Raw genomic sequence first — 57,671 nt, forward strand, 5'->3', positions numbered from 1 at the left:
TCCACTAAGCAATAGGTGGACACCTACCGTCATCGAAGTCGGAGCTCAACGGAAGGTGTGTTCACCGGCCGGATACGGACAGGAGAGACATACACCAAGCTCATTTTGAATAGGTTGTGCATGTAAGGATGCCTCACCCTCGAATGCACGCCGAAAGCCTACCCTGCAACTGAAAGCGGAAGGCTCTCCACTTCAAACTATAAAGCCATCCCTGCCAAGCACCTTAAATTGGCGAGGACTGTTGCCCAGCGCACAAGGATTAATCAGACTTTATAGTTCACATTGAAAGCACGCCTGTTTGACATCTGGCAGTATTCTTACAACCTGTTATCCAGTAGGGAACGCACTCTCAAATTTGAATAGGTGCCCATATAGCGCTTAGGAGGACGCAGAATGGACGCTGAAAACTACCCTGGCAGTTGGTGGGCAATTCTCCGCATAGCCTAAAGGGCTAATTCTTGCAGTGCTGACAGGTCTTTTACCTTGTGGTAATAAGGTGACAGCGTAATATCCTTTCGAGAAGTCTCAGAAAGGTCTTGAAACATTCTAAATTGCCGTTCAAGAGTGGCTTGGCATTTGGTAGCTGAAGGACGGTAAGCGTAAAGAGGGTTAACAAAAATCTTAAGCCATCCTACAGGGACACTCTTATCTGTCCTGCTGCTTTCTACCACCACCAAATGTTCCACCTGACGAAGTGAACGAAGAAGGTTCCCACCATCATTGATATGCAGCTTCTTCATCAATTCTGTCTTTTCCATGAAGACCACGTTCTCATATTCGATCAATGGAACAAGCTTCTTCATGAATTGCCAATGAGGCTTGGGGAACTTTCTGTAGGTATCGAACGTCTTTGCATGAAGCTTGTCGATGCCAATAATCTGATCAATGTTGTCTAGCAATTCACCGCTGTATGCTTTCTTTTTCATAATGTTTAAATTCCTCTGCAATGTCTGTTAATTCCCCACGTAGACACCGCAGAGGATGTCCCGTTATGCTGCTTCTAAAAATTCTTTCATCGCGTTGCGATCTTCAATGCCTTCCTTACGACTCCGCAGTACCCACTGTCGGTATTGATCAGGGTTTTCTTGAAGGTCATCTTCAATGTATTGTCCGTAGTTGTCATCGACATGGTTGTCTGGATCAATAAGCCAGTCAGTATGCTTGGCAAGATCACTAACACTAGGCTTAATCCAAGCATTCAAACATACACTGCGAGCCGTATTAACATTGCAGGAGGTATGTTTAGGACTGTAATGCTTAAAAGCAAGATCAGGATGAATGAGAACCTTAATATGCCCTCGTTTCATTCCTTCTTTCTCGGTGTACACTCGAATCGCCCAACCAGCAGTCTTAAGAGTACGCATCACGTTCTTTTCATTAACACCAAGAGTCTTTGCCAACCCTTTCTTAGTGTCGATAATGATGTTTCGGTACACCAGACCATCAATAAGCTTTATAAGAACCTTTGTCATCGGTGCTGTATAGGCTTTCTTCTTCTTATTAATGTCATGCTCGAAGCTATCATGTCCATAAGCTTGTTTTACACGAGAGAAAGTAACAATCTTTCTTTTATCTACACCTTCCATATATGCATCAAGCTGGTACTTAGAAGTAAAAAGCTCAGGAGCAATGGTTGTCCTACGATACTCTTTAACATCTTCTTCACTGATATACTCTTCAGCTTTGTACTCAACTGTCTCATACTCGACTTCTTCAAGAATCTCACCAGTCCTGAAGTCAACACGATCCAGCAATTTATCTTTGGTCAAATCCCAATCAGTATCAACACGGATCATGGAATCATCATTTTCAAAAGTATCGTAAGTCATCATTGTAATCTCTCCTGTATTAAGTGTTTGGCATAGCTATCCCCCACCGTGATGGCTAGTCACAGTGTTCAAAGATTTCGCTGCTTAAGAGTTGTCTTGCTAAAGTGTTCAGAAGAATTTCTAGTAGGGTCCGTTCTAAGGGAAACTGAACACCTATCGAGATACAGAGTCTAGACACGAAGATTCCCAGCATTCTCCTTTAAGGAGGCTGGTTCAAAGGTATCTATAGGCTGTATCTATCAGGGTACTACTAATTGATTAGAAATTAATTGAAAAAAGTTTCAATTTTGACACCAGAAAAGCACGAATAGGCTGTTTTGGAATTTTTCTAATTCATCTAAGTGCTTGATATTGCTGGATTGAGGTAAGAATTTAATTTCTTATCCTTCTAATATCAATATAGCGGAATTATTCTCATTTGTCAACCCCTCTCAAATGGGTGACATAAACATTTCTCCCACAACTCTAAATTAACACGGGTTCCAAGTCTGTCAAGAGGCTATCTTTCTTAGACCTTGGTAGGAGGTATCAGGAGTTGTGATCAGTACAGACCTTTTCATGGGACGTCTATTAGTGACTCACTTTTAGTAAAAATGATTACTTAATCGCTCTGTAACCCGCATGGTTGAGCCATTCTTAAAAAATCCTATACTTATAGATAAAAGTTCTTTTTAGGGATTTGGTAAGGGTCTGTTGAAGTGCTTGGCGAAAGCCAGATATTCAACACGAGATACCAGGGACTAGAGAGGACACTAGAAGACAGAGGGGATAAAGGATGAAACCAATCCCCGACCTTTAGAAAGTCCCTCTTAGGATTCCTTAGAAGACACCTACAGTACCGTGTTAAACCTTGTCTACCGACAGTGTACTTAACAGACATTGTAGATACCTTAGAAGGTGAACACGGTTGTATGCCATCAACCATCGTGTTCCATTAGAAGAATCCTTCTAAGACTTTATACTCCTTGGTGTGTCCTGTCGGAGACATTACTTCAACATTCCTTACCAGTAACCTATAAAATCATTTCTAGGCAATTCTATACCCTATTTCTGTTGCTATCTTTAAGAGGCATAATTTACCGTCTCAGAATAGATCGTCGTTTTTAAGGTATAAATTCCCCGCATTTTACCGTATATACTTCCAAATCACTCTATTACCTACAGTGTTAGGATTCCTGACGGGTATAAAATACCTTGTATAGCTCTAAAACTCTCTGTAAGGCTCTCTAAGCGTTTCTATACTTAACATGGGTGATTTATCATGTTGGGATATATCGTTGCTTAGAAAGCCTTATAGGAGCTTGTAGGGTTATATTAAGCCCCTATCCTGTAGTGAAGGTATCTTATTAACTACCTCTACCAGACTTCTAGGATCATTCAAACGCTTACCATATACATCATAGGTGATGGAATTAGTAGAATGCCCTAACAGGGCTGCTGCAAGGGATACATCTACACCTTCTGTCTTGAGACAATGGCTTACTGTATGTCTGAAGCTATGAAATGTCTTATTGGGACCAATATCAAGGCTTCTAAGAAGCTTACCAAACCACTGTGACAACTGTGCGGAGAATGAATTACTCTTGGTTATTCTCAACATAGGGAATACCCTTTCATCCTTGACAGAAGAAACATAATCCATGAATCCAGTGTTAATCAGTTCTTGGTGTATTGGTACTAACCTTTCTGAATAACCATTCTTCAGTCTCTGGTAAGGCTTATCTTCTCTGAAGTGAATACACCATACATCATTGACCTTGTAAATATCATCTTTGCTTAACATACATGCTTCATTGATTCTACAGCCTGTATAGTAAGCAATGTAAGGAACCCAATATCTATCTGGTCTAATGTTAGGTGCTGTCTCCAGTGTTAGGAAGATCCTCTTAAGGTCTTCTCTGGTGAATACATCACGGTAAGATGATGCTTGTTGCTTACGCTTTATCTTGATGCCTCTAAAGACATTGCTATCAACATACCCTTCCCTTTCACACCAACTGAAGAATGAAATGATATTAGAACAGTAATTGTTAAAGGTGGTGACAGATATGGTCTGATCAGGATACCCCTTCTTAGGAAGCTTCAAAGCTTTATCTCTGAAGGTTCGTACATCATTCTTGGTGTAACGATCTACCTGTTTATCTCGTGTAAGGGTAATGAGGAGCTTAACAGCGTACTGAGTCTTATATATGGTGCTGGGGAGGACTTCAGACAGGGATTGATGATGTTCATGCTTTGCTAGGAGGGTAGACAAGAGAAGTCTCTTATCCGTCTTGGTGGGCTTCTTAGGAGGGCGTACAGAAGAACCCTCCCCAAGCATCGAGAGGGCTTGTAGAAACGCTTCAGGCTGCCTTCTGAGGGCTTCCCTTTTGAGTTTGGTCCCTAATGACCTGCGCAGTTCCCTCTTTCCGTAGAGGCTTCTCTGGCTGTCATTAAGAACCATTCTCAGATAGAACGTACCATGTCGATCTCTTACTAGGTAGGCCATTCTGTATCACCTTTATGGATTACAAGGGTTTACAGAACCGGCTTTCCATTTCTAATCAACAGTTTACAGACATGCCGTCAATTACATCTCGTCCTTGCGCGAGCTCTTGAATATCTCGCACAGCATCTTGCCCTGCATCGTCGTCATGTCGGTCTCATCGGGCGCCACCTGGGCTGCCCTGTCGGTCTGGTGGGCGTCCTTTCGATTCATCGAACGCCTCGTCGTTGCTGTTAGTGTTTCGTCAGCCTGGTCGAGTCCTTCTTTCTAGCCGGCTTGGGCCAACTCCCCCAGGGCTCCTTCAAGGCGCTCATTAAGTCGTTCGCCACGCCAGCCACTGGGCAGCGGCAGCGGCTGGTTGCGCAGGCTGGCGGTGACCAGGGCTTCCAGCTCACGCCGGCGCAGCAGCACCTCGGGGGCGACGCCCAGCGACTCGGCGTCGAGATTGACCACCTTCTTGAGCGCCTTCATGCGCGCCTTGAACGGCGGCAAGGTTGGTGCCAGTGGCGCAGGTGCGAGCTCCGAGACCTCTCGGTGGGCGGCCTGCTTGACCATCGCCAAGAGGGTGTCGCCCTCTCGCTTGATCAGGGTCGGCTTGACGCCCTCCACCGCCGCCAGGTCATGACGGTTGGCCGGCATCTTCTCGGCGATGGCGTAGAGCACACGATCCTGAATCACCCAGTTGCGCGGCAGGTCCCTGGCCCGGGCCTCGCCCTCGCGCCAGGTGGTCATCAGGCGGTAGGCCTCGACCTGACGCGGGGCCAGCCGCCATAGCTGACGCTGGCGCAGGTACCACTGGCCGTCGCTTTCGCTGGAGCGCTGCGACTGGGCCACCAGGTCGGTACAGTCCTCCAGCACCCACTCGAGTCGACCGTGGCGCTCCAGCGACTCACGCTGGTGCTGCCACACCATCAGCAGGTAGACCACGTCCAGCGCCGCGTAGCTCAGCTGGGAATCGCTCAGGGGGCGCTCCAGCCAGTTCGAACGGGTCTCTTCCTTGGGCAGCGTCTCGCCCACCCAGAACTCCACCAGCCGCTGGTAGCCCATGGCGGCGTCTTCGCCCAGGAGCCCCTGGGCCACCTGGGTGTCGACCAGCGGCGTCGGCGCGACCCCGGCCCAGTGGCCGAATACCTCGAGGTCCTCGCTGCTGGCGTGCAGGAGCTTCAAGGCGTCATTGGTCAGCAGTTGCCGGCAACGCTCGGTGCAGGCGACCTCCAGCGGGTCGATCAGATAGGTGGCGTCGCCACCGTAGATCTGGATCAGTGCGGGAACCGGGTGAAAGGTCTTCTCGCGAAAGAACTCCGTGTCCAGCGCCAGTACCGGTGCCTGGGACAGCGCCTGGCAGGCGTCGTCGAGAGCGTCGGCGCTATCGATCCATCGAATATCAGGGATTACAGGCATTCAAGCATCCATTTGAGGCAACAACGTTCGCCCGACTTATTCACTGTCGAAGGGCAGGCGACCGGAAAAGGCGCGGCTCAAGGTCCCGCCGTCGACGTACTCGAGCTCACCCCCCATGGGAACACCATAGGCCAGACGCGACAGACGTGCACCGTGGCGCTGGATCTGGGTGGCGATATAGTGGGCGGTGGCTTCGCCTTCCACGGTGGGATTGGTCGCCAGCACCACCTCCTCGATCAGACCTTCTTCCATCAGGGTCTCGAGCTGATCGAGACCGATGTCCTCGGGCCCGATACCGTCCAGCGGCGACAGGTGGCCGTGCAACACGAAGTAACGTCCCTGAAAGCCGCCGGCCTCCTCGATGGCCAGCATATCCGCCGGCGACTCGACCACACACAGCAGGCTGTCGTCCCGACGCGCGCTCTGACAAAGCCCGCACAGCGGCTCTTCGGTCAGGGTCCGGCAGCGCTGGCAGTAGCCTACCCTTTCGACCGCCTCACGCATCACCTCGGCCAGACGCTGGCCGCCTTCACGCTGGCGCTCCAGCAGGTGCATGGCCATGCGCTGGGCGGTCTTGGGCCCGACGCCCGGCAGCACGCGCAGTGCGTCCATCAATTGCTCGACCAGGGGAGAAAAACTCATGGGCAAACTCGTCCAGCGCCGGGCAAACACTGCGTCCGGCGGATACACTCTCGCCCAGGCCAGTCGCTGGCCCGGGTCGCTTCAGGGTCGGCTCAGAACGGCATCTTGAAGCCGGGCGGCAGGTTGAGGCCCGAGGTCACCTCTTCCATCTTGGCCTTGGAGCTGGTCTCGACCTTGCGCACGGCGTCGTTGACCGCAGCGGCCAGCAAGTCCTCGAGCAGTTCCTTGTCCTCTTCCATCACCGACGGGTCGATCTCGACCTTGCTGACGTCATGGCGGCCGTTCATGGTCACCTTGACCATGCCGGCGCCGGCTTCACCCAGCACCTCGGCCTTGGCGATTTCTTCCTGGACCCGCTGCATCTTGTCCTGCATTTCCTGGGCCTGCTTCATCAGGTTACCCATTCCACCTTTCATCATGGTCCGATCCTCTCGTTTTAAACTGTCAGGCGCAGACGCTCAGCGTCTGGCCTTGCGGGTCTCGCCGGCGGGGGTCACGGTGGACTCCACCAGCCTGGCGCCGAATGTCTGCTGCAATTGTTGAATATGGGGATCACGCTTCAAGGCCTCAACCGCTTCGGCGTGGCGTTCCGCTGCCAGGCGTTCGGCCATCTGCCGCGGAGTCTCGACGCTGGTGTCGAGCTGACGCACCTCGATCTCGAGTCGACGGGGATACCCCAGGGCCTCGAGCGCATCGCGAATCCGGTTCTGGTGAACCTCGGCGTTCATCGCCGATTGCGACGGGTCCAGATGCAGATGTAGCCGTTCACCGTCGTCGGCGGCCACCACGCAGTGGGCGGCAAGGTTACGGGTCAGGCCCGACACGCCAAGATCGTCGAAGTGGGCCAGCCAGGCGCTGTGAGTCAGCGCCCCTGTCGGCATCGCGGTAGTCTCGCCAGCGGCGGGCTCTGCGGCGTGCTGCTGGTGCTGGTGCTGGTGCTGGTGCTGGTGCTGCGGCGCCTCGTCGACCATCACCTCGGCCGCCCTCTCCTCGACCTCGGCGTCGGGCTCAAGGCTTGGCTCTGCGCTTGGCCCAAAGCTTGGCTCGGGGCTGGGCTCTTCGCTACTCGCTTCGCCCCCGGCGACCGCAGGCGTTTCGGCCAGGTGCGGTTCAGTCGGGAGCGGTTCGGTCGGGAGCGGTTGGTCCTGAGTAGACGCCATCGCTTGCCCGGCCTGGGCCTCGGCGGACGGCGTCTCGGCCGGGCCGACCGGCTCGTTCGAGACGGTCGGTGCCGGCTCGCTGGCAACGGCGGTGGGCGCCTCAGCGCCCGGCGTAGGGTCCTCGGGAGCACCGCCCTCCCAGGGCGGCGGCACGTCACTGGCGTGGTTGTTCGCACGATAGTCGGCTTCGCCGCCACTATCATCGCGACTGTCTGGCGCTTCACCCGGCATGGGCGCTGGCCCATCGACGGGCGCCGGCGCGGCATCGACACTGGCCTCGACCGGCGCCGCCGTCTGCGCCTGGGTCTCGGACGAGGATGGCGCACCAGGCTCGGGCTGTGGTTCAGGCTGCGGTGCGGGCTGAACGTGAGGTTGAGGCTGAGCTTGGTTCTGAGCTTGTTTCTGGGCTGGGGTCTGAGCTTGTGTCTGAACTTCGGGCTGCGGTTCGCTCCGAGAGTCAGGCAGCGCGGCAGACGGTGAACCCGCCTGCGGCGCTGCCTCGCCGCGCATCGGCAGCGGCGTCCGGGCGGGCCTGGGCACGCCCTGGGGACGAAACGCCAGCATCCGCAGCAGGGTCATTTCCAGGGCGGTACGCAGGTCAGGGGCGTGGGCCATGTCGGCACGTCCCTGTACCCCGATCTGATAGTAGAGCTGCACGTCCTCGGCGGCGAAGCGCCCGGCCAGTTCAAGCAGCGCCTGACGGTCGCCGTGACCGTTGTCCAGCGCCGACGGCACCATCTGACCGATCGCCAGGCGGTGCAGCACCGCCGTCAGATCGTCGAGCACCGCACCGAAGTCCGGACCCTGCTCGGCCAGGCTCGCCACCTCCTGGAGCAGCCGCGCGGCGTCCACCTCGGCCAGCGCCTCGATCAGCGCCAGCACGTGGCGATGGTCGAGGGTACCGAGCATGGCGGCGACGTCGGCGTGGCGGACCTCACCCTGGCCGAAGGCGATCGACTGGTCGGTCAGACTCATGGCATCGCGCATGGAGCCGGCGGCGGCCTTGCCCAGCAGCCACAGTGCAGACTCCTCGAAGGGTACCTGCTCGGCTTCCAGCACCTTGGACAGGTGGCCGACGATACGCTCCGGCGGCATATGCTTGAGGGTAAACTGCAGGCAGCGCGACAGCACCGTGGGCGGCAGCTTCTGCGGATCGGTGGTCGCCAGCAGGAACTTCACATGGGGCGGCGGCTCTTCCAGGGTCTTCAGCAGCGCATTGAAACTGCTGGTGGAGAGCATGTGCACCTCATCGATGAGGTACACCTTGTAGCGACCCTGGGTCGGCGCGTACTGAACATTGTCGAGCAGCTCGCGGGTGTCCTCGACCTTGGTCCGGGAGGCGGCGTCGACCTCGATCAGGTCGACGAAGCGGCCCTGGTCGATGGACTGACAGCTATCGCAACGGCCACAGGGGGTCGAGGTCACGCCGTCGTCACCTTCCCCCTTGTCGGTGCAATTGAGGCACTTGGCCAGGATACGCGCCAGGGTCGTCTTGCCGACACCTCGGGTCCCGGTGAACAGGTAGGCATGGTGCAGGCGGCCCTGGTCCAGGGCATTGACCAACGCCCGCTGGACATGCTCCTGCCCCACCAGTTCATGGAAGGTGCGAGGCCGCCATTTGCGGGCCAGTACCTGATAGCTCATTGAACGTTCTTTCCTGCGGCTGGGCTTTGGGCCAGGCGACCCGCTGAGACAACGCGGCGGGAGCGAGGCGGCGTGGCGGTCACGCGACGGTGTTTCCCGCCCGATGGTCGTGGCATTCTACCGGGTGGGGCCTTGGGCGCAAAGGCCAAGGGGGGTTCACGCCGTTGAAGCGGCACCTTACACCTGTGCGCCCGTCTGGCGTTGCTCGCATCCGCCACTGGTGAGAGGTACCCGCAGCCAACCGACGGTAGCGTCCCGCCTTCCATTGCCACAGGACCCTTCATGTCTGACTCCGCGCCCACCTCCTCCGAGACGCCCCCCACCGCGAATCGACGGCTATCGCCCTCACGGCGACTGAAGGTGCTGCTGACGCTGGCCATCGTCGCGGTGATGGCACTGTCCTGGCTCGATGTGCTCGACCGTGCGACCCAGCGCCAGGTAGAGGGCGCCACTACCCAGGCGCTGCTCGCCTTCGCTGCCGCCCGGGGGCTCAATGCGGGCATCTCGGTGCTGCAGTCCACCGAGATGGGCGTTGGCGTGTCGACCCATCCCTTCGAGGCGCTGGACCCCTTCAACGACCTGGTGGAGGACTACGCCAGCGTGATGAAGCTGGCCATCGGCTCACTGATCGGCCAGACCCTGCTGCTGGAAATCACCGGCTCGCTGATGTTCAAGATCGCCCTGAGCCTGGCCGGTGCCTTGCTGATCCTGTGCCTGTGGCGAGACTGGCGGCTGACGCCACTGGCGTGGAAGGCCTTCGCACTGATCGGACTCGGCCGGTTTCTGCTGCTGCTGACACTGGTGGCCAGCACCCTGGTGGATCAGGCGTTTCTCGATGAGCGCACCAGCGCCAGCATGGCCGAGGTCCAGGGCCTGTCCGAAGAGGTCCAGGCCACCGGCCTGGCCGAGGCCGGCGATGCCTTGACGCCACAGCAGCGCGAGCGGCTTGAGGCCGAGATGGCCGATACCGACCAGCGACGCCAGCAACTGCGCGAATCGCTGATCGAGACCAATCGACAGATCGGCAAGGCCGAGGACGCGGTGGAACAGAGTCGCGGTCGGCTGTCGCTGTTGACCGCCCGGCTGAGTCTGACCGAGCGCCTCAACCCCTTCCACGACAACCCCGAGATCGAGCGCCTCGAACAGCAGCTTGGCCAACGGCGACAGCGCCTGGCCGGGCTCACCGACGAGCGCGAGGGCCAGCTCGCCGAGCTCGCCGCAGTGGACCGCGAACGCGATACCCTGCGCCGCCGCCTGGCGGGCGAGGACCCGGACGAAGGTCTGTTCGACGGCCTGGCCGAGCGCATCGGAGCCCTCACCGACGGCCTCAGCATCAGCGCCATTCAGAGCCGGATCGAATCCGGCACCAACGCCATCCTCCAGTTGATGGCGCTGTTTGTGATGCGCACCCTAGTGATTCCGCTGCTGTTTCTGTGGCTTGGGCTGAAGCTGTTCAAGGGGCTGTATTCGCGGCCCGGGGCATCGCTTCGCCTACCACCACCCGCACCGGAGCGGGTGATCCATCCGCCGCCCCAGGCAGACGTCGAGTCGCGAGACTGAACGCCGCCCCCTGGAAGCCTAGGCGCCCTGGAAGCCCTGAAGCACCTTGGCCACATTGACGCCGATCTCTTCCACCGCGTAGCCGCCCTCCATCAGGATGACGGTGGGTAGGCCCAGGCTTGCCAGGCGCCGCCCCATGTCGAGGAAGTCATCGCTCTTGAGGCGGAAGCTCGAGATGGGGTCGCCTTCGAAGGTATCGACACCCAGCGACACCACCAGAAGGCTTGCCTGCTTGTCGCTGATCTCGGCCAGGGCAAGCTCCAGGCGCTCGCGCCAGGTGGCATAGTCGGTACCCGGCGGCAACGGATAGTTGACGTTGTAGCCAAGCCCCGGCCCCTCGCCCTTCTCGTCGGCGTGGCCGAGATAGTAGGGAAAGCACTGGTCCGGGTCGCCGTGGATCGACTGGGTCAGGACATCGTCACGGCCATAGAAGACCTGCTGGGTGCCGTTGCCGTGGTGGAAGTCGACGTCGAGGATCGCCACCCGAGCGTGACCATCGTCGAGCGCACGCTGGGCCACGATGGCCGCATTGTTGAAAAAGCAGTAGCCGCCGAACTGATCACTGGCGGCGTGATGACCCGGCGGGCGGCACAGGCCAAAGCTCGGCTGGCCGCTGGAAGCGGTGTGCTCGTAGGCCGACAGCGCCACGTCCTTGCTGGCCATCGCCGCCTCGAAGGTACCGGGGGAAATCGAGGTGTCGCCACCGAGCGCATAGTAACCAAGCTTGCCACCGACATGGCCGGGAATACGATCCTCGCGCATGGTACGCGTCGGCCAGATGGTAGGGATGGCCTCGCCGCCGTGACCGGCTGCCTGCCATTCATCCCAGCAGGTCGAGAGAAACTCGACGTAGGCTGCATCATGCACCGCCAGCACCGGCGCCAGGCCGTGCTCCCTCGGTGCGGCGACCGGTCCGACACCGCTGTCACGGAGCTGTGCGAGCACCAGGTCGACCCGCTCGGGGCACTCGAAGGGGGTCATCAGCTGGCCATCGTGGAGTTCGGTCCTGGCACGACGCAGCTTGGTCGCTTCACTGTGGTACACCTGCATGCTTGCATTATTCCTTTTGTTGACCGGCGACGGGGTGACCGACAACGCCTTCAGCGCAAATCGGGCGTACGCATTGTGCCGCCAGGCCCGTCAACAAGGGAAGCCCGGCGACCGGCGCCGGGCTTCATCATCAAGAGGCTTTTCTGTCAGGGCTCTTGTCAGGGCTTGCTTGTCCGAGGGCTTCTCAAGCAGTCGTGCGTGGCCCTAGCCTAGCCCTGCCCCTCCAGCTGGCGTTCCAGTTCGCGACGCACGTTCTCGTCCAGCGACAGCGCGGTGCCCAGCTCGTCCAGCCAGGCACGCTCCATGGCATTCTGGTCGTCGATCACGGCGGCGCTTGCCAGGTACATCTCCCGCGCCGCCTGGGGCGAGTCGGCCTGACTGGCAAGGGCATGGGCGTCCAGCGGCGCCTGGAGCTGACGCTCGACCCAGGCATGCAACTCATCATCGGCCCCGAGCTGCTGAATCTGCTCGCTGATCAGGGCGCGCTCCTGGGCGTCGATGTGGCCGTCGGCCCGGGCCGCCATGATCACCGCCTGCAATACCTCCAGGCTACGCCGTTCCTGGGCCTCGCCGCCGAGCTCCTCCAGCGGAGCTCCTTCACCGGATTGAGCCCCCTGAGACGCGGGGGTGGCCTCATCACCGCCACGGGACTTCTGCCAGGCCTTCCAGGCCAGCATGCCGACGCCGGCGATGGCGCCATACTTGATCGCCTTGCCGCCCATGCTGCGGCCGCGCTTGGATCCCATCAGCATGCCCAGCGCGCCGCCCCCGAGCAGGCTCTTCATGTCCATGCCGCCGCCACCGCTGGACGACGACGATCCCCCGGAAAGCTGGGACGAGACGCTGTTGATCAGCCCCTGCACGTCGAAGCCGCCCTTGCCGGAAGACGAACCGCCGGAAGACGAACCGCCGGCCTGTTTCATCAGTTGGTCGAGCAGGTACTTGGCATTCATATCGCACTCCTCCTTGGTCGATGGTCATTGGAAAGCTCGACGACGGCGAGGTTCCCTGGATACGAGCCGCCGTCTCGATTCAACCGCGGACAAGGGCCCATGGCGTCACCATAGACACTGGCACTAGCCTTGGCATCCTGATTTATCCTCGCGGATCGAGCCCTCCTGAACGCAAGAACCCGCCAAGCGAACTTGGCGGGTCCTGGTTCAGCGGCGCACCCCGCTGTCGGCTCAAATGTCGGCCCGGGGTCAGCGTGCCATCTTCACCATCTGGCGGTTGACGAACTCATCCATGCCATCCTTGCCAAGCTCGCGGCCGAAGCCGGAGCGCTTGACGCCACCGAAGGGCAGCTCGGCTTCACTGCCGGGCGGCTCGTTGATGTGGACCATGCCCACCTCGAGACGATTAGCCAGCTCGAGCGCTCCCTCCGGGTTGGAGGTCTGGATCACCGCGCCCAGGCCATAGGGCGTGTCGTTGGCCAGGTCGATCGCGTCCTCCAGATCGGCGGCACGGTAGACCACGGCCACCGGTCCGAACAGCTCCTCCTGGAAGATCCGCATGTCGCGGGTCACGCCGGTCAGCAGGGTCGGGGCGTACCAGGCGCCAGCGCGATCCAGGCGCTTGCCGCCGGTGACCAGGGTCGCGCCCTGGCGGATCGCGTCCTGGACCTGAGCATCCAGGTTGGTCAGCGCCTGCTCCGAGGACATCGGTCCCATCACGGTATCGTCCGCCATGGGATCACCGACCTTGATCTGCTCCACCGCCTCGCGGAAGGCCGCCAGGAAGTCATCGTAGACGGCGTCGTCGACGATGATCCGCTTGGCCGCGTTGCAGGCCTGACCGCAGTTGCCGAAACGTCCCTGCACCGCCTGCTTGACGGCCTGCTCCAGATCGGCGTCGGGCAGCACCAGGAAGGGATCGGAGCCACCCAGCTCCAGCACCACCTTCTTGAGCTGGCGACCGGCCTGCTCGGCCACCGCCGCGCCGGCACGCTCTGAACCGGTCAGCGACACGCCCTGCACCCGCGGGTCGGCGATCAGCTCGCCCACCTGCTCGTTGCTGGCGTAGAGGTTGGTGTAAAGCCCCTTGGGCGCCCCCGCCTCGGTGAAGATGTCCTCGATGGCCTTGGCCGACTCCGGACACTGGGGAGCGTGCTTGAGCAGGATGGTGTTGCCGTTGAGCACGTTGGGGCCAGCAAAGCGCGCCACCTGATAGTAGGGGAAGTTCCACGGCATGATGCCCAGCAGCACCCCGAGTCCCTGCTTGCGCACCTCGGCCTTGGCGCCGCCGGTGACGATGGGCTCCGGCTCCAGCCAGGCCGGGCCGTTGTCGGCGTAGTAGCGGTAAATGTCCACCACCACCGACATTTCGCCCAGGGCCTGGGACTTCGGCTTGCCCATCTCGCGCACGATGATATCGGCGAGCTGGTCACGACGCTGTTCGTGCAGGTCGGCGACCCGGTGCAGCAGCGCCGCACGTTCGGCGGGGGTAACGTCACGCCAGGCCAGATACGCCTGGTGCGCCGACTCCACGGCCTTCAGAATCTCGCCGTCGCTGGCGTCGGGGTAGGTGGCTTCGACCTCTCCGGTCGCCGGGTTGGTAACCTTGTAGTGGCTCATGGCTGTCTCTCCTTGCGGCATGGCTGTGCGACCAGCCTTCGCATGGCGAAGGCTCTCGGCAGATTCAGGGGCTAAACAGCATAGCGCCGGCCCGCCATGGTGGACAGGAGGATTCGACCAGAGTTCGGCGTGGCTGCCGAACAAATTTCTCCCCCAGGCCTGTCGACGCTTCAGTGATCCCCGTCACCACGCGCCGTTGCAAACTCCTCGGTGTCGATATCCGCCTGCTGGGCCTCGCTGTAACGCGCACCGACCACCTGGTCCGCCGTCATCATGGCGTTGATCAGCGCAAGCGTGCCGGCATCCAGCGTCAGCGCCTCGGCAGCCAGGTTCTCTTCCTGGTGGGTGGCTGTACGTGATCCGGGGATCGGTATCACGTCCGCCCCCTGCCCTCTCAGCCAGGCCAGCGCCAACTGGGCGGGGGTGCACTCGCGCTGGCGCGCCAGCGCCTCGAACTCGGCCAGCAGGGCAAGATTGCGCGGGTAGTTGTCGGCACTAAAGCGCGGCATGCCTCGGCGCATGTCGGCTTCCTCGAGCCTGGCGGGGTCACGCAGGGTACCGGTCAGAAAGGCGCGGCCCAGCGGGCTGAACGCCACCAGCACGGTATTCGACTCACGGCAGGCGTCGAGTAACGCGATCTCGGGGTTGCGCGTCCACACCGAGTATTCCGACTGCACCGCCGCGATGGGATGCTCCTGCCGGGCCTGCCTGAGCGTCGCCGCCGACACCTCGGACAGCCCGACCCCACCGATCTTCCCTTCCTGCTCGAGTCGTCCCAGTTCTCCCACGCTCTCCTCGATCGGCACCTGACGATCCCGTCGATGCAGGTAGTAGAGATCCAGATGATCGGTCTTCAGTCGCGAAAGGCTCTGCTCGCATTGGCGGCGCAGCGTCTCAGGCCGCCCGTCGATGCGCTTGGCACCGATCTCCGGGTCGAAGGCCATGCCACACTTGCTGGCCAGGAAGACCTCTTCACGGCGACCGGCAAGCGCTTGCCCCACGACTCGCTCATTGGCCGTCTTGCCGTAGAGGGTGGCGGTATCGAAGTGGCGGTAGCCCACCTCGAAAGCGTGCTGCACCACCCTGACCGCCTCGGCTTCCGGCAACGGACTGCCATAGGCGTGGGACACGTTCATGCAGCCAAGGCCGATGGCTGGCGCCCGCAACCGCTCGAGCCGACGAAGGACGTCTGACATGCAATCTCCCGATCATGTTGATAAAAAACTGACAACCCACATCGAAACGACGGGATTTCCCCTTCTAAGCGTCATCGACAGCCACTACTATCGTATTAGCCTGATTCAGCATACCTGTTTAAGGCTACACCAGTATGCCCGCGAGACGGCCATCGCTTCTGGTAACCCGGAAGCGATTCCCAGCACATAACGATAACCCCTAAAAAGGATAGACAACGCAGTGGACAACCTATCGATTGGCGTGGACATCGCCACCAGCCTGGCGATCCTCGGTGCCTTCGTGTCCTGGACGCTGGACAATCACCGTCAGCGGCGCATGGCTCGCGAGGTCGGCATCAATGACCAGGCCCGCGCCATCGCCGTGACCAAGGTCCAGGAAACCACCATACAGCTGTCAAAAGACTTCAACAGCATGATCACCAACGCCGGCAAGATCGAACGACGCCTCAACCGGCTGTGGAAACAGGATGGTGTGGATGCGGTTCAGCGGCATATCGAGCAGAACGACGACTACCTGGAAGAGGTCGGCGAATACCTGCAGGCGTTCAAGGACGAGGTCTCGCGCTACTACGAGAGCTGCCACGTCCACAAGTACCTGCTGTTCCCGGTCCTCGGCAGCCTGCCCGAAGGCGACGGCATGGTCGCCAGCATCAAGAGCGACTTCGACGATATCGCCCGCTGCCATGACGAGATCAACTCAGGCTACGCCCACCTGCTGCGTGAACTGGAAGGCGCGGTCAAGATTGCCGACCGGCTCGCCAAGGTCGACGAGCAGGATCCCGAGCACGCCGCCCTGAAAAAGAAGCTGGTCAACGCCGTCAGCAGCATCGCCTACGACCCCGACTACAAGGAGTTCATCCACTACTTCATCCCCGACGGCCAGGAAGAAGCCTTCTACCGTGAGTACGACAACCGGGAGATCCAGGACCAGGAGCTGAGCGGCGTGGTCATCGGTAACCTTTACGGCACCCTGATCAAACGCCCTGCCCGCGCCCAGGCCATGTGCCTGCTGCTGGCCCGACAGTCGATCCAGCGCACCCGCACCGAATGCAAGGAGGTGCTGTGCTCACTGAGCGCCGTCGCCAGCGTGCTGCTGTCGCGCAACGAAGAATCCACCCTCTCGGCGGAAATCGCCAAACTCAAGTCCGATGACTACTTTGCCCTGGATCGCGAGATCCGCTAGGCAAGGCAGTATCCGCCTGGGCGAGGAAGAGCCGAGACGAGAAAGACAGGTAGGGGCGCCGAGCAAGGCGCTCCGCTGTGTAAACAGGAAGTTCCTGGTATCGCAGCGCAGGCGGCGCATCTGACGGACGACACACTGCTTGCCGCCGTTGCTGCGGCCAACCACCCTTGGATCCCGGTCTATCTTGCGATAGCCCCCTACTCCTCCGCTCCCAGGTCTGACATCCTCGCCCCCCAACAGAACCTTATTGCCTCATTCCCGCTCAGGCGAAGCGTCACGGTGCCTTCCATATCAGCCAATGAGACACTTGAGCCACGGGTGTTCGAGACCATGCTGGGCGAAGTATTGCAAAGGCAATCAAGCGCCGGCTGATACACGCCAAGGCGTCCCACACGATGATGAAATGAGCCATATCCAGGCCATGATACAGAGCAAGCGCAATGGTGAAGATTGAGTAGTCAGTCTTGGCGCGTGAAGACGCATCCTGGATTGTTGAATATATCTTCAGGGACAACCCCGAGGCGACGCCAAAACTCTTTCACCAGATCAAAGACAAGATAGATCACCTCCCCGACCACCCAAGACGGGAAGGGAACCAGGGACAGGCGAGATGGTCGCCACAGACAACTACGTTGACGTATAGGGTCACGACCTTGGAAGATCATGGTATGTTCGACTGTACTACTTGTGTGCAGTACTTGATGTTGCTGATTTTTCACTTGCCCAATGTCTTCTTGAGGGAGGGCATGTCCTCGATATCGTAGGTGAGTGCTGTCAATATATCAGTTGTTTCCTTGTCTTGTTACATCGGCACAATCAGTGATTGTTCTCACAGTAGAACCAGTGTTCGACTTCAGCTCTCTCACAGAAGGCGTAATGAACCTTAGTGTTTTCCTCAATCGCCTTCTCGACGTTATCTACTATTACCTCTTCAAGCAGGTCGCCTGAGTCATAGACGTAATACCTATAGTTTAGGAAAACATTAAAACTTCTGTTAATCGAGTATATTGATAAACACCTGCGTTCTGAGCAACTTAATGATGCACTGTTAATCCCAGCTTCACGTAATTTTCTGCGAATCAACTTGACCTTTTCACCATTAAGACCATTATTAGGTTTAGTGAAAAATGGCATGACCCGTATGTATCGGCCATCATAAATCTCTTCAAGTTCGCTTAATATTTCCTGCATCCTAACCAAGACGTCATCGGGGGGGTTGTCTTGGCCATAGATACGCCAACAGACTACTAACAAGCAGCAGTACGACACCCCCGATGACTCTCTTTCTCATTGTTTATATTCTCCGGCTTCTGGCTCATGCACAGTCGTGACGCACTTTTGAAGCCACCCTGATTGGATAAGGCGCTGAGGCTACTTGACCTTACCCAGCTTTGGTGGACACCAAAGCTGGGTAAGATCAGCTATTTGGGTGTGATACCTGATCTTATGGATCTTCCACTTGCTCAATACCTTCTTGAGCGAGAGCATGTCCTCGATGTCGTAGGTGAGTGCTGTCAATATATTAGGTGTTTCCTTGTCTTGTTACATCCCTACAATCAATGATTGTTCTCACAGTAGAACCAGTGTTCGACTTCGGTTATCTCGCAGAAGCCGTAAATAATTTCGGTGTTCTCTTCTATTGCCTTCTCAACGCTCTCTACCATTACTTCTTCAATCAGGTACAGCAGGTCATCGGGAACATATTTATAATACTTTGAGTTCCCAAAACCAACAAATCCATTGCCAACATAATGGACTGATAGGCAACTACTCCTATAGCAACTTAATGATACGCGAGCAAGCCACGATCTCCGCATTTCTCTTTGAATCCACTTCACTCTTTCGCTATCAAGACCATCGGGTTCTGCAGTATATGGCCATATAAAAATTGTCTCACCTTCATACATCTCCTCAAGCTTACCAAGTATCCCCTGCATCCTGTCCAAGACGTCATCGGGAGGTTGTCTTGGCCATAGATGCACTAACAGGCTACTAACAAGCAGTAATGCAACACCCCCGATGACTCTCTTCTTCATTGTTTATATTCTCCGGCTTCTGGCTAATGCACAGTCGTGACGTACTTTTGAACCCACCCTGGTTGGACAAGGCGCTGAGGCTACTTGATCTTACCCAGCATTGGTGGATACCAATGCTGGGTAAGATCAACTCTTTGGGTGTAATACTTGACTTTATGGCTCTGCCACTTGCTCAATGTCTTCTTGAAGGAGGGCATGTCCTCGATGTCGTAGGTGAGTGCTGTCAATATATCAGTTGCTTCCTTGTCTTGTTACATCCCTACAATCAATGATTGTTCTCACAGTAGAACCAGTGTTCGACTTGGGTTCTCTCGCAGAAGGCGTAATGAACCTCAGTGTTTTCCTCTATCGCCTTCTCCACGCTATCCACTATTATTTCTTCGGTCATGCTATCAGAATCATATTTGTAATAAATATAGTCACCAAAGATAATAAAACCCCTGTCAATATCATAAACTGATAGGCAACTATGTTCAGAACAACTAAGTGATACGATACTTAACCCCGCCTCCCGCATTTCTCTCCGAATCCATTTAATCCTTTCACTATCAAGGCCATCAGGTTCCGCATTATACGACCGTATCAAGATCATCTCACCTTCATACATCTCTTCCAATTTAACCAGTATCCCTTCCATCTTAGCCAAGACGTCATCGGGGGGGGTGTCTTGGCCATAGATACACCAACAGGCTACTAACAAGCAGCAGTACGACACCCCCGACGACTCTCTTTTTCATTGTTTATATTCTCCGGCTTCTGGCTAATGCACAGTCGTGACGTACTTTTGAAGCCACCCTTATTGGGTAAGGCGCTGAGGTTACTTTCTGCATCACGATGTCAGCCGTGAGTGAGGAAGGTTCAGGATATTCATGGTATAGCTCGAACCCTAAACGTACTGAGAGGTTATCTGTCACATCGTCAAACTTACGCAGACTGAGCCACCAACCAGGAATCTCCGATCTATAAGTGACGTCCTGGTCATCATGCAGAGTGTCGGAGCCCACCTGCTCAAGTCCTGCACCTTCCAGCATCAGCCCTTCAGAAAAGCCACAGTACAGGCTGACGTAGCCGTAGTGGATATTCGCCCAGATATCGTAGTAGTACTCATATTCACCGTATTTGTGGTGCCATCGGTAGGAGGACTTACCGAGTGATGAGAAATCACCATCTTCATTATTGCTGATCCTGCTTTTATGATCCCAATCAGCCCTTTCCCTCACCATCAACGTCCACAGGGCAAGAGCGAATGCCCTACTAGGAACTTTTGGCATCAGGAAGTTACGGATATTCGCCAGCGAGGGATACTCGCCGCTCATGCCATTCAGCTCTTTGGTGAACCCTTCAACGAAAAGCACTCTGCTCTGCCCGTTCCAGATTGACATCATCCGGCCTGGCCGGGACACGGTATTTCGCTGAATCTCGTCTACGATGTACGCAGCCAGGTCCAGTGCTTGGTCAGGATGGTTACAGGGAGCCTCAGCCGGTTCCGTATTGGCGAAGGACTGCCTAATTCCAGCACCAGGATACTGTCTTGGTCGTGACACCGCTGTGTCGTAGTAGGCCTGTGCGGAAGGCTGACGATCATCCCCCAGTGCATGCACGCCATTCATGGAAGAGATCAGCGTTGCTCCGCAGGCAGTATGACAGCCATCAAAGGCAACAGATTTACCATTGACCGTGATGGTAGGGTGCCCCTCGACAATAGGGCAGACACCATGCCCCTTGACTGGACATGCGACCATATCACCAACAACAGCAACCTGCTTTCCGTGGACGATGTAATTCGCTTGACCGGAGACCACTCTTCCACCGTGCGAGCTGTAGTCTCCAACGAAAATTGCTCCATCCCCTGGATTGAACATATGCAGCGCTCCCTGCGCCATCGCTCAGACAAGGGATCATAGTACTGCCGGCAGCAACAACATGATGGCTGATTATATGCAGAACCAACCTGCAGAAACGTTCCTAAATTAAAGAAAAAGCGAACGCCACAATTACGCGGACACTTTGCATTTATTACCTTCGTCAAGTGCCTGCAGTTTATACCCGCCGGACGACGACGCGGCCCCTGGATATCCGACCAGGCGCTAGGCTCTAACTAGTCCCAGATGAGGCCTCATTTAATAGCCGGACAACACCTCCAGCGTCTTGAAGCTGACGCCTTCTCGTTGCTGATGCCGGCGGTAACTCTCGAGAAGCTCTGATAAGCCCGGATAGGCTGGCGCTGCTGGTCCTGCGCTGCGAATCGGTGTCGGCTTGGTCGTTGCCGCCAGAGGCACCACGCCACCACAAGCCTTGTCATCGCCCTCGTTGGCTGCGTGCTGGGTCAGCAGTTCATGGCTCTCCAGCAGTAGTGCAGCCGCCGCGACCATGGCTTCTCGCCGACAGCGAGTCCTTAGCGAACGGCGAATCTCGGTCTTGCCTACGGTTTGCCGCGCCCTTTCCGGCACAACAACGCGAAAGTACCAGATGCCGTGACGGGATCTGAACAGATAGGGAGCGCTGGGACGCCTGGCGCTGGAACGCTTGGAGGGTGTGCAGCTATTGCACGAAGGGAGGGTGTTGCGGGCCACGGGACGCACTGATCCAGGCATCTTTGTACCACTGGGGATCAATGAGGCAGAAGGTCCTGCAGGATCAAAGGCATGGCCTGAAATGGAGGCGGCCCCGACAGCCACATCCCGGCACACGCGTCCACCACTACCGTTGCTCCCTTCCGGGCCTGGCGGGGTTTGCGGTCTAGCGTTGCGGGAGGACCGACAGGGCCACCACAGCAAGGCGAGCTCGACAACAAGGAAATGTCGACTGCCTGAAAACGTCACCGGGCAAGGCCTGAAAAATCAGCCTCTTGCTCAGGACGCGGGCACTATACCAAGGTCATGCCCGGGCCACAAGGGCAAACCCAGTAGACTTTGCCTCAACAGTCATGCAGCGCTCGAAATGTGAGACTTCTACACTGAAGCTGTATGGTGGAAGCACCTTAACGCCTGGGAGCTCATACTCACCAGGCGTCACTTTTTGAGGATGACGACCACGAACAACCAGCACCATTACGCCCACCAACGCCCATTCCAAGGAGGCGCTGCATGAACAAGGATCCCAACAAAGGCTACATCGCACTACTCGGCTGGAGCCTGAACGCCATCGAGGCTGCCGAGAATTTCGACCGTCGCTACGTTGTGGTGGCCCCGGACTGGGCCGAGGACTACTGCAAGCAGCACGATATCCCCTACGTCTCCTGGAACTTTGAACGGCTCAACGACCGCTCGCTGGAAATCGCCGAGACCCTGCGCGACATGGGCGTGGACGTGTCCATTCCGCTGTTCGAGGAAACCGTGGAGTGGGCCGGTGCGATCAACTCAGTGCTACTCGACAACCCGCGCCTCTACGGCCAGTCGCTGCTGCTGCGTGACAAGGCCCTGATGAAGCGGCGTGCGCAGCTCGGCGGTATTCGTGTCGGCATCTTCGAGGAAGCCCACGACCACCAGGACGTCATCCGCTTCCTCAAGCGGGTCAACCAGACCCTGCTCAAGCTCGACGGTGACCCCAACGACCCGATCCACCTCAAGGCCTTCGACAAGGCTGGCTGCCTTGGCCACCGGGTGATCCGTACACCCGACGAGGTCGACACCATCCCGGAAGAGGAATTTCCGGTGCTGATGGAATCCCACCTGGATGGCTGGGAGTTCGCGGTGGAGGCCTGGATCCATGACGGCAAGATCGCCTTTCTCAACATCTCCGAGTACGTGACCCTGGGTTATTCGGTGTTCGTGCCGGCCTCGCCGGAGCTTGAGCGCTACCGCGAGCAGATCCGCGTGCAGATCGAGAAGCTGATCAAGGCCTTCGACATCGATTTCGGCCTGATCCACCCCGAGTACTTCGTCACCAGCGATGGCGAGATGTACTTCGGCGAAGTGGCCTATCGTCCGCCCGGCTTCAAGGTGTTCGAGCTGCTCGAGCGGGTCTATGGCTTCAACGCCTACCAGGCCAGCATGCTGGTGTTCGACCCCAAGACCACGCCCGAGGAAGTCGCCGAGTTCTTCCCGCGCGAAGTGGTCGACGCCAACGGCTTCGCCGGCTGTTTCGGGGTCTATCCGCGCCGCCGTGTGGTCAGCCGTCTGGAAATCCCGGAGTCGGTGGAAGACCACCCCTACTTCGAGTCACACGAGCTGACCGCGCCGCTGGAAGAGACCGTCACCAAGCGTACCGCCTTCGGTACCCACTGGGGCCTGGTCTACTTCAAGGGCGACGACGCCCATACCTTGCGCGACCTGTTGAAGGCACAGGAAGACGAGGACTACTACATCTAGGCCTGCCTGTTAAGCGCTGCCCCGTCGGGGCAGCGCCGCCGGATTGGCGACGCCGCGGCCCGAGCATGCGTATACTGGCGTCGTCCGCTCGACGTGACACGACTCGACCCCCTGATGTAGGGACTGCTGCCGGAACTCCTCCGGGAGCCAACTTCAGGACGACAAGGAGCCGGTGTGACCAACCCAGACACTCCATCCCCCGCGGATAACGACAAGCTTCGGGGCCTGCTGACCAAGCTGGACGACGCGATCGCCAGCCTTGGCGAGTCCCGGGAGTTCGCCAAACCGGCCAAGCTGCCTCGGGTCATCGATACCTGTCGCCGGGTGCTGATGCAGCCGGGAGGCTGCGCGGAAATCGAACAGCGCGCCGAAACCCTCGAACAGGCTGGCCTGTTTCTGGGATCGGACTGGGCCAGCCCGCATATTCTGATCCCCTCCCTGACCACCCAGTCGCTCAAGAGCGCCGACAGTTCGCTGGTTGTTATCGAGGCCTTGAGCGAGTTGCGTATGCTGGCAGTCGCCAAGGGACGCTATCGCCACCACCTCATTTCCGATGAGGGGGCCCACCACTACCTCACCCAGGTCATGGCGATCAATCTGCCGCTGCTGTTTTCCGCCCCGTCGGAGGCAGAGCGTGAGACCCAGGGCCGTCTGGCCGAGATTCCCCGCCAGCTGTTTCAGTACCTGGCCGAGCGCATCGGCTACGAACACGTCATCGACGAGCTGATCAGCGAGATCTGGCGGATCCTGCAGCAGCGCCCGATCCAGGTCGATCCGGTCAAGCAGATGATCACCCAGATCGCCCTGTGTCAGGCCAACCCCGAGATCGACCTGGGCGCCAGTGGCCAGGGCGCGGACCGCCTCGTCAGCTCGCTGTTCGGCCCGACCCAGGGCTGCCGTGAGGACCCCGGCATCGAGGTCTACCGCGAACGGCTAGCCAGCATGGACGCGAGAGGCCTGCAGTACGAAGCCAGCGGTTTTGCCAGGGCGATGCACGACACCGGCCTGGTGTCGCCCTATCACCCGGTGCTGCTGCGCCACCTGCTCGACTTTGGTGACAACCTGCTGTCCGAGGCGCTGGGGCTTTCGTCCACCGGCCGCGATTGCCTGCTGTGCTACTGCGATCTGGTCCACACCATGGTGCGCACCGCCATCTATCCAGAGACCGCCCAGGCCGTCTATGGGCTGGCACTGACCCTGGAACGTGGCATCCTTTACCAGCCACCGGTGGCGCCGGCACTGTGGCGGCAGCTTGGCCTCAAGCTATCCGACTGGTCCGAGGCGCGACTCCACGCCGCCTTCGGTGATGGCGTGTCCTACCGGGCCCGCCTGATGGAAGGAGTGCTGTGCATGCTGGGCCTTCCATTGGGGGTCGGCCAGGGCAACAATCCGACCTGCCAGTCGGCACGGGCGCTCTCCATGTGGGCATACAACGACCCGGACTATCTGTTGCAGATGGTAGCCTGGGCCGCCCGCGACGATGAGATCCTGATGCACTTCGAAGGCCAGCCGATCTCGTCTCAGGAGAGCATCTCCGGCGTCGCACAGACCCTGCCGCTGGACCTTGATCCAGTGTCGCTGCTGGTCGTGCCGCATCTGGACCGTATCTACGCCGAGATGGGGCGTCGCTGCCTGGGCCGTGAGGGAGACCCCCACCGCTGGGTCAACCCGGAATTCCATGGCTGGTGGGCAGGACGCGGGTTTCGTATCAATGTCGACGTGGCCACCGGCCAGCTCACCGACCTGGACACCTTCCTGCGCCATTTCTATGCGAGCTACCACCCCTACTACAACGGCAACCAGCCGCTGATCCACCCCCAACCCGCCGGCATCGCCGTCACCGACAGCGCCGGGCGCTTCATCGGCTGGCATGCCATCACCGTGTTGCGGGCCTCGCTGGATCCGTCGGGACAGATGCGCATCTACTTCTTCAACCCAAACAACGATAGCGGCCAGGACTGGGGCATGGGCGTGAAGGTCAGCACCTCCAGCCACGGCGAGCGCTTTGGCGAGGCCTCTCTGCCCTTCGAGCAGTTCGCCTCGCGTCTGTACATCTACCACTACGACCCACTGGAGCACGGCGAACTGGCCCAGGTCGACCAGCAGGAACTCGACCGCGTCGTCGCCATGATTCAGGAAAGCTGGGGCGCCGACCGCATCCCGGCAGGTGGCCTACAGGCCGACGAGGGCGTCTAAAACGCCACTGGCCCGGACTTGGCGGAAGAGTGCTTCCTTCCGCCAAGTCCGGGCCAGTGCCCTTCCTTCTACCTGTGTAAACCTTTTTGAATCGTCGTCCAGACACAACAGACACCGAACACACGGTGTCAGAGGACCTGCTACCCTCGCCGCCACCCGACTCGGCTTGCCGGGCCTGCCGGTGCATGAATGTCTGGATTCAAGGTCGTCTAGCTCATTAACGTCGCCATCATGCGCTTGCCACGTGCAATTCTCAGCTAGCCATTGCTGATGGGTCGCTTGCCAGTCGACCATACATCGCCGAGTCAGAGACAATGCCGTTGACTTCCCAACGCTGTCTCAACAAGCCTTCTCGGGAAAACCCGAGTCTCTCTAGCGCTTTTGCAGAGGACTGGTTGTCCGGGTCGATCTCTGCCTCAATTCGCCGTAGCCCCAATGAATTGAAACCATACTGAATCAATGCCTCGCCTGCCTCACCAATGTAACCCCTTCCCCAAGCAGAGCGACCCAACCCAAATCCGATCTCGGCACGCCTGGATTCCGTGTCATAGCTGAACAACATACATTTACCAGCCAGTTCACCCGTAGACTTCAGATATACGCCAAGTACGAGCGATGTTTGACGTCGCATCGAATCATTACTCGCATTGATGAAGTCAATGGCGTCTTGAATGGTTTCCCAAGGCGCAGTATTCCAATACCGCATAACCTCAGGATCAGAGAAAATTCCCAGCAGGCTTTCCGCGTCCTCAATTGCTATAGGCCTAAGTGCCAATCGTTCGGTTTCCACAACTGGAAAAAATAACTCTTTCGACATTCACCTCTCCACTTTTGCGTATAACGCTGAGCAAAGCGGCGCCACTTCAGTGGCAGCCAACGACCCCGTACTGATGCGATTCGTTATGCAGTGATCTGTTGCACAAAGCCGGACTCATCCCGAACTCCAACTCGGTTGCCATCAGGATCACTGATATTGATGGTTCTTCCCCATGCACTCTCGGTAATAGAAGCTTCGATGCCCCATGACCTAATTTCCCTCAGCGCATCTTCCAGGTCATCAACGTTGAACCGCAACTTGAAACTGCACTCTTTTGGCGACTTGATGCCCTTCTTCGCCTTGCCCCCCTGTTCAACCATCAGGTATCCGCTTCCATACTCGAAACAGGATAGTTTAAAGTCATCCTCATTTTTTTTCGAACAGTAGAGGAAGACCAAATAGGTCGCGATAAAAAGCAACGCAATCCGAATAGTTTTCGGAGTTCAGGATGATTCCGTAACGGGACACATTCGCGTACACAATTCCCCCTACTGCTTGACGTTTAGCGTACCGGCGAAATATGGAGCGCAGCGACAAAGCTTGCCCGCGTTCACGCGGTGGTTAGGCGAGTTTACTCCATATCGAAAAGATAACCGACATGTCGACCACAACATGGAAGGAATGGGAAGTGCTCAACCTTCTTGCGGCTTCAGCCACTTGTCACACCGCAACTAAGCCTCATTAAATGCGTGCTCGCAGCTCAAACACTTAAAATTATCAAGAATATTCTCGTCTACTGCCCTACCCGTCATCGCTCCAGCCGTGGCACCTACTGTACCTCCTGCCAAGGCACCAGCGATAGCTCCCGCCACTGTACCAATCGAGGCTCCCGCTGCCGCACCAAGAGGGCCAGCAATCAAGCCAACTGCCGCACCTGCCTTTCCTCCTGCAGCAGCGCCAGCAACGGCGGTTGCCGCCCCACCGGCTGCTCCACCCATCCCCCCGATGGTAGCCCCGGCTCGCTTTCCATAATTCCGCTTGTCAATCTTTAAAGATCCACACTTTGGACACTGCATTGTCACTCTCCTTCTGCATAACGCCCAGCGTAACCGGTTGGCTTTTCAGCGTCACCGGAAAAGCCAGTCCGCGTTGATGCTATGGTTAGGCTCTTATTCATGAAGCCATGGCGCATAACTCAGACCTACCAACACTCCCTCGGGGCTCATAAACCTTGCAACTGTCTGCCCCCAGGGTTCAGCCCGGGATTCATGAACGAACTCCTGCCCCCTTTCCTTCAATTCTTTCACTGCCGCTTCCACTGCAGCTGCGTCCGCCAACTCAAATTCAATTGTAGCTGTCGGCTCAAGAACATGGTCAGGCCATTCCTCCTGCCCAAAACAAGATTGGGCCGCCATAGCGAGGGGCCATACCCCGAAATGATTCGCTCCTGGGAATTTATCCATGAAACGATAATCGTCCATCTTTTCTAGCGGCAGACCTAGCGCATCCTCATACAAGGACGTACTTGCCGCAGGGTCTTTGGTAATTGATGCAAAGCCTGCAATACACTTGATTTCCACTCAATTCCTCCGTGGCTCATGGAGCCTAACACCTGAACTCAGGGGCATTTGCGCTTTGCGATAGCAAGCGGGTGTCGGGTCAAACGTCCCCTGCAGCAACTGGTTAGGCCGCACCGGCTCAACCTTTGATGATTGTGAAAAGAAGCGCGACGATTCATCGGCGGCCTATTCTTCAACACGGCTCGTGGGGTCACGATCTTGGGTGTAGCGCCGGACAGATGGAAACGCCGGCAACCAAGACTCTCGACGGCTCGTCCAGAGTTCGTAGGTCGGGGTTAGTTGATCAGGAAAGTCCAGCGAACCTAGATTGACCTCGATTTCATCTGCGCTGCACGAATAGACCGATGAGCCGCATTGTGGGCAGAAATGACGCTCCTCATAGTTTCTGGTCTCGCCATCGATCATGACTGCGTCTCTGGGAAAAACGGCGGAAGCGTGAAAGAGGGCACCATGGTGCTTGCGGCAGTCAAGACAATGGCACAGGCCGACGCGATAAGGCTGGCCTGATGCCATAATTCGAACGGCACCACATAGGCAACCACCGTTGTATGTGGCCATTCATTGCCTCCAGTGAGCAGTACGCATCCGTGCGGCCTAACGCCTGAGATAACCGGCATGCGTAAGCATGTCCGAGTTGATTGATTTGTTAGGTATCTTCACCTTCATGCCCCTCTAGGTAAACAGGCAAATCATCGCCTAGTTGAAACCAAGACAACTTATATTTAGCCATAGTTAAGTCCTTTGGTGGTAAATTCTCAGGGTCATCCAAGGTGCAGGTGGTAACATCAATAGACGATGGTGATTCAGTAGAACTGAAGGTTAGTGGTGTACCGCAGTCTGGGCAGAATGTACGAGTACCATGAGCGGAAGACTTAAATATTGAGGGACTGCCACTAATAAAATGGAAGTCTTCAATTGGCACCGTGAACCAAGTGACGAGTGGAGCTCCACTGGTACGGCGACAAATAGAACAGAGGCAATTGGTTTCGAAGCTGGGTGAATGGCCAGCCTCGTAGATTATATTGCCGCAGAAGCAATGACCCTTTAACATAAGACTACTCACTGATACCTAACATTTTTAATCGTAGGCGTGCTCAAATTTTCCGCGACTAGTTCCGCAAAGTCCCCCGATTATCTACTTGAAATCCCACGGGTGGTTTCACTTCTCCGTCAATTCGCGAAATCTGAAAACGTGCATGCTCATTTTTTCCGATAACCGTGCCGCATATTGCTTCGAGGTTTTTTTCTATCCTTTTGTTTTTCCGACCAAAACCTTGAGACTATGCGCATTAGGTGAGCACCCACTTTCAGCATTCCCTGCCGGCCCTCGGCGTGCAGCCAGATATACTGTGTATAAATCCATTTTAGTACGAGCGCTGCGGCCCCATCAGGAGACCCTTGCTGGCCTCCCCCACAGGGCAATCAGTCGTTGTAAATCAGGTGGCGGAGAGATAGCGGTGGAAAGCGGCGAGACAAACCGTTCGGGCACCCTACCGGGAGGACATGCCACCCGTGCAAGTCCCTTCCCTGAACATCACGGTGGCGACGTCATCGCTCTCTGGCGGGGAAATATTACAAGTTGGGTAGGCTGGGACTGGGTGCTGCGCGTGGTGTGACATGACGTATTAGCAGCCAAGGTTGTGGCTTTGGCTTGTCACCTGATTCCGTCGTTCGATCAGCATTCCCTCGCCGTACTGCTTGTCACGCCGCCACTTGTCGCAACTCCGCACAGAACCTGACGCCTTGTGCAATCCTAAGTAAGCTTGTTGGTTTTTAGCATAGCCTGCGATCCTGGCCATTTCGACCGGAAGGTGGCGCTAAAACTGGATAGTCTCCCTACGGTGTGAGAGCCCAGGCGATGTTGAAAGGGGACGAGCGCTTACCATCGGCAAACGACAGGTTAGCGAGTAGTAACTGACGGGATGTGATGAAGGGTGGTGATAGCCGGCTCAAAGCGGTGGAGGCTGGTGTGCGCCCCCACAGGGGCCTCGCCGTGGCATAATGCGCCGGCATTTTCTGCTTGAACTCCAGACGGCCCGACCAAGGCGCCACAGGAACACCCCATGCCACGTCTCGACCAACTCCTCGTCAGCCAGGGCCTGGTTCGCTCTCGCACCCGCGCCCAGCGGTTGATCCGCCACGGCCGCGTCTCCCGCCGGGATGACGGCAAGGTTTTGACACGCCCCGGGGAGAAGTGCCCCGACGACCTCGCTCTGGTGGTCGCCGAGGACCCGGAGGAGCGTTACATTTCCCGCGCCGGACTCAAGCTGGAAGCAGTGCTCTCGGCGCTGGAACTGTCACTGGACGGCCGCCTGGTGCTGGACGTGGGCCAATCCACCGGGGGCTTTACCGACTGCGCCCTGGCCGGCGGTGCGCGCCACGTCATCGGCATCGAGGTAGGCCACGGACAGCTCGACGATAGCCTGCGGGGCGACGCCCGCGTCAGTTGTCTGGAGGGGCTCAACGCCCGCCACCTTAGCGAAAGCCGCGAACTGGCGACGCTGATGGAGAAAATCGGTCGGCCGGAGGTGGCGGTGATGGACGTGTCCTTTATCTCGCAGACGCTGATCCTGCCGGAGCTGGCGACGCTGCTGGCACGGGACGCCCTGCTGCTGTCTCTGGTGAAGCCCCAGTTTGAGCTGGGGCCTGGTGCGGTGGATCAGCGAGGCGTGGTCAGCGACCCACGCCGCTACGCCGAGGTCGAGCAGCGCATCCGCGACTGCTGCGCCTCGGTCGGCTTCGAGATCCTGCACTGGCAGGAAAGTCCGATCCTTGGTGGCGACGGCAATCGCGAGTTTCTGCTACAGGCCCGCCGGCGCTAGCGATAGGCTGTGCGACGTGTCATGCGACGGGCTATGCGACATGCCATGCAACGGGCTGTGCGACATGCCATGCAGCAGGCCTTACAGCAGACCATGTAGCCTTTCGCCAGCGACCGCGGTCGGTCGCCCTCAGCGCCCGCCGGCGTCTCCGCCCCCATCGCTGCCGCCGCCATCCCCGATACCGACGTCACCCGGGTCACCCTTGGCCCCGGGGGGCGGATGGCCTTCCTGAGGGTCGCCCTTGACCCGATGCACGCCCTTCCACACGTCGCGCTGCCCCGAGCGTCGAATGTGTACATCGAGCTGGTCGAAGGCGATACGGATGCCATGCTCGGAGAACATGTCGCCGATGCGGCCGTTGAGCTCGTCGGTGGCCAGCAGTCGATCCCCCAGGGCATTCACGTAGATGCGCAGTTCGTACTCCATGGTGCTGGCGGTGTAGGCCATGAAGTAGATCTCGGGGGGCGGGTCGGACAGCACCCGCTCGTTCTCCTCGGCGGCCTGCTCGAGCAGGCGATGCACCAGGCTGCGATCGGCGTCGTGGCTGACCCCATACTTCAACGTCACCCGCGTCACACTGTCCGACAGTGACCAGTTGATCAGCTGGTCGGTGACGAAGGTCTTGTTGGGGATGATGATCTCCTTGCGATCGAAGTCGGTGACCGTGGTCGCGCGGATACGAATCCGGCTCACCGTACCGGTAAGGTTGCCCAGGGTAATGGTGTCGCCGATGCGTACAGGCCGCTCGAACAGGATGATCAGACCCGAGATGAAGTTGGCAAAGATCTCCTGAAGACCGAAACCGAGACCCACACCAAGAGCCGCTACCAGCCACTGCAACTTGGCCCATGACACCCCGAGTGCGCCCAGGGTCATCACCGTACCGGTGCCGACGATGGTGTAGGACAACAGCGAACTGATGGCGTAGGCGCTGCCCTGCTTGAGCTCCAGGCGCGACAGCACCATCACCTCGAGCAGACCCGGCAGGTTGCGCGCCAGCATCATGGTCACCCCGGCGATGAACAAGGCCACCAGCACGTCGCCGACACTCAGGTTGTCCTCCAGCGCCTCGCCACCCTCTCCGGTGGCGCCTTCCACCAGGGTGACGTTGTCGAGGTAGCCGATGACCCCGAGGAAATCGGTCCAGACCAGATACAGCAAGGCGGCGAAGCCGATGGTCAGCAGCAGCTTGGACAGCCTCAGCGACTGCTGGTTGACCTGCTCCATATCCAGCGGCGGCTCTTCGACGATATCGAGGCCACGGTCGTTGTCGTCCTGGGCCAGGGCTCGCCGGCGAGCCAGCGCACGACGATAGGCCAGGCGTCGGGCAGCCACCGCCAATCCGCGGACCACCGCTGCCTCGACCAGGATCCACACGCCCAGCAGGTACAACGAGATCACGAAGCGGCTGACCAGACTCAACGCCGAGTAGACGTAGCCATAAAGCACGGCACCACCCAGCACCACCGGCACCATCGCCAGCGCCAGCCCCAGCACCAGACGAAAGAGCTTCACCCCGAAGAAGGGGGTGTGGGCCATGATCAGCTTGCTGAGCGCCACGCTCATCCCAATCAGCCCCAGCAGCAACAGTCCGAGCCCCAGCGGGCGCTGGTTGAAGGTCACCGCAGCGTCCCTGGCAAGCGGCGCGATCAGCAGCACCGGCGCCATGCTGACGCCAAGCCACAAGAGCCACCAGCGCAGTTTGCCCACGTACTTGACCGGCCAGTGGAAATGACGTGTCGCCACGCCGTCGCTGACCAGCAGGCGACGCGACCAGGCGACCACGCCCCAGGCCAGTGAAAGCTGCAGTACCGAGTAGCCGACATCCGCTGCCACCTCGGAGCCACCGAGGGTCAACAGCAGGCCGAAGGCCACCAGGCACAGCGGTCCCGGTGCGGCCACCAGGGCGTTCAATGCCACCGCCTTGGGCGTATGCAGCTGAGAATCGTAGCGAAGTCGACCGATCTGGTCGTGCAGGGTGACCAGGCGACGCATGATCGCGCGCCTGAGCGCCAGCAGCAGCAACACCACCAGCAGTACCGGGACCGCTACCCAGGCACCAGGCCCCGGCCAGCGCCAGTTGTGAGGCAGGATCTGGCGCCACTCGCCTTCCCGCCACTCCATCATCAGGTTCTGGGGGATCTTCATCAGCCAGCCGAGATCGATGGGCCTGGCGTTAGCCACCCAGAACAGCTGTTCGTCGATGCTGGTGCGCAACTGCGCACTGATGTCGAGCAACTGCTGCTGGTTGAGCTGCATATCGATGGCAGCCGTGAGGATCTGACCGTAGGTGGGCTCTAGCTGGCTGATCAGCTCACGCCGAGAATTGAACAGCTGCACCAGCGGCTCCACCAGGGGCTCGGGCTCGTCCACCTCGGCCTGCGCCAACACCTCCCTTGCCAGTGCCTCCGGGGAGCGCAAGGCGTCGCGTTCGCTGTCGAGTTCGAACTGCGCCAGGCGTACATCGGCGATCTCGTCACGCAGGCCCGGCCGTGGCTGCACTTCGGGCAGCGATCCTCGCTGCTCACGCAGGATGCGCGACAACAGTACACTGCCGCGCACCGCCTCGATGTTCTGGGTCAGCCCCTGCTGCAGGCGACGCACCCGTTCGAGCTGGCGACGCACTTCGAGTCCGTCACGCACCAGATCGTTGGCTCGCGAGGTGGCGTTGAGCAAGTCCTTGGAGAGCTGACGGTTGGTGGTCTGGGCCGCCTGAATCACCGGATGCCGTGAGATGGCCTCTGGCTCATCGCGTACTGCCTCGGCGATGGCCCGCTCGGTCTGCTCGCGGCGCAGTCGATCGAGCCGACCCTGCAGCGCGGAGACCCAGGCCTCCTCGCTTGCCGCCTCCAGTTTCAACAGCGCGAGGCGCTGCTGCAGCACCTCACGCATACGTGTATTGGTATTGAGCTGACGCTGGTGCAGCTCGAGCTGAGCCTCGGCCAGAGCCTGGCGCGCCCGCGCCGCCACCCGCAAGGGGGCATCTTCCGGCACGTCACGACGATTGAGGTCTTCGAGCTTGACCCTCGCCTCATCCATCTCCCGATTGGCCTCGGTGATGGCCTGTTGCGCCCGCTCCGGCAGCGTCTGGGCCCCCAGCAACTGGCTCTGCACACTGGTCAGGGTATCCTGGGTCGACTGCAGCACTCGGGTGGCGTCGCTCAGGCGCTGCTCGACGGCCGGCATCTTCAGCCCCTCGAGCTCAGCTAGATTGTGCGACTCGCCTTCTTCACTCTGGCGCAGCGCTTCCTCAAGCGCCGCCAGCCGTTCGGGTGCCTCCTCGATACGCCGCTCTAGACTCTCCAGGTCACGCTCGACCTCGGCCAATTTCTCCACCGCATCGATCGCCTCTGACAGCGCATCGATCTCTTCCTGCGCCGTGGCGCTTGGCGGATCGCTGGCATTGGCGACGCGCTCGTCAAGGCGCGACTGCAGCTCTTGCTTGTCCGGCAGCCTCTTCTCGGGCGCTTCCTGGGCCACCACCGCAGATACCGACAGCAGAGACAGCAGCAACACCAGCAAGAGGGGGAGTATTCGGAACAACGAAGAAGGCGAGCTGGGCATCTTAAGAGAACTTCCTGTCGCAGCGTGGAGGAGGCGAGATTCTCAACCCAGTGTGTCAGTATGGCAATCCAGTGCAAGATTCTTCCACGAAGTTGACTCGCTGCGCCGCCATGGTAGAACAACGCCTCCACCTGTCGAATGGATTCACCCTATGACCCGCCCCGCCGTCCGTTCCTCCCTGTTCCCTTCCCTGCTGGCGCTTGCCATCAGTGGACAGGCCGTCGCCGACGGCGGCCTGACCGACGCCGAGCGCGCGGCCAAGGAGGCGCGTATCGAGGCCCTGAAGGCTGAGCTCGCCAAGCTGGAAAATGAACTCGACGATGACGAGGCCCAGCGCGAGGGTGCACAGGCCGTGGCCGTCAGTAGCGCCGGCACTTCATCGACGGTCAACGCCGAAGCCCCCGACACCACCGGTCTGCCCGCCTCCGAGGAGATCGTTGCACGTGCCTCGGGCAAGCCCATCGAGGAGACCGTCGAGGAGCGTCGTCAGCTGGAGCAGGAGTCCGAGAGCAACCCGTTCTCGATCACCACCCACCGGCGCAACTACATCCTGCCGATCAGCTACAACACCAACCCGAATTCCGGCGCCTTTCGTGCCGGTGAAGACGATGCTGACATGGACAACACCGAACTCAAGTTTCAGTTCAGTGCCAAGTTCAACATCGCCGAGGACGTGCTATTCGACAACGCAGACCTCTACTTCGCCTACACCCAGAAGAGCTGGTGGCAGGCCTACAACAGCGACGAGTCCTCGCCGTTTCGCGAGACCAACTACGAGCCTGAGTTCTTCATCGACTTCCAGAACGACACCAACCTGTGGGGCTGGACCAACGTCAACAACCGCATCTCGCTCAATCACCAGTCCAACGGCCGCTCGGACCCGCTGTCTCGCAGCTGGAACCGGGTCATCGGCACCACTTCCTGGATCAACGACGAGTGGGCGCTGGCAGTCTCGCCGTTCTGGCGCATCCCGGAAGACGATAGTGATGACGACAACCCCGACATCGAGGACTACGTGGGTTATGCCGACGTCACCGTGGCCCGGCAGATGTTCGACACCCACGAAGCCAGCCTGCTGATGCGCGGCAACCCCGACGAAGGCAACTACGGCACCCAACTCGACTACTCCTGGCCGCTGTTCGGCAAGGTGCGTGGCCACGTGCAGTACTACTATGGCTACGGCGAGAGCCTTATCGACTACGACGAGCGCGTCAATCGCCTGGGTATCGGCTTCAGCATGAACCCGCTGTTCTCGGCGGGCGGCTTCAATCCGTGATGCCGGCGGCGGCCAATTGTGCTTCTTTGCACGGTCGGCCGCCGGCCATTGCCGTGACTGCTATTCTGATGCGAGCATGAACGGGTAAAGATTCATTTTTGGTACCGTTAATCCACCTGCGTCAAAGGAAGACACGATGGCTACACGAAGCTCCAGCACCACCGCCAGCAAGTCCAACGCCAAGAGCGCGGCAAGCGACGCGGACACCAGCAGCTCCAGCGCCTCCACCGAGCAACTCAGGGACGACCTCAAGCAGCTGTCGAGCACCCTCGAAGACCTGCTGAGCGCCACCGCCGACGACTCCAGCGAGACCGTCAAGGAATGGCGCAGCAAGGCAGAGGCACGACTGAAGGATACCCGTGCTCGCCTCGAAGCCACTGGAGAGCGCGTCTACCGTCAGACCCGCGACAGCGTCACCGACCAGGTCGATGCCTGTGATCGCTACGTCCACGACAACCCCTGGAAGAGCATCGGCATCGGTGCTGCCGTCGGCTGCATCGTCGGTATGCTGATCGGGCGGCGCTGATGGCAGACAGCCAAGGACCGGCACAACGGCTATTCGGGGCGGGCAAGCGGGTCCTCTCGACCCTGATCGCCACCGGCGAGACGCGCCTGCGTCTCGCCGTTCTGGAACTCGAGGAAGAACGCGCTCGACTGGTAACCCTGGCCCTGTTGCTGGGGCTGAGCATGGTGCTGCTGATGCTCGGCATCGCCACCCTGACGGCCTTCGTCGTGGTGCTGTTCTGGAACTCCTTCCGGCTTACCGCCATCGCCGTATGCGCGGCGGTACTTCTGGCAGGAGGCGTGGGGCTGGCCCTGGCGGCGATGCGCCTGGCACGTCGTCGCACGCTGCTGGTCAGCACCTTGAAGCACCTGGCCCTGGATCGAGAGCTTGCCGAAGAATCGATGCGGCCGGACGTCGATGAGCCACATCGTCGATGAGCCGCCATCTTTCTGCCGACACGTCAGGGAGCAATGCCATGAGCCGCGATGACCGCCGTGCGAGCCCCTCTCGCGCCGAGCGCAAGGCCGAACTCGAGGCCACCATCGAACAGCAGCGGCTGGACATCCTGCTGGCCTCGCGCCGTTTCCATCTTGCCGGAGAGCGCATCGACGCCGGCTGGCAGGCCCTCAGTCGCTATCGCACGCCGGCCCTGCTTGCCGCCGGCACGGCGCTGATTCCCGTGCTGCGCCACCCCGGCCGACTGGCTCGCTGGGGTCGCAAGCTGGTGGTGACCGGTCTCGCCATCCAGCGCGTCAGGCGCCTGGTCAAGCGCTGACAGGACACCGCCCCCTCACTATCCGGCCCTACAGCACCCAGCCCCTCTGCGCCCAACCTTCAGCGCCCAGAACTTCAATCAAGAAAGGTTGTTGTTGCAGCGACTACCAAGACCGTATACAAAACAACGTCAATATCCCCTGGCGAACAACGCCATTCACTGCACAAAGCTGTGCTAAAGTCGTTGTTCTAGTTCATCAAATTCACGGGGCGAATTGCGATGCGGATGTTGTCGCTTTACAGCATCAAGGGGGGCGTGGGCAAGACGGCGTCGGCGGTCAATCTAGCCTGCGAAGCCGCCGCCTGTGGCCACAGGGTGCTGCTGTGGGACCTGGATCCCCAGGCGGCAACGACGTTCTATCTGAAGATCAAGCCCAAGATCCGCGGTGGCGTCGAGAAGCTGGTGAAAGGCAAGGCGGCCTTCAACAAGGTCATCCGCTCGACCAACGTGGATGGCCTTGATGTGCTGCCGGCCTCGCTGGACTCCCGCGAGATGGACCAGCTGCTCGAGCATCATGGCTCCAGTCATCTGCGTCAGATCCTCGGCAAGGTACGCGACGAGTACGATCTGGTCATCCTGGACTGCCCACCGACGCTGTCCCACATGTCCGAGAACATGTTCACCAGCGTCGACGCCCTGCTGGTGCCGGTGGTGCCTTCCACCCTTTCGCTACGCACCCTGGAGCAACTCGAGACCTTCCTCGACGACCAGGATCTGGTCTGCCCGCTGTGGCCCTTCATCACCCTGGCCGATCGGCGCCGCACCATGCATCGCGAGGTGATGGAAAGCTTCGGCAAGCGCTGGCCGCTGCGGCTGTCCAGCGTCATCCCGGCGGCCAGTGCGGTCGAGCGCATGGGGCTTGAGCGCGCCCCAGTACGCCACTTTGCCCCCTATACCCCAGCGTGCCGCGCCTACACCAGCCTGTGGAAGGAGATCGAACAGCGCCTGGCCTGATTGAACGGCCCGAGGCTTGTTCTCGGGCGCGCCCTCAGGGCCGCCCTGGGTCTTTTTCAGCGCTATTGCGGAGCCTTCATCAGTGTCACGGCCTCATTGATCCTGGCCTCGAGACGCTCCAGGCGCGGCTTGCGACATAGCGCCTGCACCCGTTTGAGGTTCTGCTCTGTCTGCGCCTCGTGATGCGCATGCAGCAGCATGAAACCGCGCAGGTGGCGAGGCGCGGTGGCCCTGGGTGAGGCCTGCTCGAGTGCTGCCTCCAGACGATCCAGGGTTTCTTCTTCGGTGTGCAAGAGCGCCGCCGTGGTCAGCACGTCGCCCCTCACCAGGTCGTCGTGGAGATCGCCAAAGGCATCCTGAAAGGTCTTCAGCTCTTCCTCGAGCTCGGCGAAGACCTCGCCCTGTTCCCGCCAGGGACGCAGCAGATAGCGCAGTCGCTTGCCGGTGATACGCGGCCGGTGCAGCGTCTCTTCTTCCTCGCGCCCTTTTACCGCTGCGAGCTCCTCAAGCCAGCCCTCACCAAGCCGGGCCAGCACCTGGGCCGAGGCGTCACCAAACCGAGGCTCCTTGCCGGCCTTGTTGCTGCCTTTTTTCTTGTCCTTGTTCTTGTCCTTCTTCTTGCTGTCCTTGTCTTTGCCCTTGTCCTTGAGAGCGGCCTTGCCGGCAGCCTCGCGCAGGCGGGTGTCGAGCAGCGGAAACCCCGCCACACTGGCGTCGATGGAGGCGTACTCCTGTTCCACCTGAGCCGCCAGGCGTTCCCGCCACCAGCCGATGGCACCCCGCTCCGGCGCTCCCGTCGACTCGGCCACGCTATCGAGCCAGGCCAGCATCACCTCACCGTCGCGAGCGTCGTTGGTGGCTCGCGCCAGCGCCGTCAACTGGCGCAACAGCGCCTTGTCGATCGCAAACCCCGGCTGATCGCCAAACTCCTTGATGGTGCTGCGCAGGCGCCTCAAGGCCACCCGAAAGTCGTGCAGCCCTTCGCTGTCCTCGGGGTCCTGGATGCGCGGATAGGCCTGACGAGCGTCATCGAGCATCTCAAGGATGACGGCTTCAAGCACCGTCCCCAGCCGCCGTTGTCCCAGCGCCTTGGCCATACACTCTCTCCTGAACAAGAAATAGATGATGCATTCAAGCGTAGCGCAGAAACTCAGCGATCCGACAGTCCGCCGGCCAGGCGCATCAGGCGTACCGCCTCGGCGCGATAGCCGTAGCGGTCCTTGCCCTTGCTGGCCTCTGCCAGCGCGATAGCCTCATCCCAACCCCAGTCGCCCAGGTAGCGATCGTCACCCAGCAGCTGGCCGAAGCCTGCGATGACGGCGGCGAAGGACGCCTCGCTGTCGGCTGTCGTCACGCCTGGCGAGATCGGCGTCTCGATCAGGCGGCTTTGCGACTCCCCCGGCACCTTGTAGCGCAGCGCCACATGCCCCAGCTCGTCATGCTGGCCCCCCGTCACTTGCTGTCCCTGCTGATAGCGAGATGGCCGGGTCAGGGCAGCGCTCGAGCCCACCGGAGCAATCTCGTAGAGCGCCGTCACCTGATGACCCGCGCCGATATCGCCGGCATCGACGCGGTCGTTGCGGAAGTCTTCTCGCCTGAGCGCGCGGGTCTCGTAGCCGATCAAGCGGTACTCCTGCACCCGCGCCGGATTGAATTCGACCTGCACCTTGACGTCGTTGGCGATGGGCTCGAGCGACGCCGCCAGTTGGTCCACCAGCACCTTCTGCGCCTCGGCCAGACTGTCGATATAGGCGGCCTGACCATTGCCATGCTGGGCCAGCGACTGCATCACGGCGTCGTCGAGATTACCTCGGCCAAAGCCCAGCACCGACAGATACACGCCGCCCTCACGCCGGCCGGCGATAAATCGCTCTAGCGCCTCGGGATCACTCAGGCCAAGATTGAAATCGCCGTCGGTGGCCAGCAGCACCCGGGTCGTCTCGTCCTCGCCGTTCATCTGCCCCGCCAGCCGATAGGCCTGGCTCAGGCCGGCTTCGCCGGCGGTACCACCGCTGGGCGCCAGGCTCTCGAGCGCTTGCATGATCTCCTCTGTGTTCGATGCCGCAGTCGGTGCCAGTGCCACCCCGGCGCTGCCGGCGTAGGTGACGATGGCGACCTCGTCGTCGTCATTCAGCTCACCCAGCAACAGCGACATGGAGCGCTTGAGCAAGGGCAGCTTGTCTGGCGAGCGCATCGAGCCGGAGGTGTCGATCAGCAGCACCAGGTTGACCGGCGAGCGGGGCCCAGGCGTGGCCGCCCTGCCCTGCAGCGCCACCCGCACCAGCTGACGCTCGGGATTCCACGGCGAGGCAAAGACGTCGACCATCGGGCGAAACGCCTCGGCGTCCGGCTGGGGGTAGTCGTAGCCGAAGTAGTTGATCATCTCCTCGATGCGCACCGCCTGGGGCGGCGGCAACTGCCCCTGCATCAGCGAAGAACGCACCACCGCGTAGCTTGCCGTGTCCACGTCCACCGAGAAGGTCGACACCGGCGTCTCGGCGGTCACCCTGACACTCGAGGCGTCGAACTCGGGATAGGCTTCCGAGGAGGCGGTGGGCATCTGGACCGAAGGTTCCGGGCTCGGCAAGGGCGCTATCCGTGCGACCTCCTGACTCGGCATCAGGCCGCGCATCTCCATCGATGTCGAAGGAGAGAGCGACGTCGATGGTGAAGAAGAGAGCGCGGGAGATCGCGACACAGAGAGCCTGGGAGCCTCGGCCAACTGAGTGACCTGCCCAGCAGACTTGCTTTCCGTCTCGACAGCCGTCACGACGGCCGTATCAAGGGGCATGTCACCGGCCATCTGGTCTGCCACCGGTCCTGTCTTGCTCGCCACAATCGCCAGACGTTCGCTCTCATTCGCTTCAGGGGCAGACTCGGGCTTGCCGGCAGTTCGAGGTGGCGAGACGGCCATCTCGGCATCCTGGCTCGGCTCGGGCCCTGTCATGGCGTCGAAGTCCTGGCCCTGGGGCCACAGCAGGTAAAGCCCCAGTGACAGCGCCGCCAGCGAGGCGGCGGCAGCCACTGATGGTCGACGATGCAATGGGCGACGGTGTGACGGGCTGTGGCTAAGCGATCGGTTCATGCTGGCATCCCTCCGGGGTGAACGCGGCCGCGACCTGATGTCATCGCGACCTTCCCCCGAGAGACGTGGCTCGGCGTTGGACTCTTGGTCGGCGGCCTGACGTTGATCGAACCGGTCAAGCGCCGCCTTTAGATGCCCGGACTTCACCTCCGCCTCCGGCGCGGGTGCCGATGACAAGGCCCGTTCGAGGCGCTTCAGCTCATCACTCATCTTTCCTCCTCCGCCTGGGCCAGCGCGCTCAATTGTCGTTTCACCTCGCTCATGCGCCAGGCCACGGTACCTTCTGAAACCTCCAGCACCTCGGCCACCTGCGCCTGGGTCATGCCTTCGCCCAGGGACAGCGCCACGGTGTCACGCAGGTCAGTCGATAGCGTCGCCATCGCCCTGGCGAGCCAGCGCTGTTCATCGTCGCGCTGTCGATTGCGCTGGTGTCGGCCACGCTCCCAGGCCTCCCAGCCCTCGGCAGCCTTGCGCCGCGTGGCTTGCTGCCGGCGACGATCGTGGGCGGCGTTGACCGCGACCCGATAGAGCCAGGTGGTAAAGGCGGCGCGCCCATCGAAGCGGATTAGCTTGTCGGGCAACGCAAGACAGATGTCCTGGGTCAGATCCTCGGCCTCGGCGCGGCTGCCAGTCAGCCGCCAGGCCAGCGCATAAAGCCGGTCGTAGTGGCGAGACAGCAGGCACGCAAAGGCCTCACGCTCGCCTCCGGCGGCGCCCTTCACCAGTTCTACATCCGTTGGCGCCCGGGTTTCGGGCTCTTGAATCGACAAGTGGCCGCTCCTCGCGGTCGGGCTCTCGGAAATACACATCAGCCCACAGGGGGGCATCTACATGTAAAGACGTCGCTGGTAGCCGATTCCTTGGGCGGCTGAGAAAAAAAGTGGCGAACAGGCATCGCTTGAACAGGAAGCCTCCACGTCTGCAAACGGTAGTAGCACAAAAAGAGGCGGCCCGTAGGCCGCCTCCCCCGCGATTTACCACCTGGGCTTGCGCTCAGGTCCAGGACGCCAGGTACCGCGGCGTCCTGGCTTTGCTGCCTTGCGCTCCTCAGGAGGGCAGCGTACCGGCGCTCTTGTGGCGCCAGCGTTGCACGCCCCAGATCGCCGCGCCCAGTCCCAGGCCGATCAAGTCGGTGACGAGGCCACCGGAGATCATCGCCAGGGCGGCTGCCCCAAGCACCACACGCTGGAGCAGATTCGCCGGAGCCGCCAGGAAATAGCCCTGAAGCACCGCCGCCAGCAGATAGATGCCGATACCGGCGGTGATCGCCACCCTCAGGATCGCCCACCAGGTCCCCTGCATCAGAAGCTCGGGGCTGTAGAAGAACATGAAGGGCACGATGAACGCCGCCAGGCCGAACTTGAACGAAGTGGCCGCGGTCTTCAGCGCATTGGTGTTGGAGATCGCCGCCGCCGCGTAGCCGGCCAGCGCCACTGGTGGCGTGATCGCGGACAGAACCGCGTAGTAGAACACGAAGAAGTGTGACACCAGCGGCGAGATACCGATCTGCTGAAGCCCCGGCGCCACCACCGACGCCGCCACCGCGTAGGCCGCCGTGGTCGGCATGCCCATGCCAAGCAGAATCGAGATGCACATGGCGAAGAACAGCGCCAGGAAGTGGCTGGTGTCGGCCAGCCCCAGCAGCATGGAGGCAAAGCGCGCACCGACGCCGGTCAGCGAGATCACGCCGACGATGATGCCGGCACAGGCGCACACTGCGATCAAGGGCACCGACATTCGGGCCCCCAGTTCCAGCGCCCGCAGCAAGGCCTTGGGCCCCATCCAGTGCGGCGTCAGCCAGGACACCACGGCGGCGCTGGCCATCGCCAGGGTACCGGCACGGATCACCGAATAGCCCATGAACAGGGTGGTGATCAGGATGATGATCGGCAGGAACAGATAGACCCGCTTGAGCATCTCGGTGACCAGCGGCAACTGGTCCTTGGGCAGACCCTGCATGCCGTCGCGTCGGGCTTCCAGGTCCACCATCAGATAGATGGCGAGGAAGTACAGCGCCGCCGGAATCAGCGCGGCGAAGGCGATCTCGGTATAGGGGATGCCGGTGATCTCGGCCATGATAAAGGCGCCGGCGCCCATGATCGGTGGCACGATCTGGCCACCGGTGGAGGCTGCCGCTTCGATGCCGCCCGCGCTGAGCGGATGGTAGCCCACCCGCTTCATCAACGGGATGGTCAGCGAGCCGGTGGCCACCACATTGCCCGCCGAGGTGCCGTTGATCATGCCCATCAGCCCCGAGGCGAATACCGCCACCTTGGCCGGGCCACCGCGCGAACGCCCGGCCACGGCGAAGGCGAAGTTGACGAAGTAGTCCCCGACCTTGGAGGCCTGCAGAAAGGCGGCGAAGGTGATGAACAGGATGATGTAGGTGGACGACACCGCGGTGGTCGGCCCCAGCACCCCGCTGTCGGTGTACAGGTAGGTGAAGAAGCGCTTGGCCGTGTAGCCGTCATGTTCGAGGATGCCCGGCAGGTAGGGCCCGGCAAAGGCGTAGAGCAGGAAGACACTGGTGATGGCGATCAGCGCCAGACCGGCGATACGCCGGGTCAGCTCCATGATCAACAGCACCCCACTGGCCGAGACCAGCAGCTCAGGCGTGCCCACCAGCGGAGTGCCCGCCGCCATGCGCCAGCGTCCCAGTACGAAGATCAGAAAGGCCGCCACCACCAGCGCCGATACCATCAGCGCCAGATCCGGCCAGTGAATGCGATCACCACGACTAGGAAAGCACCAGCTCGATACCACCCCCGCCACGCTGGCGATCGCCAGCGCCACCGCCAGATGCAGCGGCAGCCAGTTGGTCACCGCCACACCAGGGCCTTCACTCAGCCCCCACAGGGCCAGCGCGCAGGCACCCGCGTAGCCACTGGCGAGTGCCGTGATCAGCGCAGCGAGACGTTCGAGTCCTGCTGGCCTTGAGCCCTTGCCGGCCCCGCCTTCAGGGTCCACCGACATCGCTGCGGTGATGGCGAAGCCGACCATCAGTCCACCGGCGATGTGCAGAATGCGAAAGGTCCAGGTCTCGATCGGCGCGATATTCAGCGCGTAGAGGTGCATCGCGGTAAACAGCACGCAGCCGAGCATCACTGTCCTGCCGACCAGCCCGCCGAGGACGCGCTCGTTGTGGGCACGGGGCAGCTCGTCGGCGCCATCCGCCACCACCGTCTGAAGCGGAGCCACCTCGTCGGCGGGCTCCGGTTGTCTTGTCGTTGTCATCTCGCTGTACCTCAGGTCACGAGGGCCGAGGCCCTGGCGGACCCCGGCTCACGAGCTTCAAGGGCCGACCGTCTCAGACGGCCGGCGCCATAGCACTTCAGCCTTCCAGATCGTCCGGGATGTCGTAGCCGTTCTCCTCGAACCAGCGCACGGCGCCCGGATGCCAGGGCATGAAGCTGTTCTGGGAGAAGTTTTCCGGCAGCGTCTCCTTGGCCGAGCCATGGACCTTGAGCATGCGCTCATGCTCTTCCATCACGGCCTTGGTGACCTCGTAGACCAGTCCCTCCGGCATGTCCTTGTGGGTGATGGCGAAGTTCCAGATCGACACCGCCGGTGTCGGCTCGTCCAGCGACTGATAGGCGCTGGCCGGGATCGACGAGGCGCTGAGTGCCGGGAAGTCCTCGAGGAACTGCTCACTCTCCTCCGGCGAGAACGAGAAGATGTTGACGTCGGCCTGGGCTTCCAGCTGACTGAACGCCGATACCGGAATCCCCGAGGCGAAGGCGAACGCATCGAGCAGGCCATCCTGGACCTGACCGGCCTGGTCGGCAGCGCCGCCGTTGCGGGTATCTGCCTCGATCCCGAGCTTGTCGAAGATCTGCGGGAAATACAGATCGCCGGTACCACCGGCCGGCCCGATACCGACGGTCTTGCCGTCGAGGTCATCGATGGAGTCGATGCCCGAGTCCTCGAGCGCGATCACCTGCAGCGCCGTCTGGTACATCGGGAAGACTGCGCGCACGTCGGTGTGCTCGACCCCCGGAGCCAGCTTGCTGTTGCCCTGCCAGGCCTGGTAGGCCGGTCCCATGGTGACCATGCCGAACTCGTGCTCGCCCATCTGCACCATGGTGACGTTCTGTACCGGGCCACCGGTGACCTCGGCGCCGAACGAGATGCCGGTGCGCTCACCGACCAGGTTGCCCCAGCCGCTGCCGTAGATGTAGTAGGTAGCGCCCTGGCTACCGGTGCCGATGGTGACACTCTGGGGCCAGTCACTCTGGTCGTCGGCGGCCATGCTCGGACTCGCCGCCACCGCGGCGATCACTGCACTGAAAAGAAGGGTTTGGGATTTCATGGCGTTGCTCCTTGGCGTTGTGATTGTTACTGCCAAGCCTCTCGATGGGCTCGTGGAGCGGGGAGTCTCTGCTCGAAAGCCGAGCCTCCCCGAATCCCGCGTCGGTGTTTCGGCATCGATGCCATCCGACGGGGACAAGGTCATCGCCTCCTGCCCGCAGGGGGCAGGAAACGACGGGGATCTCAGACTCAGCCCTGGGCCTCGATGTCGGCGCAGATGGCCGCCGTCACGTCGCGGGTCATGGCGTCGCCGCCCAGGTCCTTGGTCTGCATGCCGGACTCGGTCAGGCGCTCGATGGCTGCCATCAGGCGCTCGGCGGCGGTGTTCTCGCCGAGGTATTCGAGCATCATCGCCGCGGTCCAGAACGAGCCCACCGGATTGGCGATCCCCTGGCCCGCGATATCGAAGGCAGAGCCATGGATCGGCTCGAACATGGAGGGGAAGCTGCGCTCGGGGTTGAGGTTGGCGGTAGGCGCAATACCCAGGCTGCCGGAAAGCGCTGCCGCAAGATCCGAGAGGATGTCGGCGTGCAGGTTGGTGGCGACCACCACATCCAGGGTCTCGGGCTTGAGCACCATGCGGGTGGTCACCGCATCGACCAGCTCACGATCGATCTCGACCTCGGGGAAGTCCTTGGCCACCTCGAAGAACACCTCGTCCCACAGCACCATGCCGTGACGCTGGGCATTGGACTTGGTCACCAGGGTCAGCTTCTTGCGCGGGCGGCTCTGGGCCATCTCGAAGGCAAAGCGATGGATCCGCTCGATGCCCTTGCGCGAGAAGATGGAAAGCTCGGTGCCGATCTCGTCGGGCAGCCCCTGGTGCACGCGCCCGCCGTTGCCGGAGTACTCACCCTCGCTGTTCTCGCGGATGATCACCCAGTCGATCTTGTCGGCGCCCTCGAGACGACTCTTCACGCCCGGCAGCACCCGCGCCGGGCGCACATTGGCGTACTGATCGAAGCCCTGGCAGATGGCCAGGCGCAGATCCCACAGCGACACGTGGTCGGGCACGTCCTGGCTGCCCACGGCGCCAAAGTAGATGGCGTCGAACTTCGCGAGCTTCGCGAGGCCACCCTCGGGGATGTACTCGCCCTGTTCCAGATAGCGCTTCGAGCTCCAGTCGAAGTCCTCGAATTCGAAGTTGAAGTCGCCGCTCTTCTTGGCCAGCGCCTCGATGACCTGCTTGCCTGCCTCGATGACCTCAAGGCCGATACCGTCACCGGGAATCACCGCCACCTTATGCGTTCTCATCTGCTGTCACCTCACTGAAGATTCTGTAAACCGGAGGTCTTGCCGGGTTCACGAAGGCTAGGTGACAGGGACAATTGGCGGCAATAGACTGGCGGTTGAAGCTACCATGACGCCTGGGTTAACCATGAAATCGCTTGCCGACCTCGAATTCTTTGTCATCCTGTGTGAAGCGGGCAGCCTGTCGCGCACCGCAAAGGATCTCGACATCACCCCGGCTGCTGCCAGCAAGCGCTTGGCAAATCTGGAAAAATCCCTGGACACCCAGCTTTTTTACCGCACCCCGAGAGCCATGAGTCTGACCCCGGACGGGGTCGTCATGTTGCGCTACGCGAAGCGCATGCTGGCCGACATGGAAGCGCTTCACCATGCACTAAAGGTGAACGCCGACGAAGCCTCGGGACAGATAAGAATCAACGCCCCCTTCGGATTCGGTCGACGTCATATTGCTCCTTTCGTCGCATCTTTCGTCGAACAATTCCCCGATATCGACTGTCAGCTTCACCTCTCGGATCACCCGCTTAATCTGGTGGCAAATGCCTTCGATATCGGTATCCGATTCGGCACCCTTCCCGACTCGGGACTGCATGCCAGAAAGATCGCCTCCCACCGACGTCTGCTTTGTGCATCACCCGAATATCTGAAGAACCACGGGCATCCCGACACCCCGGAAGCATTGAGCGAACACAACTGCATCGTGCTCAGACAGAACGAGGACACCTACGGCAACTGGCGCTTCACCCGGGGAGAGCGTCACCATCAGGTCAAGGTCCGTGGCAACCTGTCGGCCAACGACGGCGAGAGCGTGCTGACCTGGGCCATTCGCGGCCACGGCATCGCCGTGCGCGCCGAGTGGGACGTGCACGAACATCTGGAGCAGGGACGCCTGGTACGGGTGCTGCCGGACTACCAGCTACCCAACGCCGACATCTACGCGGTCTACCCCTACGCCGATCACCTGCCGATCCGCATCCGCCGCTTTATCGACCATCTGGTCAGCGAGATGGAGGCCTTGCCGTCGCACGAGTAGGCAGGGGGGGACGAAGCGTCTACACCGACTGGCCGCAGGCCACGGCCGACGCCCAGGCCCACTGGAAGTTGTAGCCGCCGAGTTCGCCGGTGACATCGAGCACCTCGCCGATAAAGCGAAGCTGGGGCAGGCCCTGGACTTCGAAGGTCTTCGACGAGATGGCGTCGACGCAGACGCCGCCCATGGTCACCTCGGCGGTGCGCCAGCCTTCGGTGCCGGAGGGCTTGATGCGAAAGCGGTTGAGGAAGTCCGCCCAGGCCGCAAGGCTTGCGTTGGAGCGCTCGGCGAGTACGCCGTCATCGCCCTGCCACTCCACCAGGGACTGCGCCACGCGCTTGGGGTAGTGCTCGGACAGCCAGGTGGACAGGCGACGCTTGGGGGTATCGCGGCGGGCCTGACACAGCGCCTCGAAGGCGTCCTTGCCGGGCATCAGGTCGATCTCGAGGTCGTCGCCGGGCTGCCAGTAGCTGGAGATCTGCAGCATGGCGGGACCGGACAGCCCACGGTGGGTAAACAGCAAGGGTTCACGATACTCGCCCCCGCGACAGCGGGCGACGACGTCGGTGGACACCCCGGCAAGCGCCGCCGCCCGCTCCTTCCACTGCGAAGTGAGGGTAAAGGGCACTAGCGCCGCCCGGGTATCGGTGACCTCCAGGCCGAACTGACGGGCGATATCGTAGCCAAAGCCGGTGGCGCCCATGCTGGGGATCGACAGCCCACCGGTGGCGACGACCACTGCACCGGCATCGATGCGCCCGGCGGAGGTGGCCAGGCGCATGCCCTCGCCCTGGCGTTCGATGCGCTCGACACTGGTCTTCAGGCGTAGCTCGACGCCGGCCCAGTCGCATTCGGTCAGCAGCACCTGGAGCAGGTCCTTGGCGGAGTCGGCGCAGAACAACTGTCCCGGCGCCTTCTCGACGTACTCGAGGCCGTGGCGTTCGACCAGCTCGACGAAGTGCTCCGGGCGATAGCGCTTGAGCGCCGAGATGCAGAAGTGGGGATTGGCGGAGAAGAAGTTGGCCGGGGTCGTCGCCATATTGGTGAAGTTGCAGCGCCCGCCGCCGGACATCAGGATCTTCTTGCCCGGCTTGTTGGCGTGATCGATCACCAGCACCGAGCGTCCGGCGTAGCCCGCCGTCAGCGCACACATCAGACCGGCGGCTCCGGCACCAATCACTACCACGTCAACCTTCATGGATCATTCCCCTCACCGCCCGTTGTTCGCATCACGCCCTGGCGCCCTCGTCGGCCGCGCCTCACCCTGGGCTGGTCGCCATGTGCAAGCGCGCTGCCGAAACCCTTGGCGCAACAAAAGCCCGCCATACTAGCAGAGCCGTCCACTCGATTCGCCCTGAAACACCGTGGCATGCAACGGCCTGTTGTTACTCGGCGAACGACTTGCGAAAAGATTGTGCAACCCGCACCTTGCTCAAGCCAGCGAGGCCATGTCTCAGGCATGCTGTCGCTATCCTCGGACACTTGTGTACGACCATCGTATCCGATCGTTTACGCTGTGCGTCGGCCACGCCTCGAGCGCCGTCCACCGTAGAATGCCCAACGCAGGAAGCTTGCCATGCCGTCAGTTCGTTGCCCCAGGACCCTATCGCATCGCACGTCGAGACCAGGGAGGATGGGGGTTCGCCTGGCCCTGGCTCTGGTGTTGGCCCCGGTGCTGGCGGGTGTGGTGTCGCCCAGCCTGGCGCAGCAGCGCGGTGCCGGCACCCAGGGGCCTCCCCCCACCCCGGTGATCGCCGCCGAGGTGACCCAGGAGGCCTGGTCCGATCCGCTGGAGTCGCTGGGGACGCTGTCGGCCAACGAGAGCGTGACCCTGTCGGCCACGGTGACCGACACCGTCTCGGCGCTCAACTTCGAGGGCGGGGAAGAGGTCAGCCAAGGCGATGTGCTGGTGGAGCTGTCCGACATCGAGGAACGCGCCGCCCTGCGCGAGGCCCAGGCACTGCGCACCGAGCGACAAAACGCGGTCAATCGCTTCGCCCAACTCGAAAGCCGCAATCTGGCGCCCCGCGCCGACGTCGAGGACAGTCGTGCCCAGCTTCAGCAGGTGGACGCGACCATCGCCGGGCTCGAGGCGATGCTCGAGAACTACCGGGTCAAGGCGCCCTTCGACGGCGTGGTCGGGGTACGCGATATCAGCGTCGGCACCCTGGTCACCCCGGGCACCGAGCTGACCACCCTGGACGACGTCTCCCACATGAAGCTCGACTTCGACGTGCCGGAGGTCCAGCTCGGTTCGCTGTCACGGGGGCTCACGCTTACCGCCACCACCGCGGCCTACCCGGACCGGGTGTTCGAGGGCGAGATCGCCACCATCGACTCGCGCATCGACCCGATCAGCCGCAGCATCTCGGTGCGTGCCCTGCTCGACAACGAAGAAAGGCTGCTGCGTCCCGGCATGCTGATGCGGGTGACCATCGCCAGAAGCCCGCGTCAGGCGCTGGTGATTCCCGAGTCCGCGCTGGTCCCGGAAGGCCAGCGCCAGCGGGTCTGGGTACTGACCACGCGTGAGCCGACGTCGACCGAGGCCGGAGAGGTGGTCCGCCGGGATATCGAGGTGGGCTCGCGGCGCGAAGGCGACGTGGAAGTCGTCAAGGGGCTCGAGGCCGGCGAGCTGGTGGTCACCCACGGCAATGACCGCCTGCATGAAGCCTCCCGGATCACGCTGATCGGCATCGAGGACGAGACCACCAGCGTCAGCGACATCCTGCTCGAGCAGCGCCAGGGAGACGACACCTGATGCGCCTGTCCGACGTTTCCGTCCAGCGCCCGGTGCTGGCCACCGTGCTCGCCGCCCTGATCGTCGCCTTCGGCCTGCTGGCGCTGACCCGTCTGCCGCTGCAGGAATACCCGACCATAGATCCGCCCATCGTCAGCATCCGCACCGCTTACCCCGGGGCGTCCGCCGACGTGGTCGAGACCCGTATCACCCAGGTACTCGAAGAGCGCATCGCCGGCATCGCCGGCATCGAGGTGATCTCCTCCACCTCCACCGACGGCAGCTCCAATATCAACGTCGAGTTCAGCCTGTCCACCGACATCGACGCCGCCGCCAATGACATGCGCGACCGTATTTCCGGCGCCGCCGACAATCTGCCGGACGAAGCCGACCCGCCGGAGGTGCGCAAGGAGGACACCAGCTCCGAGGTGGTGATGTGGCTGATGCTGTCCGGTGAGGGCTATACCACGGCGGAGCTGACCGACTACGCCGAGCGCTACCTGGTGGACAGCTTCTCGGTGCAGGAAGGCGTTTCCGGGGTGTTCGTCGGCGGCGCCAAGGAATACGCCATGCGGGTGTGGCTCGACAATGACGCCCTGGCCGCCCGTGGGCTGACCGTCAGCGACGTGGAGTCCGCGCTCAGGGCTGAAAACGTCGAGCTACCCGGCGGCGCGGTGGAGTCACAGGATCGTCAGTTCATGGTGCGCCTGCCACGAAGCTTCTCGACCCCGGAGGACTTCCGCGCCCTGGTGCTCGATCGCGGCGACGGCGGCTATCTGGTGCGGCTGGCCGACGTGGCCCGGGTGGAACTCGGCACCGTGGAGGAGCGCTCGCTGTTTCGCGGCAACGGCCAGACGGTGGTGGGCCTTGGCATGGTCAAGCAGTCCACCGCCAACGTCATGGCGCTGTCCAAGGCGGTGCGCGCCGAAATGCAACGGCTGTCCCCTCGCCTGCCGGACGGCATGAGCCTGTCACTCAACTACGACGCCTCCACCTTCGTCTCCGGCGCCATTCGCGAGGTGGTCAGCACCCTGTTGATCGCCATCGGCCTGGTGGTGGTGGCGATCTTCGTGTTCCTCGGTAACCTGCGCACCACCCTGGTGCCGGCGGTCACCGTGCCGGTCACCCTGATCGGCACCTTCGCCGCCCTGGCGGCCATGGGCTTCACCATCAACCTGCTGACCCTGCTGGCGCTGGTGCTGGCCATCGGCCTGGTGGTGGACGACGCCATCGTGGTGCTAGAAAACATCCATCGACGCATGCACCTGTACGGCGAGACGCCGCTGGTGGCGGCCTTCCGCGGTGCCCGCCAGCTGGCCTTTGCGGTTATCGCCACCAGCCTTGTGCTGATCGCGGTGTTCGTGCCCCTGAGCTTTATCCAGGGCGACGTCGGCAAGCTGTTCACCGAGTTTGCCCTGACCCTGTCGGCGGCGGTGGCCATCTCCACCCTGCTGGCGCTGACCCTGACCCCGATGATGGCCTCCAAGATCCTGTCGCCAAGCCTTCACGAGGGGCGCCTGGCCCACTGGGTCGACGAGGGGCTGAACTGGGCCCAGGGGGTCTACCGGGCTTGCCTGGAGGTCGTGCTCAAGGCGCGCTGGCTGGTGGTAGCCTGCTTTGTGGCGATGCTGGCCGGGATCGCCTGGCTGTATCCTCAACTGCCGGCCGAGTACACCCCGCGGGAAGACCGCGGCACCTTCTTCGTCATCATCAGCGGCCCGCCCGGCGCCACCTTCTCCTATATGGAGGACTACATGGACGAGGTCGAGGCGCGGCTGTTGCCCCTGCGCGAGACCGGCGAGGTCGAACGGGTGCTGATCATCGCGCCCCAGGGGCGCGGCAACACCGAGAACTTCAACTCCGGTTTCGCCATCGTCGGCCTGTCGGACTGGGCCGAGCGCCGGCCCGCCTGGCCGATCATGAACGAGGTGCGCCAGTCACTGGCCGACCTGCCCGGCATCCGTGCCTTCCCGGTGATGCGCCAGGGCTTCGGCGGCGGCACCGAACAGGGCGTGCAGTTCGTGCTTGGCGGGGGCAGCTACGAGCAGCTGGTGACCTGGCGCGACGCCCTGATGGACCATATTCGCCAGACCAATCCGAGACTGTTGAACCTCGAGAGCGACTACGAGGAAAACCAGCCCCAGCTCAACGTCAATATCGACTACACCCGCGCCGCGGATCTCGGCGTCACCGTCAGCGAGATCGGCCGCACCCTGGAGACACTGCTGGGTGGCCGCACCGTGACCCGCTTCACCGACCAGGGCGAAGAATACGACGTCATCCTCGAAGGCGAGCGCGGCTCCACCCCCACGCCGAGTTCCCTGGACAACGTGCGGGTGCGCTCGGACCGCACCGGTGAGCTGATCCCGCTGTCTAGCCTGGTCACCGTCGAGGCCTTCGCCGGTCCCAGCCAGCTCAACCGCTACAACCGCCTGCGCGCGATCACCCTGCAGGCCGACCTTGCCGACGGCTACTCCATGGGCGAAGCGCTGGACTACCTCGAGAACGCCGTCAGTGAGGTGCTGCCGGCGGGCGTGCAGACCGACGTCAAGGGCGCGGCCCGGGACTATCGCGAGTCCACCGGCGCCACCACCTTCCTGCTGGTACTCGGCACCCTGGTGGTCTTCCTGGTGCTGGCGGCCCAGTTCGAGAGCTTCGTCCATCCGCTGGTGATCATGCTGACGGTACCCCTGGCCATCGGCGGGGCCCTGCTCGGCCTGTGGCTGACCGGTCAGTCGCTGAATATCTATAGCCAGGTGGGCCTGGTCATGCTGGTGGGGCTCGCCGCCAAGAACGGCATTCTGATCGTCGAGTTCGCCAACCAGCTCAGGGACGAAGGCACCGAGTTCCGCGAGGCGCTGATGCGTGCAGCCATGACCCGCCTGCGTCCCATCGTGATGACCTCGGTCACCACCATCGCCGGCAGCGTGCCCTTGATCCTGTCCAGCGGCGCCGGCGCCGAGACGCGCATCGTCATCGGCACCGTGATCTTCACCGGCGTCGCCGCCGCCACCTTCTTTACGCTGTTCGTGGTACCGGTGGCCTACGATCTGATGGCCCGGCGCACCGGCTCGCCCGGCGACGTGGCGCGCAAGCTGGAGCGAGAGATGGAACAGTCGCCGGACGCCCACTGAACCGTTGTCCTGGAAACCAGCGTTCTAAAAACCTGCGTTCTCCAGGCAGTCGGCCAGGGTCTCCAGCGCCGGGACACCCTGGACGTCGGTGGCGAGCCAGGGCACCCGCGGACGCGGCAGGTGGGCGAAGGTCGCATCGATACGCGCAAGGTAGGTCTCTTCCTGCACGCGACGGGCGGCAAGAAAGTCGCCGTCCGCCTCTACCGGCAGTACGCGGTTGACCAGGGTGGCGGCAACGGGAACCCCCGCCTCCTCCAGCGACGCCACGGCACGGGCGGTCTCGAGGATCGGCAGGCGCTCCGGCGTCAGCACGAATAGGAAGCCATTGTGACTTGCGTCCTGGATGCGCCGGCGGGCCTGGTGAAACAGCCGCCGTCGCGCCAGCAGGGTCTCGGCGATATCCCGGATGCGCGGGTCCTGATCCCGGGACGCTGCCTCGTCGTCCGACTCGAACGGCGAGGCCACGTCGCGCCGAGAGCCAGGCGTCAGATGGGCCAGCACCTTGCCCAGATGCTCGGACTTGCGGCTGTGGGCGAGCAAGCCGTCGGTCCAGGCGGCCATGGCCTCGGGCAGGCTCAACAAGCGCAGCGTATGACCGGTGGGCGCGGTGTCGAACAGCACCAGATCGTAGGGCAGGCTGTCGTCGGTCATCAGCCGCGACAGCCGCTCCAGCAGCGCCGCCTCCTGGGTCCCCGGCGACTGCCGCGACAGGCGCATCTGACGTTCCAGCTCATCCATCATGGCAGGCGCCGCATAGCGCCGCATCTGGGCGGTCACCCGCGCCAGATGCGCCTCGACCTCGCGATCAGGATCGATCTCCATGGCGTCCAGCCCGGGTAATAGCCGCCGCGGGGTATCCCCGAGTTCACTGGCAAAGACGTCGCCCAGGCTATGGGCGGGGTCGGTGGAGGCCACCAGCACGCGCTTGCCTCGGCGTGCCGCCAGCACGCCCAGCGCCGCCGACATCGAGGTCTTGCCGACGCCGCCCTTGCCACCGACCCACAGCCGGCGACGATCCAGCAGTTCCTTCATGGTCTTCCCTTGTCCATTCTGGCCCCTTGTCAGCCCTGCCCTTGTCAACCCAACCCTTGTCAGCCCTGCCCTTGTCAGCCCGGCACAGCGTTACCTCTTGTCCTGGGCACACACTGTCCCGGCGATTGTTGCTAAAGGGTGTCGTGATGGTCCTCCGCCGCCGGTTCAGCAGCAGCGGAAGTCGTCCAGCGGTGAGCGCTCCATGCCCATGCGCTGATGCCAGTCGTGGAACCGTTCCATCAACAGCGGCTGCAGCTCCAGGGTGTAGTAGCCCACCGGGTTGGGCATGCCCATCAGCTCCGAGAACACCAGCAGCATGAACAGGTCATCCTCGTCGCGCCGGGCGCGGGCGATGGCACCGCGATACGGCGCCGAGTAGGACTCCTCGGCGAAGTGGCGCGCCGACGACAACCAGCGACGCCACTTGGCCAGACCCTCGTCGTGATCGCTCACGGCGCCTCCCCGCGCACTTCATGACGCAGCCGCTTGAGCGCCGAGGCGCACTCCATCGCCACCAGCACCGAGGCGATCAGCACCACGATATCGAGCGCCAGCAGGAAGTAGTTGCCTGCGACGAAGAAGCTCTTGAGCTGGGCCAGCAGCGCCAGCACCGTGACGATCAGCAGGAACACCAGGGGAATCAGGGTGTAATAGACCGGGCGATGGTTGCGCATCAGCATCACCGTGACCACCAGCAGGGTCAGGCCGGCCAGCAGCTGGTTGGTGGTGCCGAACAGCGGCCAGATGATCAGGCCACCGGAACCGTCTGCCCCGGCGCCGAAGGCCAGCACCAGGCACGACAGCACCGCCAGCAGGGTCGCCACCGCCGGCTTCTTCATCCACGGCTGGTCGTAGATCTCACCCCACTCCTGGAAGATGTAGCGCTGCAGGCGCAGGCCGGTATCCATGGTGGTGCCGGCGAACAGTGCCGCCATCACCGTGAGCAGGGTCGCGGCGGTGGCCTGGGGCAGGCCGATGCCGTTGTGGATGATGAAGGCACCGCCCTCGACGAAGGCGTTGACCCCACCCTTGCCGAAGGCGTCGTACATGGCCTGCCAGTCGCCGAGGGTGGCGAAGCCTGCGGTGGCCGCCAGGATCGACCCCAGCGCCAGCATGCCCTCGCCCACCGCGCCGAAGTAGCCGACGAAGCGCACGTCGGTCTCGCGATCCAGCTGCTTGGAGGTGGTGCCGGAAGACACCAGACCATGGAAACCGGAAATCGCGCCGCAGGCGATGGTCACGAACAACAGCGGGAACAGCGACGGCGTGCCCTCGGGTACATCGCTGTTGAAGCCAGGCGCAACAATGTCCGGGTTCAACAGCGCCAGGGCGCCGTAAAGGATGATCAGGCCGATGAACAGCTGCAGGCCGTTGATGTAGTCGCGCGGCTGCAGCAGCATCCACACCGGCAGCAGCGAGGCGATGGCGGCATAGCCGAACAGCAGGAGGATCCACACCGCCTGACCGGACAGCACGCCGACCTCGGTGGGCATCTGGATCGGCACCGTCGGCCCGATGCCGATCAGGGCGTAGAGCGCCACCACACCGATCACCGATACCAGGCCGAGGCCGATGATCCGGCGATAGATCAACTGACCGATGACCAGCGCCACCAGGATGGCGCCCCATACCGGGATGACCGCCGAGGGGAACTTCATCATCAGGCCGGCGATGACCACGGCAAAGACCGCGTTGACCATCAGCAGCAGCAGGAAGATCACGATCATGAAGATGCTGCGGGCGCGGGTGCCGACCACTTCCCCGGTGAGCGCGCCCACCGACTTGGCCTTGTTGCGCACGCTGGCCCAGATCGCGCCGGCGTCATGAACCCCGGCGAAGAAGATGGTGCCGAAGATGACCCACAAGAAGGCCGGTACCCAGCCCCAGATGACCGCGATGGCCGGGCCGACGATGGGTGCCGCTCCAGCCACCGAGGTGAAGTGGTGGCCCCACAGCACGTAGCGGTTGGTCGGCACGAAGTCGACGCCATCTTCGAACTCGTGGGCGGGGGTGACGAAGTCCCTGGACAGCTTCAAGATCTTCTCGGCGATGAACTTCGAGTAGATGAAGTACCCGAGGGCCATGGCGGCCAACCCCAGGACCAACACGATGACTGCACTCATGAGCGACTCCCTTGCGGCAGGTTATTGGTAACGGCCTTGCGTCGAGGATCCCTTCCTGAAAGCACAGCACCCGTAGCCACCAGGCTCTCCTCGACGTCCTACCCCCCTGCTTAACAGCTTTGTTTTTATTGGAAAAACAGCATCCTGGATATCCGCCAGAATGTGGACCGAGATCAACTATCGTTGCTGGATCTGTCGTTGCTGGGCCTGGCGCTGCTGGACCTGGCCTGGGGCTCGCCCGGCCCTGGCCAGAAGAAGGGATTGTGGGCCACCTCCCAGAGGTGCCCGTCTGGGTCGGCAAAGTAGCCTGAGTAGCCGCCCCAGAAGGCCTTCTGCCCCGGCTTGAGCAGGTTCCCGCCCGCTCGCCTGGCCTGGATCAGCACCGCATCCACCTCATCGGGGTCCTCGGCCATGTAGGCCAGGGTCACGCCACGAAAGCCCTCGCCTCCGGCGTTGACCATCAGGTCATCGGCCAGATCGTGCCAGCCATACAAGGCAAGCCAGGTCCCCTGCAGCGAGAAAAAAGCGATCCTGGGGGCGCTGTCCTCCAGACGCGGCCAGCCAAGTCCCTGTTGATAGAAGTCGATGGCCCGTTCGAGCGAGTGAACACCGAGGGTGATCATTCCGATACGCGGCTTGGGCGCGCGGGGTTCGACCTTTGCCATCTGGCCCTCCTGACGCTTTGGCGTACGACAGCTATTGCTGAGAGCCTAGACGGGAAAACTCTGATGCTGGAGATACAAAAAACCCGCCGTGTCGAAACGACACAGCGGGTATCAAGGTGGTTAAGCTTTTTCGTCGGATGCGTAGGCGATCGTCAGGTGTCGCGATCCTGTGGGTCTGAGGCACGCGCGCACTGACCGGGGTCTAGTCTAGCCTGGCTAGAATTGACCTGGCCTCGCCTCGCACCCGCCGTCGACAATCGCAGGCACCTTTCAGACAAGCCTCGGGCTTTCTTCGGAAGGTCGGCGAGCACCGGCACTTTTCGCGCAAGCCTTCCGCTTTATCCTTGGCCTTCGACAACCAGCTTATAGTCCAGGGTCGGATTCAGCGGGCAGGAGTAGACGTATTCACCGGGTTCCAGGCTGACGGCGAAATCCCCGGTCTGGCCGGTGCCGAGGCCACCGCCGGATACGCTGGGTAGCCGAGCGCGGTTGAGCAGGCCGTCGCCACGCAGCCAGAAACCCAGGTCATAGGGCACGCCCTCGTTCTTGACCCGGAACACATAGTCTCCGGCGGGCACTTTCAGCACCCTGGCCTCTGCCAGCCGCGCCTCACCGGTGTCGTCGTTGAAGGCCTCGCAGTCAGCCTTGCTCTGCGGGTGAATGCCGTGATCGGTGCCGTTCTCGCTTTCCAGGAACTGACAGCCGACCTGGGTCAACTCGATGACGGTTGCCTGACCGGAGGACGTGTCGGCTGCCTGGGCTTGCTGTGAATGGGCCGGCGCGACCCAGCCCAGTGCCCCCACCAGGCCGA

The 57,671-nt window shown here is 61.2% G+C and carries 47 protein-coding genes and 1 other RNA gene (1 of these 48 running past the window's edge); 14 read left to right on the forward strand and 34 right to left on the reverse strand.

Translation table 11 applies throughout. From position 1 onward, the window contains the following. Positions 1–443 precede the first annotated feature (443 nt). The 8 genes from RBB39_RS14205 to dnaX form a co-directional block, all read right to left on the reverse strand. Positions 444–926: a hypothetical protein gene (locus tag RBB39_RS14205; protein ID WP_306169160.1), complete on the reverse strand. Its 483-nt coding sequence runs from the start codon at positions 924–926 to the stop codon at positions 444–446. A 63-nt stretch (positions 927–989) separates the two neighbouring features. After that, entirely contained in the window at positions 990–1,832 is an 843-nt protein-coding gene (locus RBB39_RS14210) for a hypothetical protein (protein WP_306169161.1), read from the reverse strand. A gap of 1,306 nt (positions 1,833–3,138) precedes the next feature. Then, positions 3,139–4,317, reverse strand: a complete 1,179-nt coding sequence (locus RBB39_RS14215; RefSeq protein WP_306169162.1) for a site-specific integrase — start codon at positions 4,315–4,317, stop codon at positions 3,139–3,141. 81 nt (positions 4,318–4,398) lie between these two features. Continuing rightward, positions 4,399–4,527, reverse strand: a complete 129-nt coding sequence (locus RBB39_RS14220; protein ID WP_306169163.1) for a hypothetical protein — start codon at positions 4,525–4,527, stop codon at positions 4,399–4,401. Positions 4,528–4,581: 54 nt separating this feature from the next. Beyond that, positions 4,582–5,715 (reverse strand): ribonuclease D, encoded by a 1,134-nt coding sequence (gene rnd, locus RBB39_RS14225; protein ID WP_045993211.1) that lies wholly within the window; start codon positions 5,713–5,715, stop codon positions 4,582–4,584. A 36-nt stretch (positions 5,716–5,751) separates the two neighbouring features. Next, positions 5,752–6,357 (reverse strand): recombination mediator RecR, encoded by a 606-nt coding sequence (gene recR / locus RBB39_RS14230; RefSeq protein ID WP_045993210.1) that lies wholly within the window; start codon positions 6,355–6,357, stop codon positions 5,752–5,754. A 92-nt stretch (positions 6,358–6,449) separates the two neighbouring features. Beyond that, a complete protein-coding gene (locus RBB39_RS14235; RefSeq protein WP_045993209.1) occupies positions 6,450–6,776 on the reverse strand; it encodes a YbaB/EbfC family nucleoid-associated protein in 327 nt (108 codons plus the stop codon). A 39-nt stretch (positions 6,777–6,815) separates the two neighbouring features. Beyond that, positions 6,816–9,161, reverse strand: coding sequence for a DNA polymerase III subunit gamma/tau (gene dnaX / locus RBB39_RS14240; protein WP_045993208.1), 2,346 nt, complete (start codon positions 9,159–9,161; stop codon positions 6,816–6,818). Positions 9,162–9,443: 282 nt separating this feature from the next. On the opposite strand from dnaX, the gene RBB39_RS14245 reads away from it, so the two are divergent. Then, on the forward strand, positions 9,444–10,721 hold the full coding sequence (locus tag RBB39_RS14245; RefSeq protein ID WP_253028336.1) for a hypothetical protein: 1,278 nt from the start codon (positions 9,444–9,446) through the stop codon (positions 10,719–10,721). A gap of 18 nt (positions 10,722–10,739) precedes the next feature. Here the strand turns inward: RBB39_RS14245 and RBB39_RS14250 are convergent, their stop codons facing one another. From RBB39_RS14250 to RBB39_RS14265, 4 genes are all read right to left on the reverse strand, one after another. Further along, the gene (locus tag RBB39_RS14250; RefSeq protein WP_108447622.1) at positions 10,740–11,771 is read right to left on the reverse strand and encodes a histone deacetylase family protein; all 1,032 of its coding nucleotides are present in this window, start codon (positions 11,769–11,771) and stop codon (positions 10,740–10,742) included. 209 nt (positions 11,772–11,980) lie between these two features. Continuing rightward, entirely contained in the window at positions 11,981–12,724 is a 744-nt protein-coding gene (locus RBB39_RS14255; RefSeq protein WP_108447621.1) for a tellurite resistance TerB family protein, read from the reverse strand. A 249-nt stretch (positions 12,725–12,973) separates the two neighbouring features. Continuing rightward, positions 12,974–14,344: an NAD-dependent succinate-semialdehyde dehydrogenase gene (locus RBB39_RS14260; protein WP_108132613.1), complete on the reverse strand. Its 1,371-nt coding sequence runs from the start codon at positions 14,342–14,344 to the stop codon at positions 12,974–12,976. Between the two features lie 170 nt (positions 14,345–14,514). After that, a complete protein-coding gene (locus RBB39_RS14265; RefSeq protein ID WP_045993203.1) occupies positions 14,515–15,540 on the reverse strand; it encodes an aldo/keto reductase in 1,026 nt (341 codons plus the stop codon). Here RBB39_RS14265 and RBB39_RS14270 point away from each other — a divergent pair. Beyond that, positions 15,539–15,730 (forward strand): hypothetical protein, encoded by a 192-nt coding sequence (locus tag RBB39_RS14270; RefSeq protein ID WP_045993202.1) that lies wholly within the window; start codon positions 15,539–15,541, stop codon positions 15,728–15,730. The genes RBB39_RS14265 and RBB39_RS14270 overlap by 2 nt on opposite strands. Before the next feature lie 30 nt (positions 15,731–15,760). Continuing rightward, positions 15,761–16,723 carry a hypothetical protein gene (locus tag RBB39_RS14275; protein WP_045993201.1) on the forward strand — a complete coding sequence of 321 codons (963 nt, stop codon included), beginning with the start codon at positions 15,761–15,763 and terminating at the stop codon, positions 16,721–16,723. Between the two features lie 1,556 nt (positions 16,724–18,279). On the opposite strand, the gene RBB39_RS14280 is transcribed toward RBB39_RS14275, so the two are convergent. The 4 genes from RBB39_RS14280 to ffs form a co-directional block, all read right to left on the reverse strand. After that, positions 18,280–18,759 (reverse strand): hypothetical protein, encoded by a 480-nt coding sequence (locus RBB39_RS14280; protein WP_157033062.1) that lies wholly within the window; start codon positions 18,757–18,759, stop codon positions 18,280–18,282. A 740-nt stretch (positions 18,760–19,499) separates the two neighbouring features. Then, a complete protein-coding gene (locus RBB39_RS14285) occupies positions 19,500–20,621 on the reverse strand; it encodes a PAAR domain-containing protein (protein ID WP_162197830.1) in 1,122 nt (373 codons plus the stop codon). 258 nt (positions 20,622–20,879) lie between these two features. Further along, positions 20,880–21,353 (reverse strand): DUF6538 domain-containing protein, encoded by a 474-nt coding sequence (locus tag RBB39_RS22775; protein WP_342586440.1) that lies wholly within the window; start codon positions 21,351–21,353, stop codon positions 20,880–20,882. Positions 21,354–21,424: 71 nt separating this feature from the next. Then, positions 21,425–21,521: signal recognition particle sRNA small type (gene ffs / locus RBB39_RS14295), an RNA gene on the reverse strand. Between the two features lie 324 nt (positions 21,522–21,845). On the opposite strand from ffs, the gene RBB39_RS14300 reads away from it, so the two are divergent. Further along, a complete protein-coding gene (locus tag RBB39_RS14300; RefSeq protein WP_045993197.1) occupies positions 21,846–23,069 on the forward strand; it encodes an acetyl-CoA carboxylase biotin carboxylase subunit family protein in 1,224 nt (407 codons plus the stop codon). 174 nt (positions 23,070–23,243) lie between these two features. Further along, the gene (locus tag RBB39_RS14305; protein WP_045993196.1) at positions 23,244–25,265 is read left to right on the forward strand and encodes a hypothetical protein; all 2,022 of its coding nucleotides are present in this window, start codon (positions 23,244–23,246) and stop codon (positions 25,263–25,265) included. Between the two features lie 253 nt (positions 25,266–25,518). Here RBB39_RS14305 and RBB39_RS14310 read toward each other — a convergent pair whose 3' ends face one another. The 5 genes from RBB39_RS14310 to RBB39_RS22780 form a co-directional block, all read right to left on the reverse strand. After that, positions 25,519–26,082, reverse strand: a complete 564-nt coding sequence (locus RBB39_RS14310; RefSeq protein ID WP_253028338.1) for a GNAT family N-acetyltransferase — start codon at positions 26,080–26,082, stop codon at positions 25,519–25,521. Positions 26,083–26,165: 83 nt separating this feature from the next. After that, positions 26,166–26,402 (reverse strand): VOC family protein, encoded by a 237-nt coding sequence (locus RBB39_RS14315; protein WP_204248958.1) that lies wholly within the window; start codon positions 26,400–26,402, stop codon positions 26,166–26,168. Positions 26,403–27,191: 789 nt separating this feature from the next. After that, positions 27,192–27,602, reverse strand: coding sequence for a VOC family protein (locus RBB39_RS14320; protein WP_045993305.1), 411 nt, complete (start codon positions 27,600–27,602; stop codon positions 27,192–27,194). A gap of 165 nt (positions 27,603–27,767) precedes the next feature. Next, on the reverse strand, positions 27,768–28,160 hold the full coding sequence (locus RBB39_RS14325; protein WP_083970457.1) for a GFA family protein: 393 nt from the start codon (positions 28,158–28,160) through the stop codon (positions 27,768–27,770). Between the two features lie 88 nt (positions 28,161–28,248). Then, a complete protein-coding gene (locus tag RBB39_RS22780; protein ID WP_083970458.1) occupies positions 28,249–28,653 on the reverse strand; it encodes a GFA family protein in 405 nt (134 codons plus the stop codon). Positions 28,654–29,665: 1,012 nt separating this feature from the next. Here RBB39_RS22780 and RBB39_RS14330 point away from each other — a divergent pair. After that, on the forward strand, positions 29,666–30,424 hold the full coding sequence (locus tag RBB39_RS14330) for a TlyA family RNA methyltransferase (RefSeq protein ID WP_045993306.1): 759 nt from the start codon (positions 29,666–29,668) through the stop codon (positions 30,422–30,424). Positions 30,425–30,553: 129 nt separating this feature from the next. Here the strand turns inward: RBB39_RS14330 and mscK are convergent, their stop codons facing one another. Then, on the reverse strand, positions 30,554–33,988 hold the full coding sequence (mscK, locus tag RBB39_RS14335) for a mechanosensitive channel MscK (protein WP_045993307.1): 3,435 nt from the start codon (positions 33,986–33,988) through the stop codon (positions 30,554–30,556). Between the two features lie 151 nt (positions 33,989–34,139). Here mscK and RBB39_RS14340 point away from each other — a divergent pair, with 151 nt between their 5' ends. The 5 genes from RBB39_RS14340 to RBB39_RS14360 all read left to right on the forward strand — a co-directional run bounded on the left by RBB39_RS14340 (position 34,140) and on the right by RBB39_RS14360 (position 37,498). Further along, a complete protein-coding gene (locus RBB39_RS14340; RefSeq protein WP_045993308.1) occupies positions 34,140–35,264 on the forward strand; it encodes a phospholipase A in 1,125 nt (374 codons plus the stop codon). Positions 35,265–35,400: 136 nt separating this feature from the next. Next, positions 35,401–35,790: a YqjD family protein gene (locus RBB39_RS14345; RefSeq protein ID WP_045993309.1), complete on the forward strand. Its 390-nt coding sequence runs from the start codon at positions 35,401–35,403 to the stop codon at positions 35,788–35,790. After that, positions 35,790–36,206: a phage holin family protein gene (locus RBB39_RS14350; protein WP_045993310.1), complete on the forward strand. Its 417-nt coding sequence runs from the start codon at positions 35,790–35,792 to the stop codon at positions 36,204–36,206. The genes RBB39_RS14345 and RBB39_RS14350 overlap by 1 nt, the downstream gene beginning before the upstream one ends. Positions 36,207–36,244: 38 nt before the next feature. Then, a complete protein-coding gene (locus RBB39_RS14355; RefSeq protein WP_045993311.1) occupies positions 36,245–36,544 on the forward strand; it encodes a YqjK-like family protein in 300 nt (99 codons plus the stop codon). A 219-nt stretch (positions 36,545–36,763) separates the two neighbouring features. Beyond that, entirely contained in the window at positions 36,764–37,498 is a 735-nt protein-coding gene (locus RBB39_RS14360) for a ParA family protein (RefSeq protein ID WP_045993312.1), read from the forward strand. 62 nt (positions 37,499–37,560) lie between these two features. On the opposite strand, the gene RBB39_RS14365 is transcribed toward RBB39_RS14360, so the two are convergent. The 6 genes from RBB39_RS14365 to RBB39_RS14390 form a co-directional block, all read right to left on the reverse strand. Continuing rightward, complete coding sequence (locus tag RBB39_RS14365) at positions 37,561–38,595, reverse strand: CHAD domain-containing protein (RefSeq protein WP_052704386.1); 1,035 nt, start codon at positions 38,593–38,595, stop codon at positions 37,561–37,563. 53 nt (positions 38,596–38,648) lie between these two features. Continuing rightward, positions 38,649–40,793, reverse strand: a complete 2,145-nt coding sequence (locus tag RBB39_RS14370; RefSeq protein WP_045993313.1) for a VWA domain-containing protein — start codon at positions 40,791–40,793, stop codon at positions 38,649–38,651. Then, positions 40,790–41,353 (reverse strand): RNA polymerase sigma factor, encoded by a 564-nt coding sequence (locus tag RBB39_RS14375; RefSeq protein ID WP_197037111.1) that lies wholly within the window; start codon positions 41,351–41,353, stop codon positions 40,790–40,792. The genes RBB39_RS14370 and RBB39_RS14375 overlap by 4 nt, the downstream gene beginning before the upstream one ends. 277 nt (positions 41,354–41,630) lie before the next feature. Continuing rightward, positions 41,631–43,817, reverse strand: a complete 2,187-nt coding sequence (locus RBB39_RS14380) for a TRAP transporter permease (protein WP_371931877.1) — start codon at positions 43,815–43,817, stop codon at positions 41,631–41,633. A 97-nt stretch (positions 43,818–43,914) separates the two neighbouring features. After that, on the reverse strand, positions 43,915–44,892 hold the full coding sequence (locus tag RBB39_RS14385) for a TAXI family TRAP transporter solute-binding subunit (protein ID WP_045993315.1): 978 nt from the start codon (positions 44,890–44,892) through the stop codon (positions 43,915–43,917). Between the two features lie 188 nt (positions 44,893–45,080). Further along, positions 45,081–46,145: a tartrate dehydrogenase gene (locus RBB39_RS14390; protein ID WP_045993316.1), complete on the reverse strand. Its 1,065-nt coding sequence runs from the start codon at positions 46,143–46,145 to the stop codon at positions 45,081–45,083. Between the two features lie 124 nt (positions 46,146–46,269). On the opposite strand from RBB39_RS14390, the gene RBB39_RS14395 reads away from it, so the two are divergent. Further along, complete coding sequence (locus RBB39_RS14395) at positions 46,270–47,172, forward strand: LysR family transcriptional regulator (protein ID WP_045993317.1); 903 nt, start codon at positions 46,270–46,272, stop codon at positions 47,170–47,172. Between the two features lie 19 nt (positions 47,173–47,191). Here RBB39_RS14395 and RBB39_RS14400 read toward each other — a convergent pair whose 3' ends face one another. Then, positions 47,192–48,367: an NAD(P)/FAD-dependent oxidoreductase gene (locus tag RBB39_RS14400; protein ID WP_045993318.1), complete on the reverse strand. Its 1,176-nt coding sequence runs from the start codon at positions 48,365–48,367 to the stop codon at positions 47,192–47,194. A 435-nt stretch (positions 48,368–48,802) separates the two neighbouring features. Between RBB39_RS14400 and RBB39_RS14405 the strand changes: the two genes are divergently transcribed. Then, positions 48,803–49,927, forward strand: coding sequence for an efflux RND transporter periplasmic adaptor subunit (locus tag RBB39_RS14405; protein ID WP_045993319.1), 1,125 nt, complete (start codon positions 48,803–48,805; stop codon positions 49,925–49,927). Further along, positions 49,927–53,040, forward strand: coding sequence for an efflux RND transporter permease subunit (locus tag RBB39_RS14410; protein WP_045993320.1), 3,114 nt, complete (start codon positions 49,927–49,929; stop codon positions 53,038–53,040). The genes RBB39_RS14405 and RBB39_RS14410 overlap by 1 nt, the downstream gene beginning before the upstream one ends. 24 nt (positions 53,041–53,064) lie before the next feature. Here RBB39_RS14410 and RBB39_RS14415 read toward each other — a convergent pair whose 3' ends face one another. The 5 genes from RBB39_RS14415 to RBB39_RS14435 form a co-directional block, all read right to left on the reverse strand. Beyond that, a complete protein-coding gene (locus RBB39_RS14415; RefSeq protein ID WP_045993321.1) occupies positions 53,065–54,072 on the reverse strand; it encodes an ArsA family ATPase in 1,008 nt (335 codons plus the stop codon). Between the two features lie 165 nt (positions 54,073–54,237). Beyond that, positions 54,238–54,504 (reverse strand): cory-CC-star protein, encoded by a 267-nt coding sequence (locus RBB39_RS14420; protein WP_045993347.1) that lies wholly within the window; start codon positions 54,502–54,504, stop codon positions 54,238–54,240. 17 nt (positions 54,505–54,521) lie between these two features. Further along, positions 54,522–56,195, reverse strand: coding sequence for a carbon starvation protein A (locus tag RBB39_RS14425; protein WP_045993322.1), 1,674 nt, complete (start codon positions 56,193–56,195; stop codon positions 54,522–54,524). Positions 56,196–56,368: 173 nt separating this feature from the next. After that, complete coding sequence (locus RBB39_RS14430; RefSeq protein WP_045993323.1) at positions 56,369–56,860, reverse strand: VOC family protein; 492 nt, start codon at positions 56,858–56,860, stop codon at positions 56,369–56,371. A gap of 338 nt (positions 56,861–57,198) precedes the next feature. Then, positions 57,199–57,671, reverse strand: the 3' portion of a protein-coding gene (locus RBB39_RS14435; RefSeq protein ID WP_204248959.1) for a hypothetical protein. It continues 58 nt past the right edge of the window; 473 of the gene's 531 nt are visible here — the last part of the coding sequence; its start codon lies beyond the right edge, outside the window; its stop codon occupies positions 57,199–57,201.

Origin of the sequence: Halomonas sp. MMSF_3323, from assembly GCF_030733595.1 — a bacterium.
GTDB lineage: Bacteria > Pseudomonadota > Gammaproteobacteria > Pseudomonadales > Halomonadaceae > Halomonas > Halomonas litopenaei.

Coding starts and splice junctions, on each gene's coding strand:
- RBB39_RS14325 (WP_083970457.1), bottom strand. CDS start 28,160: ATGGCCACATACAACGGTGGTTGCCTATGTGGTGCCGTTCGAATTATG.
- RBB39_RS14270 (WP_045993202.1), top strand. CDS start 15,539: ATGCAATCTCCCGATCATGTTGATAAAAAACTGACAACCCACATCGAA.
- RBB39_RS14310 (WP_253028338.1), bottom strand. CDS start 26,082: ATGTCGAAAGAGTTATTTTTTCCAGTTGTGGAAACCGAACGATTGGCA.
- RBB39_RS14360 (WP_045993312.1), top strand. CDS start 36,764: ATGCGGATGTTGTCGCTTTACAGCATCAAGGGGGGCGTGGGCAAGACG.
- RBB39_RS22780 (WP_083970458.1), bottom strand. CDS start 28,653: ATGTTAAAGGGTCATTGCTTCTGCGGCAATATAATCTACGAGGCTGGC.
- RBB39_RS14355 (WP_045993311.1), top strand. CDS start 36,245: ATGAGCCGCGATGACCGCCGTGCGAGCCCCTCTCGCGCCGAGCGCAAG.
- RBB39_RS14405 (WP_045993319.1), top strand. CDS start 48,803: ATGGGGGTTCGCCTGGCCCTGGCTCTGGTGTTGGCCCCGGTGCTGGCG.
- RBB39_RS14340 (WP_045993308.1), top strand. CDS start 34,140: ATGACCCGCCCCGCCGTCCGTTCCTCCCTGTTCCCTTCCCTGCTGGCG.
- RBB39_RS14400 (WP_045993318.1), bottom strand. CDS start 48,367: ATGAAGGTTGACGTGGTAGTGATTGGTGCCGGAGCCGCCGGTCTGATG.
- dnaX (WP_045993208.1), bottom strand. CDS start 9,161: ATGAGCTATCAGGTACTGGCCCGCAAATGGCGGCCTCGCACCTTCCAT.
- RBB39_RS14280 (WP_157033062.1), bottom strand. CDS start 18,759: ATGAAGAAGAGAGTCATCGGGGGTGTTGCATTACTGCTTGTTAGTAGC.
- RBB39_RS14350 (WP_045993310.1), top strand. CDS start 35,790: ATGGCAGACAGCCAAGGACCGGCACAACGGCTATTCGGGGCGGGCAAG.
- RBB39_RS14210 (WP_306169161.1), bottom strand. CDS start 1,832: ATGATGACTTACGATACTTTTGAAAATGATGATTCCATGATCCGTGTT.
- RBB39_RS14255 (WP_108447621.1), bottom strand. CDS start 12,724: ATGAATGCCAAGTACCTGCTCGACCAACTGATGAAACAGGCCGGCGGT.
- RBB39_RS14285 (WP_162197830.1), bottom strand. CDS start 20,621: ATGTTCAATCCAGGGGATGGAGCAATTTTCGTTGGAGACTACAGCTCG.
- RBB39_RS14345 (WP_045993309.1), top strand. CDS start 35,401: ATGGCTACACGAAGCTCCAGCACCACCGCCAGCAAGTCCAACGCCAAG.
- RBB39_RS14215 (WP_306169162.1), bottom strand. CDS start 4,317: ATGGCCTACCTAGTAAGAGATCGACATGGTACGTTCTATCTGAGAATG.
- RBB39_RS14410 (WP_045993320.1), top strand. CDS start 49,927: ATGCGCCTGTCCGACGTTTCCGTCCAGCGCCCGGTGCTGGCCACCGTG.
- RBB39_RS14385 (WP_045993315.1), bottom strand. CDS start 44,892: ATGAAATCCCAAACCCTTCTTTTCAGTGCAGTGATCGCCGCGGTGGCG.
- RBB39_RS14235 (WP_045993209.1), bottom strand. CDS start 6,776: ATGATGAAAGGTGGAATGGGTAACCTGATGAAGCAGGCCCAGGAAATG.
- RBB39_RS14245 (WP_253028336.1), top strand. CDS start 9,444: ATGTCTGACTCCGCGCCCACCTCCTCCGAGACGCCCCCCACCGCGAAT.
- RBB39_RS14205 (WP_306169160.1), bottom strand. CDS start 926: ATGAAAAAGAAAGCATACAGCGGTGAATTGCTAGACAACATTGATCAG.
- RBB39_RS14430 (WP_045993323.1), bottom strand. CDS start 56,860: ATGGCAAAGGTCGAACCCCGCGCGCCCAAGCCGCGTATCGGAATGATC.
- RBB39_RS14330 (WP_045993306.1), top strand. CDS start 29,666: ATGCCACGTCTCGACCAACTCCTCGTCAGCCAGGGCCTGGTTCGCTCT.
- RBB39_RS14390 (WP_045993316.1), bottom strand. CDS start 46,145: ATGAGAACGCATAAGGTGGCGGTGATTCCCGGTGACGGTATCGGCCTT.
- RBB39_RS14395 (WP_045993317.1), top strand. CDS start 46,270: ATGAAATCGCTTGCCGACCTCGAATTCTTTGTCATCCTGTGTGAAGCG.
- RBB39_RS14300 (WP_045993197.1), top strand. CDS start 21,846: ATGAACAAGGATCCCAACAAAGGCTACATCGCACTACTCGGCTGGAGC.
- RBB39_RS22775 (WP_342586440.1), bottom strand. CDS start 21,353: ATGCCTGGATCAGTGCGTCCCGTGGCCCGCAACACCCTCCCTTCGTGC.
- RBB39_RS14370 (WP_045993313.1), bottom strand. CDS start 40,793: ATGAGTGATGAGCTGAAGCGCCTCGAACGGGCCTTGTCATCGGCACCC.
- RBB39_RS14260 (WP_108132613.1), bottom strand. CDS start 14,344: ATGAGCCACTACAAGGTTACCAACCCGGCGACCGGAGAGGTCGAAGCC.
- RBB39_RS14365 (WP_052704386.1), bottom strand. CDS start 38,595: ATGGCCAAGGCGCTGGGACAACGGCGGCTGGGGACGGTGCTTGAAGCC.
- RBB39_RS14380 (WP_371931877.1), bottom strand. CDS start 43,817: ATGACAACGACAAGACAACCGGAGCCCGCCGACGAGGTGGCTCCGCTT.
- RBB39_RS14265 (WP_045993203.1), bottom strand. CDS start 15,540: ATGTCAGACGTCCTTCGTCGGCTCGAGCGGTTGCGGGCGCCAGCCATC.
- RBB39_RS14315 (WP_204248958.1), bottom strand. CDS start 26,402: ATGGTTGAACAGGGGGGCAAGGCGAAGAAGGGCATCAAGTCGCCAAAA.
- mscK (WP_045993307.1), bottom strand. CDS start 33,988: ATGCCCAGCTCGCCTTCTTCGTTGTTCCGAATACTCCCCCTCTTGCTG.
- rnd (WP_045993211.1), bottom strand. CDS start 5,715: ATGCCTGTAATCCCTGATATTCGATGGATCGATAGCGCCGACGCTCTC.
- RBB39_RS14220 (WP_306169163.1), bottom strand. CDS start 4,527: ATGAATCGAAAGGACGCCCACCAGACCGACAGGGCAGCCCAGGTGGCG.
- recR (WP_045993210.1), bottom strand. CDS start 6,357: ATGAGTTTTTCTCCCCTGGTCGAGCAATTGATGGACGCACTGCGCGTG.
- RBB39_RS14250 (WP_108447622.1), bottom strand. CDS start 11,771: ATGCAGGTGTACCACAGTGAAGCGACCAAGCTGCGTCGTGCCAGGACC.
- RBB39_RS14425 (WP_045993322.1), bottom strand. CDS start 56,195: ATGAGTGCAGTCATCGTGTTGGTCCTGGGGTTGGCCGCCATGGCCCTC.
- RBB39_RS14415 (WP_045993321.1), bottom strand. CDS start 54,072: ATGAAGGAACTGCTGGATCGTCGCCGGCTGTGGGTCGGTGGCAAGGGC.